General features: G+C 41.5%; 45 protein-coding genes (2 of these 45 cut by a window edge). 18 read left to right on the plus strand and 27 right to left on the minus strand.

The window, feature by feature from the left end:
- The 5 genes in view from LEP1GSC185_RS15170 to LEP1GSC185_RS15190 are tightly spaced (at most 49 nt apart) and all read right to left on the minus strand, a layout consistent with a single transcriptional unit that may run on beyond the window.
- A protein-coding gene (locus tag LEP1GSC185_RS15170) for an ABC-F family ATP-binding cassette domain-containing protein (RefSeq protein ID WP_008591721.1) crosses the window boundary here: on the minus strand, nucleotides 1-867 show its 5' portion. 996 nt of this gene lie to the left of the window's left edge; only the first 867 of its 1,863 coding nucleotides appear in the window; the start codon lies at nucleotides 865-867; its stop codon lies beyond the left edge, outside the window.
- A gap of 48 nt (nucleotides 868-915) precedes the next feature.
- Nucleotides 916-3,147, minus strand: coding sequence for a PAS domain-containing sensor histidine kinase (locus LEP1GSC185_RS15175; protein WP_008590060.1), 2,232 nt, complete (start codon nucleotides 3,145-3,147; stop codon nucleotides 916-918).
- Between the two features lie 44 nt (nucleotides 3,148-3,191).
- The gene (locus tag LEP1GSC185_RS15180; RefSeq protein ID WP_008590795.1) at nucleotides 3,192-4,103 is read right to left on the minus strand and encodes an alpha/beta fold hydrolase; all 912 of its coding nucleotides are present in this window, start codon (nucleotides 4,101-4,103) and stop codon (nucleotides 3,192-3,194) included.
- 7 nt (nucleotides 4,104-4,110) lie between these two features.
- A complete protein-coding gene (locus tag LEP1GSC185_RS15185; RefSeq protein WP_008590443.1) occupies nucleotides 4,111-4,584 on the minus strand; it encodes a cyclic nucleotide-binding domain-containing protein in 474 nt (157 codons plus the stop codon).
- Nucleotides 4,585-4,633: 49 nt separating this feature from the next.
- Nucleotides 4,634-6,298 (minus strand): sensor histidine kinase, encoded by a 1,665-nt coding sequence (locus LEP1GSC185_RS15190; protein WP_008591149.1) that lies wholly within the window; start codon nucleotides 6,296-6,298, stop codon nucleotides 4,634-4,636.
- A gap of 173 nt (nucleotides 6,299-6,471) precedes the next feature.
- On the opposite strand from LEP1GSC185_RS15190, the gene LEP1GSC185_RS15195 reads away from it, so the two are divergent.
- Genes LEP1GSC185_RS15195 through LEP1GSC185_RS15205 form a run of 3 tightly spaced genes read left to right on the plus strand, consistent with a single transcriptional unit; the run spans nucleotide 6,472 to nucleotide 8,990 of the window.
- Entirely contained in the window at nucleotides 6,472-7,701 is a 1,230-nt protein-coding gene (locus LEP1GSC185_RS15195) for a DUF445 domain-containing protein (RefSeq protein ID WP_008590005.1), read from the plus strand.
- Between the two features lies 1 nt (nucleotide 7,702).
- Nucleotides 7,703-8,002 (plus strand): hypothetical protein, encoded by a 300-nt coding sequence (locus LEP1GSC185_RS15200; protein WP_008591468.1) that lies wholly within the window; start codon nucleotides 7,703-7,705, stop codon nucleotides 8,000-8,002.
- Between the two features lie 10 nt (nucleotides 8,003-8,012).
- Nucleotides 8,013-8,990 (plus strand): alpha/beta hydrolase, encoded by a 978-nt coding sequence (locus LEP1GSC185_RS15205; protein ID WP_008591034.1) that lies wholly within the window; start codon nucleotides 8,013-8,015, stop codon nucleotides 8,988-8,990.
- Here the strand turns inward: LEP1GSC185_RS15205 and pgsW are convergent.
- The 7 genes from pgsW to LEP1GSC185_RS15240 all read right to left on the minus strand — a co-directional run bounded on the left by pgsW (nucleotide 8,987) and on the right by LEP1GSC185_RS15240 (nucleotide 15,910).
- Nucleotides 8,987-10,090: a poly-gamma-glutamate system protein gene (gene pgsW / locus LEP1GSC185_RS15210; RefSeq protein ID WP_232298423.1), complete on the minus strand. Its 1,104-nt coding sequence runs from the start codon at nucleotides 10,088-10,090 to the stop codon at nucleotides 8,987-8,989. The genes LEP1GSC185_RS15205 and pgsW overlap by 4 nt on opposite strands.
- Nucleotides 10,091-10,095: 5 nt before the next feature.
- Nucleotides 10,096-10,560, minus strand: a complete 465-nt coding sequence (gene pgsC / locus LEP1GSC185_RS15215; RefSeq protein WP_008590462.1) for a poly-gamma-glutamate biosynthesis protein PgsC — start codon at nucleotides 10,558-10,560, stop codon at nucleotides 10,096-10,098.
- Nucleotide 10,561: 1 nt separating this feature from the next.
- Nucleotides 10,562-11,752 (minus strand): poly-gamma-glutamate synthase PgsB, encoded by a 1,191-nt coding sequence (pgsB, locus tag LEP1GSC185_RS15220; protein WP_008591576.1) that lies wholly within the window; start codon nucleotides 11,750-11,752, stop codon nucleotides 10,562-10,564.
- A 42-nt stretch (nucleotides 11,753-11,794) separates the two neighbouring features.
- Nucleotides 11,795-13,402, minus strand: coding sequence for a SpoIIE family protein phosphatase (locus LEP1GSC185_RS15225; RefSeq protein ID WP_008589827.1), 1,608 nt, complete (start codon nucleotides 13,400-13,402; stop codon nucleotides 11,795-11,797).
- A 35-nt stretch (nucleotides 13,403-13,437) separates the two neighbouring features.
- Complete coding sequence (locus LEP1GSC185_RS15230; RefSeq protein ID WP_008590688.1) at nucleotides 13,438-14,955, minus strand: PAS domain-containing sensor histidine kinase; 1,518 nt, start codon at nucleotides 14,953-14,955, stop codon at nucleotides 13,438-13,440.
- 197 nt (nucleotides 14,956-15,152) lie between these two features.
- Nucleotides 15,153-15,554, minus strand: coding sequence for an FKBP-type peptidyl-prolyl cis-trans isomerase (locus tag LEP1GSC185_RS15235; protein ID WP_008590410.1), 402 nt, complete (start codon nucleotides 15,552-15,554; stop codon nucleotides 15,153-15,155).
- Nucleotides 15,551-15,910, minus strand: coding sequence for an RNA recognition motif domain-containing protein (locus tag LEP1GSC185_RS15240; RefSeq protein ID WP_008591366.1), 360 nt, complete (start codon nucleotides 15,908-15,910; stop codon nucleotides 15,551-15,553). Before LEP1GSC185_RS15240 ends, LEP1GSC185_RS15235 begins: the two co-directional genes overlap by 4 nt.
- A 285-nt stretch (nucleotides 15,911-16,195) precedes the next feature.
- Here LEP1GSC185_RS15240 and LEP1GSC185_RS15245 point away from each other — a divergent pair, with 285 nt between their 5' ends.
- On the plus strand, nucleotides 16,196-18,508 hold the full coding sequence (locus tag LEP1GSC185_RS15245) for an inorganic phosphate transporter (protein WP_008590063.1): 2,313 nt from the start codon (nucleotides 16,196-16,198) through the stop codon (nucleotides 18,506-18,508).
- Between the two features lie 137 nt (nucleotides 18,509-18,645).
- On the opposite strand, the gene LEP1GSC185_RS15250 is transcribed toward LEP1GSC185_RS15245, so the two are convergent.
- From LEP1GSC185_RS15250 to LEP1GSC185_RS15275, 6 genes are all read right to left on the minus strand, one after another.
- Complete coding sequence (locus LEP1GSC185_RS15250; protein ID WP_008591606.1) at nucleotides 18,646-20,634, minus strand: TRAP transporter large permease subunit; 1,989 nt, start codon at nucleotides 20,632-20,634, stop codon at nucleotides 18,646-18,648.
- A gap of 84 nt (nucleotides 20,635-20,718) precedes the next feature.
- The gene (locus LEP1GSC185_RS15255; RefSeq protein WP_008589820.1) at nucleotides 20,719-21,726 is read right to left on the minus strand and encodes a putative solute-binding protein; all 1,008 of its coding nucleotides are present in this window, start codon (nucleotides 21,724-21,726) and stop codon (nucleotides 20,719-20,721) included.
- A 54-nt stretch (nucleotides 21,727-21,780) separates the two neighbouring features.
- Nucleotides 21,781-22,779: a hypothetical protein gene (locus tag LEP1GSC185_RS15260; protein WP_008590802.1), complete on the minus strand. Its 999-nt coding sequence runs from the start codon at nucleotides 22,777-22,779 to the stop codon at nucleotides 21,781-21,783.
- Between the two features lie 130 nt (nucleotides 22,780-22,909).
- On the minus strand, nucleotides 22,910-24,487 hold the full coding sequence (locus tag LEP1GSC185_RS15265) for a BTAD domain-containing putative transcriptional regulator (protein ID WP_010515720.1): 1,578 nt from the start codon (nucleotides 24,485-24,487) through the stop codon (nucleotides 22,910-22,912).
- A 366-nt stretch (nucleotides 24,488-24,853) separates the two neighbouring features.
- Nucleotides 24,854-28,567 (minus strand): Ig-like domain-containing domain, encoded by a 3,714-nt coding sequence (locus LEP1GSC185_RS15270; protein WP_008589700.1) that lies wholly within the window; start codon nucleotides 28,565-28,567, stop codon nucleotides 24,854-24,856.
- A 5-nt stretch (nucleotides 28,568-28,572) separates the two neighbouring features.
- Nucleotides 28,573-32,154 (minus strand): hypothetical protein, encoded by a 3,582-nt coding sequence (locus LEP1GSC185_RS15275; protein ID WP_008591607.1) that lies wholly within the window; start codon nucleotides 32,152-32,154, stop codon nucleotides 28,573-28,575.
- Between the two features lie 438 nt (nucleotides 32,155-32,592).
- Here LEP1GSC185_RS15275 and LEP1GSC185_RS15280 point away from each other — a divergent pair, with 438 nt between their 5' ends.
- The 5 genes from LEP1GSC185_RS15280 to LEP1GSC185_RS15300 all read left to right on the plus strand — a co-directional run bounded on the left by LEP1GSC185_RS15280 (nucleotide 32,593) and on the right by LEP1GSC185_RS15300 (nucleotide 38,309).
- Nucleotides 32,593-33,735: an AraC family transcriptional regulator gene (locus LEP1GSC185_RS15280; RefSeq protein WP_008590217.1), complete on the plus strand. Its 1,143-nt coding sequence runs from the start codon at nucleotides 32,593-32,595 to the stop codon at nucleotides 33,733-33,735.
- A gap of 156 nt (nucleotides 33,736-33,891) precedes the next feature.
- A complete protein-coding gene (locus LEP1GSC185_RS15285) occupies nucleotides 33,892-34,959 on the plus strand; it encodes a fatty acid desaturase (RefSeq protein ID WP_008589406.1) in 1,068 nt (355 codons plus the stop codon).
- Between the two features lie 143 nt (nucleotides 34,960-35,102).
- Nucleotides 35,103-35,969 carry a DMT family transporter gene (locus tag LEP1GSC185_RS15290; protein ID WP_008590568.1) on the plus strand — a complete coding sequence of 289 codons (867 nt, stop codon included), beginning with the start codon at nucleotides 35,103-35,105 and terminating at the stop codon, nucleotides 35,967-35,969.
- Between the two features lie 3 nt (nucleotides 35,970-35,972).
- Nucleotides 35,973-37,664 carry a glycosyl hydrolase family 67 gene (locus LEP1GSC185_RS15295; protein ID WP_008589680.1) on the plus strand — a complete coding sequence of 564 codons (1,692 nt, stop codon included), beginning with the start codon at nucleotides 35,973-35,975 and terminating at the stop codon, nucleotides 37,662-37,664.
- Nucleotides 37,665-37,706: 42 nt separating this feature from the next.
- The gene (locus tag LEP1GSC185_RS15300; protein ID WP_008590173.1) at nucleotides 37,707-38,309 is read left to right on the plus strand and encodes an MORN repeat-containing protein; all 603 of its coding nucleotides are present in this window, start codon (nucleotides 37,707-37,709) and stop codon (nucleotides 38,307-38,309) included.
- Nucleotides 38,310-38,396: 87 nt separating this feature from the next.
- Here the strand turns inward: LEP1GSC185_RS15300 and lsa20 are convergent, their stop codons facing one another.
- The gene (lsa20, locus tag LEP1GSC185_RS15305) at nucleotides 38,397-38,984 is read right to left on the minus strand and encodes an LIC11469 family lipoprotein adhesin Lsa20 (RefSeq protein ID WP_008589924.1); all 588 of its coding nucleotides are present in this window, start codon (nucleotides 38,982-38,984) and stop codon (nucleotides 38,397-38,399) included.
- Nucleotides 38,985-38,988: 4 nt separating this feature from the next.
- On the minus strand, nucleotides 38,989-40,464 hold the full coding sequence (locus tag LEP1GSC185_RS15310; protein ID WP_008590785.1) for a discoidin domain-containing protein: 1,476 nt from the start codon (nucleotides 40,462-40,464) through the stop codon (nucleotides 38,989-38,991).
- 180 nt (nucleotides 40,465-40,644) lie between these two features.
- On the opposite strand from LEP1GSC185_RS15310, the gene LEP1GSC185_RS15315 reads away from it, so the two are divergent.
- Both LEP1GSC185_RS15315 and LEP1GSC185_RS15320 read left to right on the plus strand, forming a co-directional pair.
- Nucleotides 40,645-41,076 carry an Rrf2 family transcriptional regulator gene (locus LEP1GSC185_RS15315; protein ID WP_008591320.1) on the plus strand — a complete coding sequence of 144 codons (432 nt, stop codon included), beginning with the start codon at nucleotides 40,645-40,647 and terminating at the stop codon, nucleotides 41,074-41,076.
- Nucleotides 41,077-41,154: 78 nt separating this feature from the next.
- Entirely contained in the window at nucleotides 41,155-42,156 is a 1,002-nt protein-coding gene (locus tag LEP1GSC185_RS15320; RefSeq protein WP_008591069.1) for an alpha/beta hydrolase, read from the plus strand.
- 19 nt (nucleotides 42,157-42,175) lie between these two features.
- Here the strand turns inward: LEP1GSC185_RS15320 and LEP1GSC185_RS15325 are convergent, their stop codons facing one another.
- Nucleotides 42,176-43,075 (minus strand): LysR family transcriptional regulator, encoded by a 900-nt coding sequence (locus LEP1GSC185_RS15325; protein WP_008590601.1) that lies wholly within the window; start codon nucleotides 43,073-43,075, stop codon nucleotides 42,176-42,178.
- A 92-nt stretch (nucleotides 43,076-43,167) separates the two neighbouring features.
- On the opposite strand from LEP1GSC185_RS15325, the gene leuC reads away from it, so the two are divergent.
- The 3 genes from leuC (at nucleotide 43,168) to LEP1GSC185_RS15340 (ending at nucleotide 46,229) form a co-directional block, all read left to right on the plus strand.
- The gene (gene leuC, locus LEP1GSC185_RS15330; protein WP_008591301.1) at nucleotides 43,168-44,571 is read left to right on the plus strand and encodes a 3-isopropylmalate dehydratase large subunit; all 1,404 of its coding nucleotides are present in this window, start codon (nucleotides 43,168-43,170) and stop codon (nucleotides 44,569-44,571) included.
- On the plus strand, nucleotides 44,568-45,206 hold the full coding sequence (leuD, locus tag LEP1GSC185_RS15335) for a 3-isopropylmalate dehydratase small subunit (protein WP_008589643.1): 639 nt from the start codon (nucleotides 44,568-44,570) through the stop codon (nucleotides 45,204-45,206). The genes leuC and leuD overlap by 4 nt, the downstream gene beginning before the upstream one ends.
- A 78-nt stretch (nucleotides 45,207-45,284) precedes the next feature.
- Nucleotides 45,285-46,229, plus strand: a complete 945-nt coding sequence (locus LEP1GSC185_RS15340) for a lysophospholipid acyltransferase family protein (RefSeq protein ID WP_008591561.1) — start codon at nucleotides 45,285-45,287, stop codon at nucleotides 46,227-46,229.
- A gap of 64 nt (nucleotides 46,230-46,293) precedes the next feature.
- Here the strand turns inward: LEP1GSC185_RS15340 and LEP1GSC185_RS15345 are convergent, their stop codons facing one another.
- Complete coding sequence (locus tag LEP1GSC185_RS15345; RefSeq protein WP_008591269.1) at nucleotides 46,294-46,563, minus strand: hypothetical protein; 270 nt, start codon at nucleotides 46,561-46,563, stop codon at nucleotides 46,294-46,296.
- 143 nt (nucleotides 46,564-46,706) lie between these two features.
- Nucleotides 46,707-47,537 (minus strand): enoyl-CoA hydratase-related protein, encoded by an 831-nt coding sequence (locus tag LEP1GSC185_RS15350; RefSeq protein ID WP_008591426.1) that lies wholly within the window; start codon nucleotides 47,535-47,537, stop codon nucleotides 46,707-46,709.
- Nucleotides 47,538-47,618: 81 nt separating this feature from the next.
- Here LEP1GSC185_RS15350 and LEP1GSC185_RS15355 point away from each other — a divergent pair, with 81 nt between their 5' ends.
- Complete coding sequence (locus tag LEP1GSC185_RS15355) at nucleotides 47,619-49,958, plus strand: PAS domain-containing sensor histidine kinase (protein WP_008590020.1); 2,340 nt, start codon at nucleotides 47,619-47,621, stop codon at nucleotides 49,956-49,958.
- 701 nt (nucleotides 49,959-50,659) lie between these two features.
- On the opposite strand, the gene LEP1GSC185_RS15365 is transcribed toward LEP1GSC185_RS15355, so the two are convergent.
- Entirely contained in the window at nucleotides 50,660-51,082 is a 423-nt protein-coding gene (locus LEP1GSC185_RS15365; RefSeq protein ID WP_008590579.1) for a hypothetical protein, read from the minus strand.
- A 109-nt stretch (nucleotides 51,083-51,191) separates the two neighbouring features.
- Between LEP1GSC185_RS15365 and LEP1GSC185_RS15370 the strand changes: the two genes are divergently transcribed.
- Nucleotides 51,192-52,031 (plus strand): AraC family transcriptional regulator, encoded by an 840-nt coding sequence (locus LEP1GSC185_RS15370; RefSeq protein WP_008590609.1) that lies wholly within the window; start codon nucleotides 51,192-51,194, stop codon nucleotides 52,029-52,031.
- A 78-nt stretch (nucleotides 52,032-52,109) separates the two neighbouring features.
- Complete coding sequence (locus tag LEP1GSC185_RS15375) at nucleotides 52,110-52,667, plus strand: YbhB/YbcL family Raf kinase inhibitor-like protein (RefSeq protein ID WP_008590703.1); 558 nt, start codon at nucleotides 52,110-52,112, stop codon at nucleotides 52,665-52,667.
- A 73-nt stretch (nucleotides 52,668-52,740) separates the two neighbouring features.
- Here LEP1GSC185_RS15375 and LEP1GSC185_RS15380 read toward each other — a convergent pair whose 3' ends face one another.
- On the minus strand, nucleotides 52,741-52,986 hold the full coding sequence (locus LEP1GSC185_RS15380; RefSeq protein ID WP_008589592.1) for a hypothetical protein: 246 nt from the start codon (nucleotides 52,984-52,986) through the stop codon (nucleotides 52,741-52,743).
- Nucleotides 52,987-53,187: 201 nt separating this feature from the next.
- Here LEP1GSC185_RS15380 and thiM point away from each other — a divergent pair, with 201 nt between their 5' ends.
- On the plus strand, nucleotides 53,188-53,979 hold the full coding sequence (thiM, locus tag LEP1GSC185_RS15385) for a hydroxyethylthiazole kinase (protein WP_008590978.1): 792 nt from the start codon (nucleotides 53,188-53,190) through the stop codon (nucleotides 53,977-53,979).
- Between the two features lie 26 nt (nucleotides 53,980-54,005).
- Here thiM and LEP1GSC185_RS15390 read toward each other — a convergent pair whose 3' ends face one another.
- The gene (locus LEP1GSC185_RS15390) at nucleotides 54,006-54,644 is read right to left on the minus strand and encodes a LuxR C-terminal-related transcriptional regulator (RefSeq protein ID WP_008590995.1); all 639 of its coding nucleotides are present in this window, start codon (nucleotides 54,642-54,644) and stop codon (nucleotides 54,006-54,008) included.
- 16 nt (nucleotides 54,645-54,660) lie between these two features.
- Nucleotides 54,661-57,671 carry the 3' portion of an ATP-binding protein gene (locus LEP1GSC185_RS15395; RefSeq protein WP_008589717.1) on the minus strand. The gene runs 139 nt beyond the window's last position, so only the last 3,011 of its 3,150 coding nucleotides appear in the window; the start codon falls outside the window, past its right edge — the gene reads right to left on this strand; it ends in the stop codon at nucleotides 54,661-54,663.

Genomic DNA, 57,671 nt, shown 5'->3' on the forward strand with positions numbered 1-57,671 from the left:
GATTGCACGATCTGTCCTGGCCTTTTGTTTTGTGCCTCTCGCTTTAGGTTGACGTTTGAGCCATTCAAGTTCCGTTCTGAGAAAAGATCTTCTTTTTGCTTCTTCCTTCTCTTCGATTACCTGCATCTCCACTTTTTTTTCGAGATACAGATCGTAATTTCCGGGATAAATCCTAAAATTCCCTCTATCTATTTCTAAGATACGGTTTGCGATCTCTTCTAAAAAATATCTATCATGGGTGACAAGAAGTACCGCCTTTTCCGTATTTTTCAGAAAATCCTGGAGCCAAAGGATCGCATCTATATCCAAGTGGTTGGTAGGCTCGTCTAACACCAAAAAATTAGATTCGTCGGTTAATGCCTGCGCAAGAGAGACTTTTTTAGCCATTCCTCCGGAAAGTTCTCCCATTTTTCGGGAAAGATCAGGTATATTCAGTTCTCTTAATATGTTTTTAAGTTTGGATTCGAGTTCCCAAGCCTGCTTCGAATCCATTTTTTCCATTGCGAGATGATATTCTTTTTCGGCTTCTTCTCCGCCTTTTTCCAATTCGATACAGGCCTTTTCGTATCTTCTAACTGTATCTAAAAGTATTCCCGAACCTGAAAGTATATGTTCTAGTACGGTTTTATTAGGATCGAATTCGGGAAATTGGGATAGGAATGATATTTTGAGTTCTCTATTTCGGACTACTTTGCCAGTGTCCGGTTCTTCCATTCCGAGTAAGATCCTAAGCAAAGTGGATTTTCCGGATCCGTTGATCCCGAGTAATCCTGTTTTTTCTCCCTCGTCTATCCCAAAGCTTAGGTTTTGGAAGAGTTGTTTTTCGCCAATGGATTTGCCGATCTTATCTACGGAGATTAGATTCATCGCTTCCAGCCTTTTTGAAACCGGATGAGAATCAATTCATTTAAAGACCTATTTAGGGATGGGAAGTTCTATTTTGTATCTGGTACCAGTATCTACCGGTTCCAGTCCCCATTTAGCTTTCAATTTATCCAATAACATTCCGACCAATTGTAATCCTAACCCTTCCGAATTTCTGACATCCACATTTTTAGGAAGCCCTACTCCATTGTCTCCGATCGAGATGGAAAGCCCGTTTTCCATTTTGGAAATGGAGATAAAAATGTCTCCCTTTCGATCTCCTGGAAAGGCGTATTTTAAGGAATTTGAAACTAGTTCGTTGAATACCAATGCAAGCGGTATCGCACAATCCAAATTTAAACGTATATCTTGCGATTCGATGGAATAACCGACTTTTTTATTTGCGCCGTACGATTGGACTAACGCTACGAGTAAGTTATTTAGATATTCCGTGAAGTCCGCGTCAGCTATGGTATCGTTTTGGTATAGTTCCTTGTGAACCAACGCCATGGATTGGATCCTTCTCTCACATTCTTTCAGGATAGAAACTAGCTTTGGATCGTCGATAAAATCCGTTTGTAAACTCAAAAGACTGGAGACTACCTGAAGATTGTTTTTAACCCTATGATGGATCTCCTTCAACATCACTTCCTTTTCGTCCAAGGATTTTCTTAGCGTTTCTTCGTATTGGTATCTATCCGTTACGTCTCGGATAATTTGAGTGGCGCCTATCATATTATGGCTTTCGTCCCGAATAGAACTATAAGTTATCTCGAGTACGATGGAATCTTTGACTAAACCAGAAATCTTTCTCTCCATCTTGAAAACTTCGCCGGTCAATGCCCTACTCCAATTTCGGATAATTCTTTCTCTTTCTTCCGGATCATCGATGGCGATATCCCAAATCCTTTGGCCTACTGTGACCCTTTTTCCATATACTTTCCAAACCATGAGTTCGAATGCAGTATTACATGAGATGACCCTTAGATCCATGTCCACAGCGCAGATAGAATCCTTTACACCTTCTATAATTGCTTGGAGTCTATCGTTGGTTTGTAGGATTTTTCTCCTAAGTTCGCTTAGTTCGAGTTCCGCTTTTTTCCTTTCGGTGATATCCCTGACGATCACCTGCATTAACTTTTGCCCTCTTTGCTCGAATGCCACTCCGGAAACTTCTACAGAGATCTCTGTTCCGTCTTTTCGAATGAATTTTTCCTCTATCGGTTCCAATGGTTCGGACCTGAGCATCGCTTTGAGAACTCTTTCCGCTACAACCTGTCTGGATTCCGGATGGATAAATTCTATGATCGGTTTTCCTTCTATCTCCTCCATAGTTTCATAGCCCAACATTTTAAGACCTGTTTGGTTGATATAGATTACTTTTCCATCCGCATGTAATCCAATCGCATCCGGAGATACTTCCACTAATTTTCTATACTTTTCCTCGCTCGCAAGCAGGGCTGTTTCCCAAACTGTCCTGAGGGTCACGTCCTTTAAGAATATTACGACTTCCTTAATTGCGCCTTCTTTCGATAAAGGGGCAAAGGATACTTCTAGTTCGGAGTTTGGTTGTACCGGGAATAGTCTGGAGAAATGCCATTTAACTTTTGCTCCGGAAAATGCTTTGTTTAGCTGAGCTTGGAAAATTTCTCTATGGGTTTCCGAGATCAAAGAAAGTATCCTTGAATCAGGAAGTAATTCTATCCCGAATTGCCTTCTAACCTCCGATCTTCCGGAAGAATTTACATATTGTATCTTCCCCGCTTGGTTAACTCGGATCACCCATTCTTCCGTGCTATCCAAAAGGATATTCGTGTAAGAAAGTTGGTCTTGAAGTACTATTTCACTCTTTCTTAATGGGGTTAAATCTTGGATGGAACCGTAGATCTGAGTGACTCTTTTTCTAACCGGATCCCAGATCGGATGAGCATGGTCTCTCAACCAACGGATCTGCCCGTCGGGTCCGTATACCCTATATTCGTCCGTTCGAGAAGCTCCGGACAATAATGATCGGACCCTTTGCCGAATCAGATCCAGATCGTCTTGGTGAAAGTATTTTGGGTCTGCGGCAGCCCAGGGATGACTTAAGTCTTCCGCAGTGATCCCACAGAATTTCAGGAATCCGTCGTTTGCCCAACTTAATATTAGATTTCCATTATCTAGTACGTCTACTCGATAAAGATAATCGTTGAACACTTCCGGCGCGAAGGCGCGGATCTCTTTTTCTATTTTTTTCCGAAGATTCCGATTTTGAAACCATTTTAGAAGTTTGGCAAGAGCCATCGTATCTCCGAACAACTCCTAAAAAACCGAAGTTTTCTTGGAGCTTACTTCACTAAAAATTCTTTGTAAGTATTCGCTACTTCTTCGGGCCTTTCCAACATAGGAACATGGCCCATATCTTTTAAGATCACCTTTTTAGATCCTTTGATCCCTTTTTCTAAGACCCCAGCGCCGGAGACGCTCAATACTCTGTCAGTATCTCCCCATAGAATCAGTGTTTTTGCTTGGATCTTATTCATATTTTCCTGTAACGGATAACCTGTAGATCTGATCTGTTTAAAAATATATTTATTAAATTCCGAATTTTTAACCGCTTTTTCCGCAAAATAAGAGGCTAAGAAGGAAGGGATCGGAGGGGGCGTAACAAAAACGAATTTCATCAATTCTTGAAATTCTTCCGCGTTAGTCGCTACTAAGTTATTCTTACCCTTCTCCAAATTTTTGGACAATTCACTTTTTTCGGGACTATTCACGCCCGAAGGAGCGAATAATCCTAAAGATAATATCTTTTGAGGATAAGTTGCCGCATACACTCCGGAGATTGCTCCTCCCATGGAGTTTCCTATGATATGGAATTTTTCCCAACCCAATGTACGAACGAACTCATCCAGTCGTTTCACTTGCTGAGTAACATTATAATCCTGATCCGCAATTCGATCATTCTCCCCAAAACCGGGAAGATCCACCGCCACTACGGTGTATGTAGGAGTAAGCCATTTGGAAAATCTAGTCCAATTGTCTTTATCTCCGCCGAATCCATGGACCATCAGTATTTTTTCGCTACCTTCTCCCCCTTCTAAATACACCCAGTTCCAAGGTTCAATCTTGGTTTGTTTTTTTTCCAGACCGGATTTCCATCTTTCATAGCCGATGCCGGTTTTAACGAGTGTCTCGGAACAATAGGTCAGTCCGAATAAAATTAGAAAAAGGTAGATTGGGAAAAATTTACGATTCATAGTTAGATCACGAATAACGTTTCTTTAATTCTCTAGCGTATGCTAAGTCATGAGTTAAAAGTCTCATTCTTTTCACCAAATAAGTGGTGATCCCTTTATAAAATTTCAGAGCAAGTTCCTTATCTGAATCTAAAATCTGTTGCAGGTGTTCGAAAGGAATTTCCAAAAGTTCGCAACGTTCCATTGCTTCTACCGTTCCGGCTCTTTTTCCCTGATCCAAAAACGGGAATTCTCCGAAATGATCACCTGTGGCGATCGTAGTCACGCTCACATCGTCCCCTTTTTCGGTGGAGGTCAAAATTTTTAGGGTTCCGTACATTACCACATAGAACGCTTTTGCATCGTTCCCTTCTTGGTAAACCGCGTCCCCTTGTTCGAGCACCTTGTATTTTGTCTTCTCCGCTATTTTGGCTAATTCATCCATAGAGAAGCTGGAAAATAAATAAATCTGGTGTAGGATTTCTTCTGTAGTGTGTTGCATGTGTTCCTTACCAAAGACCGAGTATTGAGCCTAGAAAAAAACCATCAAGCTACTTTCCTGGCTTCCGGTCCGGAATTCTAAGACGAAAAACAACTCCATTTTCCGAAGTAAATTCGGAGTTTGCCTTGAGCTGACTGGATAAGATCTCAATGAGCTGGATGCCGATGGTTCCGGAGCCGTTAAGATTTTCTTTTCGAAAGCCTACCCCGTCGTCTGAGTATGAGAAGACGATATTCTGTTCTTCTTTATAAATGCAGACTTGGATTTTTCCCGCACGATCTTTCGGAAATGCGTATTTTAAGGAGTTGGTGAGAAGTTCATTCAAGATCAATCCCAGAGGAATAGCTTTTTCAATACTTACTTCCAAAGAACTCAGATCCAATTGGAGTTGGATGCGGGGAAGTCCTCCGTAGGCCCGTATCAGATTGGAAGAAACAGTGGTAAAATAATTTTCCAAGTCCACCGCAGCAAAATTTTCGGATCGATAGAGTTCTGCATGAACGAATCCCATGGACTTGACTCGGTTCTCACATTCTTGCAAGATCCTTTTCAAGTTCGGATCATCCGTATTCTCATATTGTAAGCCAAGAAGACTGGAAACGACTTGTAGGTTATTTTTGACCCTATGATGTATCTCCTGGAGCATTGCCTCTTTTTCTTTTAAAGATCTTTCCAAAGTCCGGGTCATGGAATTTCTTTCGGTCACGTCCCTTACGATTCCCATATAACGGGAATCGTCGATACGGACCGCATTCACTTCCGCTTCTATAATTTTACCCGATTTACTTTTGAATCTTCTGTTTAAGATGACTGGTTGGCCCATTTCTAATGCAGGAATCCTACGCATTGAATCTGCAAAGCTGTCCTCATCCAGAATATCCTTTAAGCTGAATGTTTGGAGTTGCTCTTTGGTATACTCCAAAAGTTCGCAAATCCTTCTATTCACTTCTAAAATTTTAGTTTCAAAATTTGTAATGATGATGGAATCGGAAGCGCTCTCTACTAGAGAACGATATTTTCTTTCACTTTCTTCTAATAAAGAGATCGCCTTAACTCTTTCCGTTACATCGTATAATATGGAAAATAATACTCTTTTGCCCCCGAATTGTAACGGCCCGCTATACACTTCCATCTCACGGATTTCTCCGTTTTTTAATTTATGTTTGAATCGGAAATATTGCCGGGCTTCAAGCGCCGCTTGTTTCATTTCATCGAAAATTTGTTCCTTCGTAAAGATATTGATATCCGTTATCTTCATTTGCAAAAGTTCTTCTTGGCTGTATCCGTAAAATTGGATCGCTGCTTGATTTGCGTATAAAATATCACCTGAATCCGGATCTAAGATCCATTTAATTGCCTGGTTCGTTTCAAAAATTTGGCGAAAGGGTCTGTCGCTGGATAGGAATTCCTTCCAAAAAGAATTTTCGAGAAGAGCATCGGAACCTTCTTCCATTGGTTCCATCCTGATCCAAAATATTCCGTGAGTAAGGGTCCAATTTGCAATAATTCCGATATTCCCGGGAAATGAGAGAGGGCTTTTTCCCGGCTGCCACGAAAGTACAGCGTTTCCCTTCTCACCTTGGATCTTCTCCGTCCCATCCAAAAAGTAAGAGAGTGGGTTTTGTCTCCAGGACTCCAAAGGAAGATTGGTCTCAATGATCAATCCGGAAGGATCCAGAAGTATGCACCAGTATGGAAAGAAGGAGGATTTCATGTTTTAAACTGGAGAGGACTTTTTCCGGTATTTATTCGACTCTGAAAAATCTTTTTTCAAAACCTCGGTTCAGATCCGAAAAACAAACGGAAAAATAACTTGCAGTGCATTCCCTCGAAAAGGACTTTGCAATAGAACCGAATAGTATAGCGCACGCTACAGGAATTGAAAATATGGATTTGTCCTTCCTCAGTCAAAACAAAGAATTGATCGGGATCATCATGATGCCCTTTACCTACGGATTCGTGGGTTGGTTTACCAATGTGGTAGCCTTAAAAATGACCTTCTACCCATTGGAATTTGTAGGAATTCCTCCTTATTTAGGATGGCAAGGGATCGTTCCGAAGAAGGCCCAGAAATTGGCCTTAAAATCGGTAAATATAATGACCGAGAGGCTTATCAAGGTAGAGGACTTTTTCTCCAAAGTAGATCCGGATCAATTAGAGACCGAATTCCAACCGGTTCTAAACGAGCTTATTCCTTCCGCGACTCATGAGATCGTTCATCATATCAATCCAGTTCTTAGAAAACATTTAGAGAACGGACATGGAGAAGAGATCGTAAGAGCAGTCCAAGAGAAATGCGCTCATACTGTGAAGAATATCATGACGCAGGTAAAGGAAAACGTATCCTCCGTTTTCAATTTCAGATCCTTAGTATTACGTAAGCTCACAGGTCCGAATGTAGAAAGGATCGTAAACATATTCGAAGAAGTCGGATCTAAAGAATTCAAATTTATCGAACATTGTGGCTGGGCTCTTGGTGGAGCGCTCGGGATCGCACAGGCAGTACTTTGGAATTATCTTCCTATCTGGTGGACTCTTCCTATCCAAGGAGTGATCGTCGGATATATTACGAACTGGGTCGCGCTTACTATGATCTTCCGACCTCTTTACGAAAAAAAACTGGGACCGATCAAATACAGAGGATTATTCATCGCAAGACAGGAAGAAGTTTCCAAAAAATATTCCAACGTATTCGCAACACAAGTGCTCACTGCAAGAAACGTATTAGAAGAGATCTTGTACAAAAGAGCTGCCAGAACCCTAGTAGAAACCATCCAAGCAGAAACAGAATCCGCTGCTTCCCGCCTGAATCTAGCCGGACAGTTAGACGAAGAGAACAAGGGAGAAGATTCGGATTTCGAGAATACCAAAAAAGAAGTCATCCGTAAGGTAAGCGATTCCCTAGCAGGAAGTTCTACGAAACTAGAAACTTATATGGGAAGAGCGATGAGCATTGAGAACAATATGTTCAAACGTATGAAAGATCTTCCTCCTGAAGAATTCGAACCTATCTTAAGATCCGCCTTCCAAGAAGATGAGTATGTTCTTATACTGATCGGTTCAGTTTTAGGTGCAATCGTAGGTCTTGTACAAGGGATCTACATGATCACGGTGTAATATGGAGCTGATCAAGGTTACCGAATCGGATCCTGAGTCCTTCCTCCGGAAATTGACAAAAGCTATCTCCGGAGGTGAATTAGGCGCTATTACAAAGTTCGATCTGAAAGAAGACGATTTTTGTATTAAATTCTCGGGATTAGGCGAATCCAGGATCTGGTTTAAGTTACAAAGAGAAGGAGAGGGATTCTCCGCAGTCAAAAAAAGGGAAAAGATTGCTTTACTACATTTAGCATTCAGATCAGAAATGGAAAAAAATTTGGAGAATATTCTGATCCGACTCGGAGCAGAAGTTTCCTAAATATTACAGAATGTTACAATTCGGTTCGGATTCCAAAATAGCAACTCTACCATCCGGAATCCGAATCGCCTATCGGATCTTTCCAGGCAAATCCAAAGTCCCCCTCTTCTGCGTTCATGGCCTAACGGGAAATCTAAAAAACTTCGAACCGATCGCTCAAGGACTCTCCAAAAAAGGTATCACCGTGATCGTATACGATCTGCGAGGAAGAGGAAATTCCGACAAACCTAAGGAAGAATATTCCGCAAGAATTCACGCACAGGATCTGAAAGAACTTTCTACTATATTAGGATATTCTAAAATATCGATCCTCTCTCACTCTTTGGGCGCATGGATTACTCTCAGATTTGCGGAAAAATTCTCCAGTTTTTTGGAGAAGGCAGTTCTGATAGATGGAGGCGGTGAACTTTCCATCAAACGTAAAATTTCCAATCTACTCATGATACAAGGTTCTTTGGCACGGCTTGGCAGGAGGATACCTAGCAAGGAAATCTATCTACAAGAAGCTAAAAAATCTCCTCTGCTTTCCGCCTGGAATAGAAATATTCAGAATTTCTTATTGTACGAACTGGAACCGGTCGGTATACTTTCTAATTCTTTAATGCCCGGGGATACTTTTTACGGTCCGGTGCTCTGCTCTATTCCACCTTTTGTAATAGATTCGGAGCTAAAAAATATGGGAGGAGCGATGAAACCCGCGGGGATCATTGCCAGGATATTTAAGGATCCGAAAGAATTTTTCAAAACCGTCCAAGAAAACAAGATAATGCCCTACTCGACATTACGTTGTCCAGTGCTTGTGATCCGAGCTTTAAAACCGAATTTCAAACCGGGAGATGAACTTTTACCTTCTTCCGCTATCGAGAAGATGAAAGAAAAGATCCAAAATCTAAAAGTTTACGAACTCCCGGACAAAAATCATTATGAATCCGTATTATTGGAAGATAAGGAAAGAGACCTGGAGATTTTCAAATTTTTGAAATATTAAAGCGACTCGTCCCTGTCTTCTTCGATAAAATGGTCTCTTTTAAAAAATACATAAAGCAAAATTAAGATCCCTGTTAAAACTGCCGACGCCAAACGAAGATCATATTCGGATCTTTTGAATATTTTACCTTCTCCAATAGCCGGGATCTTTTTAGGCTGGATCGTAAATCCGTTTTGAGTCGCAAGCTCCTCTACTCGGACCAAATGAATGATCGGAATTCCTAAATTTGCGAATCGTCTCATGACGGAATCTTTTCCGTCTCTGATCACGGGATGTTTCAGATTCAAACCGGGTGAAAATTCTCCCGCATTCTTTTTGGTTCCGACGGAAACAGTCCCTCCGCCCACATTGATATAAGCCTTGTATTTCAGAATAGGGATCTCCGAAGAATATAATCCTATTCTTTCCTCCAGACTTTCCGAGTAGTTTTTAGAATGGAGCATTGTGAGAGAATTTTTGGAGACGGAATTTTGTAGCTTCTTAAACCCTTCTTTCGATATTCCGAAAGCTTGGTCCTCTATTCCTCCCCAACTATAGGCTAAGGACCTATAAGGAAATAACCCTTTGGTATAAAATAATATCTCCATATCCGGCCATAAAAGTTCGGGATCGTTCGCACCCCATTGGGAAGAAGTCATACTAGAGATAATTACGAGTTTCAGTTCCAAAGTTTTAGCGGCGGAATACACTGCAATATTCAAAGCAGGAAAAGAACCGGAAAGAGAAACTGCAACTGTATCTTTTTTTTGAACACCTGCTTGTATCAAATACTCTAAAACTAAAGCGCCAAAGTTCGGATTAATAGAGGTTTGTTTTGCTCGAAGCGATCCTAAATTGCTAGTAATAGGAGTAAAAAATTCTCCGATCAGTCCGGAACCGGAAGGATCAAAATCCAAATCGATCTTTTTGTTCTTAGATCCTTTGTATAGCTTAATCTCTTCGAACGCTTTTTCAGTGAGTTTTGCAGCTTCTATTTTTTCGGAATAGTGTTCTTGTATTTTTTCGGAACGAAAATGTTCCACAAGATACATTCCAAAAATCGAAAATAATGCAAGGACCAGGTAATAGACGACGGATTTGTCGGAAGATTTCCAATACATTCCCTTCAAGGCAATAACTCCTTTCCGAGAAATAAAATTAATATCAAACGAACGATTACGGAAGCAGTGAGTAAAGATGCAAAAGTTTCCAACCAACCTTGTCTATCCATCCAAACTGCGATAAGCCCAGGAATGATATGACCGACCGCCTTTACTTCCGATCCCAGATGGATCATTTCCGTAAAAAACAAGGGAAAAAACCATTCGTTGCAGATTGTATCCAACACGAAGCCGAGCAAGAGAAGAATTGCAGTCCTTCTTTTTCCGTACAATATTACAAATTTTGAAATAATCTTTCCTAAACCGAAAACACAAGCACTCACGAATAATGTCAGAAGAATGCTGATTGGTTCCTGAAATCTTAATGCGAAATACCCCGGGACTACGAGCCCGCCGGCTATCCCGAAAAATTCGGAAAAGAATAAACTGATCCCTAAACCTAATCCTATAGAAATGCTTAATAAATCCATATTAACCTTTCTGCATTTCCTTTCGTTTTAAACATTCCAGAAGTTCTAAACCCAAGCCGCCTATATTCCCAAGCCCGACTACCATCGAATCGGAAGGTAGAGACCTTTCTAAAAAATTTAGTATTTCATTAGCATTTAAATATTTCAGATCTTCTAATTTAGAATTTCTTACATTCAACTTCGAACAGGTCTTTTTAAATACCTCCGTTTCTTCTCCCGTAATCAAAATTAAGTCTGGAATATTCTTATTCCAGGAAAGGATTTCTTTTGCCATTTGTTCCGATCTTTCCGGTCTGTCCTTTCTACAATTAACAAGAGCGACTTTATATTTGAATTCAGTAAATCGGAGGATCGCATTCTCCCAAATATCTGCGGCGGATTTAGGATCGTTCGCCGCAAAACCGTTTGCAAATGCGATTCTTTTTGTCCCAATATCGTATTCCGTAAAGAACGTAGCCCCCAAATCCGGAGAATGGGACCACATTCCTTGGATCGCAATCTCGGGTTTTACCCCCAAGGATCCACATACTTCTAGGGCTAAAACAACGTTTTCGGGATGTTCATAATATGCAAAACCTTGCATATAATTTAGATCAGCATATTTTTCGAGACGAGCGGGAACAATTTCCGTATTCTTTCTTTTACTTATCTTTTCAAAAAACGGAAAAAACTCCTTTTCCGAAGTGAATAAGATTTTTGATTCCGGGATGGAGCCGCTTATAGCCAAAGCTACGTCCTTCTTCTCAGGGCCCATAATTTCCAAATGATCTTCTCTTACATTCGTGATGACTGCATGAGTAGCCTTGATTAATTTTTCTTCCGAAACTTTCTGATTAAACGGCAGAAGAGCCATACATTCCAAAACGATTACATTCGCCCCTTGCCTAACTGCTTCTTTGATCGCAAACTTCTGCTCTAAAATGTTGGGAGCGCCATATCTGATGATATTTTTTTCATCACCGTTAGGCAGGATCAGTCTAGGAACTGTTCCTGTGGTTTTAGCAAGAACGGAGAACCCGCCTTCTTTTAAACCGGATGCAATGAGTCTTGTGACTGAACTTTTTCCTCGAGTTCCGTTTACATGTATTCGGACCGGGATCTTGTTCCTTCTGGCGATATGAAAAATATATTCTACCGATCCGAATCCCAATATGATCAGGAGCAATGGAAATAATATAAGAAATTCGGACACGTAAAGAAGGTCCTTCCAAATAAGCTCTTAGGTCAACTTAGATTAGGTCAGGTTTAAAGAAATCAATGTGATATCGTCTTGTGGATCCTTTTCTCCCAAATGGGCTTTCATTTCCTTTATGATCTGAGAATGTAATTCTAGTCCGCTCAGTCCGGACTCTTTGTAAATTTTTTCGATCCGTTCTTCTCCGAAAGGATTTTGTTCGGAATCGAATTCCTCAAAGATCCCGTCGGTTAACATTAATATGGAATCTCCCTCCGAATAATCGTATTCTTCTTCCAGATATTCCATTTTTGCATTCAAACCTAAAAGAGATCCCGTTCTTTCCAAAGGTTTAATCCCTGATTTGGACTTCCATAAAAGTGCCGGGTGACCTCCGGATGCGAATCTGATTTTTCTTTCTACCGTATCCACATCCAAGATAAAACAGGAAAAATACATCTGCAGATTTTTGAAATTTCTGCAATAATCTATATTGATCCCTTTGATCAGTTCTAAAGGAGAATCAGCCAAATATTTTAGAGGTTCGTAAACCCCCTTGATTGTCATCGTCACAAGTGCAGCCTGGACCCCATGACCGGTAGCATCTGCCAGGATTACCCTAAGGACTCCGGGACGAAATTCGAATATATCGAACCAATCCCCTCCAACTTCCATTACCGGAACGTAATTTACAAAAGTCTGAACTCCCGGAATGGAATAATCGATCGGAGGAAGCAAACTGTTCTGCACTCTTTTAGCCAGATTCAATTCCTCTTTCATTAAACGATAAAATTTGGAAAGTTCTTTAGACCGGGATTCCACTTCCGCTTCCAAATTTTGTAGGAGGTCCAACCTTTCTCTGTCGACCGTTTTGAGCTCTTCTACTGTTCCCCTTAATTTCCTTTGGATAAAAATTCTGTCGGTAATATCTCGAAGAATAAGAGTATATCCTTTTCCGGAAGAAGTGTTTACTTTGGAGACGGAAACTTCTAAAATGGGTTCCGTTCCGTTCTTACGTCTCGCACGAAGTGGACCAAAGATCCCCCGGTCCGGATTTTCCCCCACCTGATATAATACTTTGGAAATATATTTTTTATGTCTGGATGGAAGTAGAAAATCCAAAGACTTTCCATTTACTTCCCAGGAAGAATATCCAAATAACTTCTCCGCTGCAGGGTTCATCATTACGATTTCCATAGATTCGTTCACGGAAAGAATGGAATCTAAAGAAGTTCTTACAAGTTCGGAAAGCCTTTCTTCCGATTCCTTGAGTTTGACTTCTCCTTCTTTTCTAGAAGTTACATCACGCAAGTAAACCGCTATGTCTTCGATAGAGGGAAAGATGCGGACCTCGTACCAGATATTCTCCTTTGGATCTAAGATCTCCAGATCTTTGGGGAGTCCGGAATGCATTGACTCTATCATAGCGGGGAATAAGGAAGTGTAATTGAATTGAGGAAGTATTTCGGGCAATCTTTTGCCGACTAAATTCTCCCGGATAATATCCAGCAGTTTTTCGGCTTCGAAGTTGGCGTATAATATCCTGAGCTCTCTGTCTAAGGACAAAAATGCGTCCGTAATTCTTTCTAAGATCCGAATTACATCTTTTCTAGAAGCGGATTGGAAAGGAGTTCGGATTCCGGAAGTTTTTTCCTCTGCTTCTGACATAGGAGATCAAAAGTATCTCCTCGCCTAAAGCAAGGTCAAGAAATCTTTTCCGAAGCCGGGATCATGATATGAAATGTGGCGAACTCATCCTCGGAACTTTCTACCTCTATCTCTCCGCCCATTTCCCGAACGATCTCATAGCTGACTGAAAGTCCTAACCCGGTTCCGACCGAGGTTGGTTTTGTGGTGAAGAATGGATCGAAAATCCGATTTAGATTCTCTTCGCAGATCCCGAGTCCCCAATCTTTGACAGTGACCCTAACAAACCGGGTATCTCCCCTCTCAACAACCGATTGTGATACTTGGAACTTCTTAAGATCGGTCTCAAAAGGGTATTTTTCGTTCAAAGAGTCTCGTGCGTTAGTGATCAAGTTTAGAAAAACCTGTTTTAGTTTTTGAGGTTCACCGATCACAAGCGGGATTTCGGTGTTTGTGTCCACCAAACTGTCTAATCCTTCTACTCGAATCCCATCCCGTACCAAAAATGGCATTAGAAGCTGAATGGAAGAATATAATATTTCTCCCGTGGAAACGTGGGCCTTTAAACCTTCTTCTTTATGAGCAAAACCTAATAGACTTCTTACGATCCCGGAAATTCTTTCACTTTCCCGGATGATCACTTCCATATTTTTGGAAAGAGATTCGTTCTCTTCTACCTGAGTGCGAACAAGTTCGGCGTAATTTAATATACCTGTAAGAGGATTATTAATCTCGTGCGCAACACCTGCGGCCAAAGTCCCCAAAGCTTCCAACTTTTGTCTATGTCTTTGAGACTCCATTCTTCTCAAACGATCTGAATCTGACTCTTTTTGTTGAGTGGTATCGGAGATCGCAAGTAAGATTGCGCTGATCTCTCCCTGTTTAGTAACGGGAGAAATTCTAATATAATAATGGCTTCTTTTGCCGGTGAAACTACTCCATTCCTCGAATGCTTCCGGCTTTCCTGTGCTCAATACTCTGGAAATCACAGACTGTAATTTTAATGAATCAGATGTTTTTAATACTTCGAAAAAGTTTTTCCCTTGGATCTCTTCTGCAGGAACGCCGGTAAACGTTTTATTGATGAATAATACATTCCCGTTCAGATCCATGATAACCACAAAATCCATTCCCTCCATCAGGAAAGAACGCCAGCGATAGTCAGAATCTTCTAAAGAATAATCCTTTAGAAGTCCTTCTTCATCCAACTCTTGTAATTGGACAAGGACTCTACCTTCTTCCGTCGGGATCCTGTTCGCTCTTACATATACTTTCTTATATCCGTTTACGGAAAGAAGTCTTGTTCTTGCGGAAAACACTTTAGGGACTTCATGCTTAAATCTGTCCATGAATGCGTCCATCAGGCTTTCCGTATCGTCCGGATGCGCGAACTGGGACCATTTCATTCTTCCTTCTATCTCCGTTTTTTTTCTTCCGGAGATGTCTTCGAACTTTTGGTTTACTAAGGCAATTGTCCCATCCGCTTCCACTAAAAAAGCAGCTAACGGTTGGTATTCAAATAGAGTACGATATTGGGAAGAAGATGCGTTGGTTAATGTGTGTTCTTGATTCAAAACCTTCTTCCTCCCCATTTTCTCTGTATAATAAATGGGAAGAGAGAGCTTGTTTAAATATTACAATTTTAGAAAAAAAAGATGAACTAGGATAAGTTGAGATGCAGGTTTGTCGTGAATTGGAGTGAAATCGTGATAATTTACTACTGTTGCTTCTTATCCGTTAGAATAGAAGCAACAGATTTAACACAGAATTGTCAGTAAACTTTCAGTAATTCTACTTCGAAGATCAGGGTAGAATTCGGAGGGATGGTGCCGGCTCCTGAGCTTCCGTAGCCCATTTCGGGAGGGATGGTCAATTTACGGACCCCACCTTCTTTCATACCTTGGACCCCTTTATCCCAGCCTCGGATCACTTGTCCAGCACCTAGGTCAAAACGGAACGGGGTTCCTCTGTCTTTGGAGCTATCGAATTTTTTTCCGTTGGTAAGCCAACCTGTATAGTGAACTGTTACGTTAGACCCATTGAAGGCCTCTTTTCCGGTCCCCTTTTTGATGTCTTTAATCACCAGACCGCTGCCTTGAGCGAATACTCCCAGGCTCAGAACGAATGCTGAGATTAAAATTGCGGTTAATATATGGATTCTTTTTAAATTCATTTTCCTCTACCTCCAGTACGTCTGACCGAACTTCCAAAACCTCCTGTGGTCTGGCTACCATGTACCTTATTGTGACTTGGCCCACCTTTCACAGTTTGTTTTTTATCGAATTCCTTTTTCCATTCATCGGCGTCTACCACCGTTAATACTTTTCCGGAAACCTCGTACTTGTTTAAAGCTTCCAGGGCCTTTTTTGCCGCCCCATCTTCCATTTCTAAAGAACCGTAACCCAAAGATCTCCCCGTGAGTTTATCCTTTTTAATGGAAATATGTTCGGCCTTTCCGTATTTGGAGAATAATTTTTCCAAATCTTCTTCCTTCCATTCCTGGGGAAGATTGCCCACTGAAATCTTCATACCGCCTCCTTTCTATAGTCCGTCCCGAAACATAGGTACCCAATATGTATTTGATTTCGGGCTTCAAGAACCTGGCCGTTAGACAGGTTCTTATTTCGCGACGATCGATTCACCGGTCCTTCGCTTTCTAAAAAACCGGTTAGATCACCCATTCTTTCAGGTCGGGGGGAAATCGAAAGCGCATTTCATATTCTGTATTTTGAAAAAGAAACCCGCGGAAATTTGGGTTGAGGCTCCTACTTTGCCTTAAATACTACCCAAAACACCCTTTCGGGATAGGACTACATGGATATCTTCTTAATCATCGTAGCAGTTATGGCTGTACTCGGGGTAATGGACTTACTCGTCGGAGTTTCCAATGACGCAGTGAACTTTACGAATTCAGCAGTCGGTTCTAGAGCGGCTTCCAGAAAAATCATCCTAATCGTTTCTACATTCGGTATCTTACTCGGAGCATTGAGTTCCAGCGGAATGATGGAGGTCGCAAGAAAAGGGATCTTTCATCCTGAATTTTTCAGCCTTGCAGAGTTGATGTTCTTATTCTTAGCTGTGATGGTTTCAGATATCATCCTTCTGGACTTATACAATACTTTAGGACTTCCTACTTCTACTACCGTGTCTTTGGTGTTCGAATTATTAGGCGCGTCTTTGGTTTTGGCGCTTCTCAAAGCGGATACATTAAACGATGCATTTAAGATCATAAACTCGGAGTCCGCATTAAAAATCATCTTTGGGATCGCACTGTCTGTGATACTCGCATTCTTTGCGGGATTGATACTGATGTTCTTCTTCCGATTGATTTTCAGTTTCCGTTTGGATAAAACGATGAGATGGTTCGGGGGAATATTTTCCGGGCTCGCGGTCACAGTTGTGATCTTCTTCATTCTTCTTACGGCAATGAAAGGGTCCACTTTTTTAAACAATGAAACATTAGCTTGGATCCAGGCCAATTTTAAGACCATTCTCGTATTAAGCTTTATAGGTTTTTCAATTCTATTTCAGATACTGATCCTCTCTAAAATAAACGTTCTAAAGATAGTAGTATTATTCGGAACGGCAGCGCTTGCAATGGCGTTTGCAAGTAACGACCTAGTGAACTTCATAGGCGTACCTATCGCAAGTTTACAAACCCACGAATTGATCAAAGCCGCTAATTGGGACGCAAACACGATGGCAACAGGCTTAGGAAAAGAAGTCATGACCGACAATAGGCTTCTGATCGGCGCTGCATTGATCATGATCTTCGCGTTATTCAAATCCAAGAAGGCGGAAACTGTCACCAGAACGGAAGTAAGTTTAGGTTCTCAAGGAGAAACCATAGAGGCATACCAATCCAGCTTAGTTGCAAGAGTATTCGTCCAGATTGCGGTCGGTATCTATTATCCAATTAAGAGAATTTTACCTTCGATCATTCGTAATTGGATCTCTTCCAGATTTAAACAAAGCGGAACCTTAGAATTAGTTCGTTTGCATGAAAGCGATGCATTCGATCTATTAAGAGCTTCCGTAAATATACTTATAGCCTCCGCGCTTATTTTGATCGGAACGATCGAAAAACTTCCACTATCCACTACTTTTGTGACCTTCATGGTTGCAATGGGGACCTCGCTCGCAGACGGGGCTTGGCAAAAAGAAAATGCGGTCAATCGTGTTAGCGGAGTTTTAACGGTCGTAGGCGGATGGTTCATGACTGCGGTCTTTGCCTCCTTCACTGGTGGATTTATCGCGGCGTTATTCTATTACTTCGGTTTTGCGGCAGTAGTCGTCGTTTTAAGTTTCACATTTTTTCTGGTTCTCGCATTCAATCGAATTCACAAGAAAAGAAAGGCAGAATATGACGAGAATCTGGAAAAACTTCTTCTACTCAGCAAACATCCTGAAAAAGCGCTTTCAAAATCTCTTTCTTCCCTATTAGGAAATTTGTTATTAGCGAAGAAGGCGATGAATACACTTTCTTCCGGTTATATCGGAGGAAAGAAGAAGGATTTCAAACAGGCTTCTAAAACACTAAAGAACCTGAAAAAAAATTACGAATCTTCTATCTCCGGTTTTTTAAGTCTGGTAGATAGACATTTCGACGAATCCGATTTCCAATCCATCCATCCTTTTACGAACGCACTCGGTTATATCGATCGTATCACTGAAAATCTTACAAATATCCATAGAAACACTTCCGAAAAGATAGATCGTTTTCAAACAGCGCTCACCAAGGACGAAAGAGAAGATATAAAAGAATTACGTAAACTAGCGGAAGATCTTTTCGAACTTTTAGCACAGTCGGACAAAGTCCCAGGCTTAGTGGAAAAGGCAAGATCCGCTAAAAAAACGAAAGAACTTTCGGATCTCAAGGTCCGAATCTACAAAAATCAGATGAAACGTATCCGCAAAGGAGACAGCAAATTAAAATCTAGCGTAGCCTACTTCTTAGTGATAGAAGAGTTAGTAGATATTAACGAAAACTTATTCGCTTTGGCGGAAGAACTGGTCTGGGTTCTACCTTGGATCGAGGCCAAGAAAAAACAATTTGCAAAAGGAAACTTCGGTCCTTCCAAATTGGAATTTCCAAAAACAAAAGATAAGAAGAAAAAGAAGAAGTAATATCACATGGAGCTTAATTCCCACGCAGAGGCGCAAAGTCGCGGAGAACTGAAAAAAGTTTTGTAGGAATTCCAACATCTACCTTACTTTAAACCCTCTGCGGCTTCGCGGCTCTGCGTGAGAACCCTTTGCGTCTTTTATCCGGCGTACTTAGAATACAGGATCGGCCCGAAAGCGGTCACGAGTAAGGTCAGTGTAAGAACGATGATCGGAATTACGATATGTTCATGCCTTGCAAAAAAACCTTTTCCTTCTAGGCTCTTATCTTCTACCAAAAGGTCTCTCACTACGTGTTTGGTCAACAAGTGGTTGAGTGCAACCGGCGGAGTCAAATAGCCCAGCTCGAAGGAAACAAGCGCAGTCATCCAGAAATTTAAAGGATGGATCCCATTTGCTTTTGCAATCGGATAAAGAGTCACTGAAACCAGGATCACTGCACCGTAAGGGTCCATTAGCATTCCAATGATAACAAGAGCGAATGTTAAGATCAGCATCGCGGAGAATGGAGAACCAAGATGAGTCGGGAATAGATTGATCACTTCCGATCTTTCGAAAACCCCACCCATACAAGCGGACAATCCCATCAGAAGGAGAAGCGCTCCCAAATGTGAGCCCGCATCGTAAGAAGTTCTGGAAAGTTCCACTTCTTCGTTATGAGTTTCTCCTTTTTCCAGTTTTTCCTTTTTGGAAATTCTATAATCTATGAATAGAAGCGCCAACATAGCGATCGGCAGTATGTAAGGTGCAGTTCTTTCATCGAAATGAGTTCCGAGTGCAAGAACGATCGTAAGAACGATAGCGATAGAAATCACCAAATACACCGAGAACGATTTAAATGCTAACAAAGATTTTTTGAATGCATCTTGTTCCGGACGGATCTTCCATGACTCGGTTCTACTAAACCAACTCACTATCAAGAATAGAGTGGAAGAAAGTGCAAACACTCTCCAACCCCAATGGAATAATTCGTCGGTTGTCACTTCCAAGTTTAAAGAAGCTACGATCACAACGAGTAAACATGGAGGTAAAACCACTCCCAAACTTCCAGACATCGCGGTGGCTGCCAGCGCTCTTTCCTGACTTGCACCTGCCCTTCTCAACTCCTTGAAGATTGTAGCTCCCAGTGCTAAGACTACAATCCCGGAAGCTCCGCTATAAGCAGTAGGAAGAGCTGCGACAACAACAATGATCACCGCCATTAGTTCCGAAGGGAATTTCCATGGGTTCAGAAGATCAAAGAACCTTCTTCCCAAAGAGGTATCTCTCAAAAGAATACCGGTCCAAACATAAAGACCGATCTGGATATAAAGCTGAGCATGCGCGGTCAATTTTTGCAGATAGATCGCAAGTCCGGCCGGGTGTTTTTCCAGAATGAAAAAATATAATCCGCAGACAAGTGCCATCCAAGCATATAAAGGAACGCATAATAATGCATGGGAAAATTTGGTATTTTGTTTACCTTCTCCATTCTTAAAAACAGGATTTTTTAAATTATAGAAGTTTAAACCTGCTAAAAGTATAAGTCCCGCGATCCAAAGCACTTGGATCTGTGCTTCCACACCTTTTTGAAGAGGATACATGAACGCTGCAGAAACCATGACGATCGTATTCGCGATAATCTGGCTCCATTCGGTGATCTTTTCCTCTTTGGAATTTTCAGGATTTCGTAATGCGATATGGTATCTTCTGGTAGTAGAAACTGTTCCGGCTACGATCAGTAAGAATACCATAGTCATCGGAATATAATCTATGGCAGAGATAGTGATCCAAGAAAGCCTACGTTCGAATCCGCAATATAATTTCTGACCGGTAGTGAGAGAGCCTGCAAGCTTCGTAAGCTCCAATTGTGTTTCGGTAGGCCCTGTTGGAGCTCCTACATTCTTCTCACCCGAAGTATCCCCAAGACCGATATCATCCAAAGCGTCCATGTCCGCTTGGCTGACTTCCGCTTTTGTATCCGCTTCCGCATTCGGGTCGGCAATACAAACATTTCGGATCATTGCATAGTTAGGCCAAATACTGCCGCCTAAGCCGAGCAGTCTAGCTTGGACTAGCTGGCTTCCACTTTGAACAAGGGGTACAAATAAAAAGAATAATACCGCCCAGGAAACGATTTTTCTCCACATAGAATATCCTCTGGAATCTGCGATTGGTTGATATAAGATAAGCGGGAAAGATTTTTCCCGCCTTTTTTCTGTTAGTTTTGGAAATTATTCCAGGTTATCCGCGCACTCAGCGGCTTCTTTATCCGCGCTGCAACGAACCCTTTTCATAAGTTTCAGAATGGTAGGATGATATACTTTTTTATCTCTCAGCCTGATCCTGACTTCTCTAAATTTCTCGAAATAGTTTTTCTGAAGATCTTTCGGAACTTCTATCCAATATTTTGCCGGAATTTCCTGCTCCGCCTTTTTGGTCAAAGAAAGCATCGCATCAAACTGAGTTGCTGCCCATGCTCTGGAAGTATTCCCGAAACCTTCCGCAAAATCCTTATGACGAGCCACGATCTGGAAAGTCAATTGCCCAATAGGAAAACGAACGATCCCGCCATTTGGAGAAATTCCTTTCATGAGTTCCAAAGGTTTGATCCCGATCGCAGGAGAATAACAAGCATCCGCTCTTCCGTTATTAAAAATACCCGCAAAAGTAGCGATCTCAGCAGGAACCATAGAAGCTCCTACAATGTCCACCATGGTAGTGGCAGCTTGGTCGTAAGTTAAAGTAGCGATCTTTCTTCCGGCCAAGTCCTTAATATCTTTCAGATTCTTATCTCTTAATAAGAGATAAACCGCACCGCCCGGGAACATAGCCATTGTCTCATATTCGCCGTCTGTGTTCAGTTCTCTCACTTTAGGATTTGATAATGCTTCGATAGTTTTGCGTAAAAGGTCGTAACTTGGCAATGCACCGATCGCTTCGATGGATCCTGACTCATGCACATAACTTCTTACTCTAAGAGAAGTTAAGAATGCCATATTACATTTTCCGGCTTTGAAATCGGAGTTGGCCACCACTTCGTCCGTATAAGCTTTTAGATCCAGACGAATTCCCCATGTTAAAGCTTGCGCCTGGTATCTTTGCGCCGCTTTAAACACATCTCCGTGCGCTCCGGAAGGATCGAATACGCACATGGATCGATCCACCGTCTCCGCTGCTCCCACACCTACGGACATCCAAGTCCCGAGAATGATTACCGATAGAATGAGAAACTTCTTCATATATTTTTTTCTCCTTAAGGTCCCTTTTTTTTCGTTTTCCACCCAAGAACCCGCTCAAAGATCTTTTAATAGATCGTCTTCTTCTTTATTATTTTTCTTTTTTCCCGGGAAAGAGGAGAAATTAATCGGTCCCCTATGTCCGGTCTCTTTCATCCAAATTTTATCGGATTCATGACGTGATAAATTTTCCGCAAACGCTTCCAAGAATAGATATTCTTTCTTCGCAGGGATCTGGCTGAGAACTTTAGAATGTTCTAATATAAGTTTTTTGATCTTTTCCACGTCGCCCTTTCCGGCAGCTGCTTGGATCTGGAATGCACGAGCTAAACGGACTCCCACTTTGTCGCCTATCTTTACCGCCTCTTCCATTTGTTTATTCGGATCTTTTCCTTCCGGAGTAGCACCAGGAACGGAAAGCCATACAACGGCCTCCAATGCTAAAGGAGTTCCCCACCATTTTTTTGGATCCAAACATCTGGAGGCGCCTGCAACTACGCTTGGCACTTCTCGAGTAATCCCTGCATATCCTTGGGATGCAAAGTCGTGAAGGATCGCAAGTAAGCCGGAAGAAAGTCCTACTAAATAATATAACTCTTCGTCTTCGCTGATAGAAGGACATTTTCCATTCCATTCTCCGAAGTATTGGAGAAATCTATTATGCGCGTCTCCATATCTTTTTGCAGCTACCCCATGATAACGGATCTGTCTTGCCTGGTGATCCAGAGCTTCCTCTCCCTTACCTTTTCGAACAGCCGCAATATATAAAAGTTCTGCTTCTTGGGCTTGCTTCTCTGCGCACATTCCCGCGCCCATTTGCGCTACCATAGTAGCAAGTTCCACAGAAGCTCCGGTCCTTTCGAAAGAAGCTACCAAAGGTCCGAGTGCCGTTCCACCTGTACAGATCGCATCCAAATCGTCGGAAGCAAGGTAATGAGGGACCAAATGGTCTTGGGCATAAGAATTTAAAGTTTTACCGGTAACTCTATATACGATGGAACAGTTTGCCAGGGTAATTGTAACAATCGTTACAAAAAAAAGGATTCGTTTATTCATTTTATTTCGGGGGTTATTTTTTACTTAGAATATGGGGGATTCTGGAAGAACGTACAGAAGGGATTTACTTCGTCCAATATTTTTTTTCTAATGGGTGTTTTATTTTATAGTGCGGTGTTTCCAAAAATAATCAACCCACAGGAGAAGTGACACGTATCTTTTCTATGAGTGAAACTGTCTCTTGGTCAGGTTCCACACCTAATTCTTTTTTCAGGATCTTCTTCATGTCTTCGAATTTACGCAAAGCTTCGTTCTTACGATCAAGAGATTGTAAAGACTCAAAGTGAAATCTCCAAGCTCTTTCATCCAGATCATCTAAACGGATCCAACTTTCAGAATCGGAAAGTAGAGAATTTGCATCCCCTGCCTTCTGGGAATATTCGCATAAGATCCTATAAATTTCGATCAGGTTCTTGCGCAGATATTCACGTTTCAGTTCCGATTCAGGAAAATACAGATCGAATTCGAAAAAGTCTCCCGTATACAGCTCTTGCGCTTCTCTATAAGATTGTACTGCCTCTTCTTCTTTTTTGTTACGAAGAAGTTTACCTGCAGTTTCATACCTTTTCTCAAATTCCACAAAGTCCGCTTCGACCAGTTCGGGATGGAAGAAGAGCCTATCCTCTGCAAATACAACCGCTTCCGGGTTTCCTAATATTTTACGGAGACGGAAAAGTAGAGCATGCAAACTATTGAGCGCATTTTTCTCGGACATCCCAGGCCAAAGATTCTCTAATAATTCTTCTTTGTGAACTCCCTTGCCGAAACGAACTAACAGAAGTTTGATGAGTTTGAGTAGTTTTTTCTTACTGGAATATTCGGCTGCCGGGATCTTCTTACCATCCAGGTCCAATTCCAACGGACCTAGGGCCCTTACACTTAACTTTTTAGGATTGCGGCCTTTTTCTTTGAGGGACTTGGAATCGGCACCTTCTCCGCTTGTTTCCTTAGCTTGTGATCCAAAAGAAGAAGTTTCCGGTTTGGTGAGCCATTTGGAAACGGATTCCTTAAATTCTATTCGAACTTCCCTTTCGGACTTATTTACCGTAAGGAAGCTATCTACGCAGAACATAAGGATCAAAAAGCTAAAATGAGAAGTATACGGGATGCCGAGTATATCGCTCGCGACCAATATATCTGCGATCAAACTCGCAAAAAATAATACCAATCCGTAGAATAGGAAATGGTTCCTGAATCTGTTCTTTCTGAACTGATTCATTACCTTAATTACCGTCCATACGATCATCAAAATCCCGGAGAGGAAGATAAATTGCATGATAGTAGGCTGATCGGTTTCGTAGATCACAATGCCCAAAGAAGGAAAATGTTTTGGGTGGGCAACGCTCATAGTATAAGCGTTCGGATCCTGCAATAATATTCCTGCAAGGATCAGGTTCATAAAAACGTACAGAAGAATGAAGTCTCTGCTAAAAAGTTTTTTATAATTATTCACGAAGAGCGCGATAAACGTTGCGAATATAGCCGCAGTCGCATTCTCCATTCTTTCCCATATTAAAGCTTTTTCTGGATTATCTACGTTGATGGTTTGGATAAAACAAAACAGATATCCTCCATATGCAACTTGCAATAGTGCAAAGTATAGAAGATACGCTTGTTTTCGATTTCTAAAATATAAAACTAAATTATGAATCGTACGGTAGACTAATACAGTCACCACCAAGTAACATGAAAGCTGGTAATACGTCATATCCACTTTTCGTTTCCTATCTTATCCGGATTCCTGCAACCCATTTATGAAAACGGGACAAAAATTGTGACTAAATGCTCACTATTTTTAAATGCAAGTATTTGAATGGATTTCCTTTTCTTTTTTATAGCACGTTCTAACGATCGTTATGAAATAATGAATACTGTTCGATACAAATCGAACGAAAACTTTTGCGAAACTGTAGCAAAAGAAAATCAAAATTACGCAATACTAATTGAGTGAAGACTCACTCATAAGTTTTTTGTAATTTAGTAATCCAAGAAGCTCTTCCTTAAAAAAAAACCGAAAGGGTCTTTCCCTTTCGGTCATTTCGACATCTAGTTTTTCGAAATAGATAGGAGTGTTTTAAGGGCAGACAATCAGAGATGCAGGATCTGTTACAGCTTGTCCTACAAATCTCATTCCTCCTAACAGATACGGATCTGCAACTTGAGGAGAATTCAAGGTGAAGAATTGTACCTTATCACTCTTCGCACTGATCGCGCAGGACTGAGTTCCTGCAGGGTTGATCAATTTAGGGAAAGTGATATCAGGAGGCATTGGGATCTCTTTCATAATACTGTTTACCATCGGGATCACAAGAGTGGTGACTAACGGAGAGATCACGGACTTGATACCGTCAGGATCCAAACCGAATGGATTGTAAGTTTGTCCTTCCAATACTTCCACTGAATAATCCAAGTTGTTGATTGGATCCAAGATCACTTGAAGCGCATTCAAGTTAGTAAGCGCGGGGTTATTTGTAGGGTTAGAGAACATTTTGAAACGGAAGTCCGCATCCGCCGCAAAACTGATCCTAACTGTTCCCAAAGTTTGTTGGTAACCGTTCGCTCTAGTATCCGCTTGGCAATCCGTAAGCTCTTCGTCCACAAGACCAGTGCAAGAGGTTGGCTTCTTAGCGATGATCTGTAATTGCATTTCGGTGAAATACAATCTCATCTTAGGCACTCCAGCAGAAGTCATTGGTTTGAACTTCACATTGGGTGCGTGGATCGGAGACATCACCATATCTATATCATCATACGATTTTACAGGAGGTGCGATCGCATTAGAACCGTTCAGACCTTGTAACTTGTTTCTTCCTGGCACAAGGATCGTAACCAAAGGAGAAGCTTTTAAGAAGGAAGTGGTCAATGCGAATAACGGATCTGCACCTGCAAAAGCGTTCATTCCGTCGATGAATGCCTTATTCAGAACGATATCCAATCCCCTTCTCTGCCATAAATGGAATGCGGCCTGAGAGATCGTATCCGTATGCATGGAGATCAAGAACCCAGGATTCGCTGCAGATTGGCTGAATTGATAGGTAGAAGGAGGTGGATTAGCTGCAGTCCAAGTCCTAGTGGTGACCATTCCGGTCTTTCCGGATTGTGTTCTGAGCCCGCCCGCAGGGTTATAACCGCTCGTGAACGCAAAGTCCAAAGAAGTCACAAGTCCTTTATTCGTTCCATCATGTTTGATGGCAGCATCCGTATTCAGCTTGAACTTCACAGTTAACGGGAAGTTTCCAAGAGGAGCAGGAAGATAACTTGGTAATGTGATGGTCACTCCTGTGTCTCTCAAGTCGGCAATCACCGAGTTCAGAACGTTCGGAGCGATCCTTTGTACGATATCTCTAAGCATGTATTGAGTGATGATCTGTTTCACCTGGTCCACAGTCAGGTTTGCCATATTACTCAACTCCGATCTGCCTACGAGAGCTTCAATGATAGTGTTGAAACCTTCACTACCATGAATATAGGTCATCGGTTCGGTATACATGAAGTCAGAGGTATCTTCCCCAGGATATAAACCTGCTAAGGACATATGCAGCGGGTTTGCCCAAGGACGAATGAAGAAGTTATTCGTATTCGCGAGTATCTGCGAAACGCTAGGATTATCCGGGAAGTAATCGTCATTTACTGTGAATGGAGTCCTAACGGTCATATTGATCAACCCGTCGGAAGTCACAGTCATATTATTACGGGTCCGAGCTAAGGCCAAACGAGGTTTGGATAATTGAACGTTATTCCAATCGTAGCCTGAAGGATTTAATACACCTTCCACTGCAGGATCCCAGTTCAACTTAGCAGTCGTTCTGAACACGAGCAGAGCTCCAGGTCCGTTAAATGCTCCATACCAGTCTTCGAAGCGGGACACTACAAGTAGATCCACCTCGGTGTATCTGGATTTCAGGTCGAGACCTAATCCCGGAGCCACCGCTCCGGAACCAGGATTGACTTTTAAGTCCGCAACAACATTCCCTAATTGAGTTCCGACCCCCGCAGCACAACCGTGAGTTGCGTTATTGGATCCGCATTTAACGAACTTAGGAAGTCTCATGTCCGTAACGTATACGTCCAAAGTGATCGCTGCACTTCCGTCCGCAATTCCACCGGAAGCAACGTTTAAGATAGCGCTGTATTTTGAGAACGGTCCCGGAGCTATTTTTTCGATATGATATGAATCGAAGAAACATGCTGGGAATGCGCAATCTAACAAGTCTTCTCCCGCTGATCCGATATCACCTTCCGGTCTACCGAAAGCGGAGAACACAGTAGAAGTGTATCCGCCGTTTTTATAGGATTTCACATCTGTAGGATAATGGCAAAGACTCCAAGCTGCCTCGCCCCAATGGAATAGGTTCTTACAAGCTTGAGGATAATTCGCGTTATTCTGGTTTTGACCGCAGTTATTACTATTGTAAATATTCCACCATTGGTCTCTATCTATCCCGTTCCTTTTTTTAGGATGATAAGGAGGTCCGTTATCCGTAACGCAGTCAGGGTGCCTTACCCAACAATATCCCCTTCCAGCGCCGCCTGATTTTGCTCCGAACACAGGAATATAATCGAAATCTTTAAATGCGGCTTCATTCGCGTTACCGGACATCTTACCGTCTTGTCTCATACAAGCTTCGCCGATGGTCCAAGCTCCGTTCTCATAGAACTTTTTCTTAGGAAAATCAGGCATTCCTAATAAGAATTCTTGGAATGTACGAGGTATTCCGGTTGAATCTTTTACTTTGAAAGCGCCTGTAGTGTATTTCTGGATGGCTTTTCCTAAGAACGGAAGCATCTGAGCCTCATCCATTACACCGTTTGCTACGTAAGGAAGAACACCGTTTGCATTCTCCAATTTACCGTAGTTAAAGCTGAAATACTTGCGGAAAGTTTTTCCGTTCGTAGTTGCGATCTCATAATAGTAGGTATTCCCACCGATAGTAGGAGGAACTTGGGAAGTGTTAAGGTTCAAGGATATTGTACCGCTCATAGAACAAGGAGGAGTAGTACAAATATCTTGAGAAGTGTTAGAGCCGATCTTTTTCAACAGGACCGATTGGATATAATTCTCTCCTACTACAGGGTTCGAGTAGGTGGAAGCCAAAGTTAAAGCGGCGGACTGATCGAATGTCATATCATTCGTTCCGTTCAAAGTGTATTGGCTACCTTGGGTGATCTTATTCGTAAGGCTATAATCCAATCCGGTTCGGAAAGTGATCGTATAATTTTCCAGAGCCACTCCACCGATAGTTGCCGCATCCGGAGTGATCGTAATCGTATAAGACTCTGCCGGTTTTAATTCTCTGTAAGGATTGAAACGAAGTTTCTGACCGCTCATCCAATAGAATTCTCCGCCGGGAGTTGGCCCGGAAAGATTCCCGGAGGTTCCGGTGATGGTAAAGTTTTGCTCGACAGTAGTCTTATTCATCGGGTGGGAAAAACGAATTTCCAGCTCTTTATATCTGTCCACGTTTTCTGTGGAGTTAATGAATAAGGTAGCTTGAGGATTAGTAGAACCGAAATCTACGGGAAGGACCGCAGTATCGTTATCCACGCTATTATAAGGCGGTTGAAGATTCGGATTGGCGCCGAATATTCTTCCTCCAGAAAAGAAACCCAAGTCGAAAATATCCGACATTGCAAATCCTTTCATTTTTTCAGGGCTACATCCTAAAATGCCCGCCCATAAAATGGAAAGGATCGCGAGTTTGATTCCCTTATAGACGTTAGAAATTTTTATATTTTTCAGATTCATTTCCAGCCCTCGACTCATTTTTCCCAAAAAAATTCTCTTCATTATTCTCACCGGGTGAATACCGTAACGAACCTATCCCAATAGGTGTCCGAGTTTTCATCTTCGTTAAATCTGTCATAGAATACGAATCCGTCCGGGAATTGTTTTTTACCCGTAGAAGCAAGATCCGCAAAAATACCCATCAACATTCCCGCCGTATAGATCAGCGAGCTTTCGTCTTCTCTTTGTGTTTGTATCATATCCGACACCAAAAGTTTTTTAGCGTCTTTGAATATTGATTTGAGCGAATACGGACTTCTCATATCCGCTTCTAAGTAAGAGTAAAATTCTCCGGTCTTAACTATACCCATCAACACTCCCACGGTGCTTCTTCCGTAAGGAGCGGAGACTTGTGCAAGATCCGCAGTATCCACACTTAATAAATTCGTAATTAAGTAATCCTGGGTGCTGGACTGATCGCGAGTGAGTCCTCCCAATAGATCCACGATCGCAGTCAATTGAGCGTTCGTAGGAACATTGTCTATGATCATATCCATGGAGAAATCCAAAGTGGGGATCAAACTATAAACTGAATCAGGATCGAAGTAGTCTCTAAGACGAACTGCCCAATTCCCTAACCTGTCCCATTCAGGGTCATAGATATTTGCAACTCGAGAGTCAGGGAATGCAGCCAGCATATCTCTCACTTCTCCCAAGTATGCTTCCAAATTGAATTGAACTGCTGTCGGACTTTCATTCGCAAGTTTCACTTCTCCGATCAGATCCGCAATGGATTGGAAGGTAAGAAGCGCGCCGCTTGCTCTTTCCGGTTTTCCCATCTCCGCAAGCATTTGTACGAATGTGGATAGAAGGTCCGTTCTGGACATGAGGTTCAGAAGTCCGTCTTGGTATCTTCTTTCGTTTTCTGCCAGGATAGAAAGTGGAGAACGTACAGGTTTACTTGAGACCGGATCCAAATATCTGAAGAAGTATTCTCCTTCAGTTGCAGAGTTACTTCTTACGCTGGAGTCAGAGTTGACTATCTTAACTACATCGATCGTTCTTCCGCCGCTATTTGGTTCCGGATCTGTAATCCTTGCAAGAAGCGGTCTAGTCAGAGCAGCACTCAGTCCTGTTAAGATCTGGAACGGATTTTTATTCAAACTTGGACTTGCTTGGTCATCCAAGGTCCACGCGAGAGATAGTATTAAAGGAAGAAGTCTGTTTCTCTGACCCCAAGCATCCTCTACGGATTTTCCATAAGCCACATTTGGACCGGAAGGAAGGACCTTGTCCGGAGTTAAGAAAGAAAGTCTTTCCATGACGGCAAAGTTAGCCGCAATCACCTGAGGAATGACCCCGTAAGAATTTTCAGGATCTGGATAGAAGATGCTGTAAACGGAAGCGTCTCCCAAACTGTTGAATGTCAATGAACTAGCGCCGCTAGTGCCATAGTCCCAAGCTTCCAGATAGAACATACTGTCGCCCGGAATATCGGAGTAATTCTCTTGTAAGATAGGCACTCCCGGTTGTCTAAAGTTCGGCTGAGTGGAACTCGCGCATCCAGGTTTTAAGAAAGTATTTTTGATCTTCCAAATTGCGTTAATACGATCCGCACATGCAGATCCGTCTTGCAGGACAGGCCTTGCATTCATAAGACCGGTCAGACCGTTAGCGATCAGAGTTACGTAAGCCGCCATCTTGTATGGGACTCCGGCTCCTAAAGAAGCTCTAAGAGGGATTACAGCTACCATACGTTTTTCATGCAGAAGCCATTGGAAATTCTTATAGATCGCTTCTTCGTCAGTATTTACGGCTCTTTCAGTAGTATTGTCTTTTGCGATTTCCCAAACAGGAATACTCCACCCTTTTGCACCGGAAGCGTTCACTCCCGCAGCTACAGGAGTAAATGAATTATTAGCAGTCACTGCATTTGTTTCTCGTCCGCCTGGACCTACCCATTTACAGATCGTTCCACCTGTACAGGAACCGCTTGCAGTATTCGAAACTTTGATCCTATATTCGGAAGTATTCCAAGATTCTTTGTAGATCAGGTCCACGCCATTCGAATCTCTATAAAGTTTTCCATCTAAAGTAAGAACGTTCCCGCTGGAATCCACACGATTCTTGTTATAATAAGGTCCGCCGCCTGAGATGAGAACGGTGCGGATCAATTTCATAATGAACGGGATTGTTTTAGTATAAACCGGGTCGTTTGCAGCTGGGATAATACTTGGATCTGGAGCTTCCAATAAAGTTAAAGTCGGAGTATTGATCCCGATAGAAAGCGCAGTAGGAGTGCTTGCATCCCCATTTTTAAATACCGCTGCATCTGCAGAACTCTGATTCATGAATGCCTTGATACCGATATTACCGGTCATCGCAGACTTCATCGAATAGATACTGTCCCCTACAGTGAGAACCCCGCCGGTCATGGGGCCGCCATTCCCGGAACCGTTAGGCTCGAGTCTCATCATAGAAGTATCTGCAGGATTTTCCCAACGGAATCCGTAAGTATCGGATAAGGTCAGGATGAACATCAAAGATTCCAGTGCTGTAATCGGGCTACTAGTAATATTTGCAGTATCCGCTCTGTCTAGACCGGAAGCATCCATACGGATCAACTCTCTAAGAGAATTGTCCACACCGGTTACGTTAGAGGAGAAGTCGAACTTGGCGAAATTTTTAGCCATCTCCAAAGAAAGAATGACGTTCGGATCGGAAGTGTAATTTCCTCCTCTTCCAAGCATCGGTCTCAAGTAACGGAAGGACTCGGAGAGTACGGTAGCGAATTCGGTAGGATATGTTGCGTCCCTGTAATCCGCAAAAGCAGGATCAGAATAAACAGAACCGCCTGCAGTATAAAATTTTTCTAAATTAACTACGAGGTTTTTCAGAACAGTCTCGGAAGACTTAGCATCGCTAAAACCTGCTCTCTGGCGGAAAGATTTCCCAAGAGCGGAAATGATCTGGATCATTTTCTCCTTCATCACTCTGTCTGAAATAAGAGAAGGATCCACCATTCCTTGTAAAAGACCGGTAATCGCCTGCTTTGCATTTGTGTTTCGATTGATCGCTTTATCCAGCACATCTTCCAATTCCACAAAAAGGATACGAATTTCAGGATCTTTTAATACTGCAGAAACCTCTTTGAACTTGGTTTCCATAGTTTCTTTGGAATAATTTGTGTACATGTACTTCAAAGCGGTCTGGCTTAAAGGCGCCATATTACGAAGTACAGGCTTACGATAAGTGCGTAAAGATTCCAGCCAAGGCTGGAGAACATCGAACGCGTTATTCGGAGCCTTTTCGATTCGGTCTAAAAGGGAATGAACTCTAATGAGCGACTGACGCACATGAGCTTCCGGTTTAAGAAGAAGATCTCCGGAAACTCTTAAGAATCCCACGATATCCTCTCTATAAGGAATGGTCATGGAAGACTCTAACTTCAGATTGAAATGAATAGGTTCTAAACTTTGAAAGCCCGATTTAATGGAAGGATAATCGTCGAACAAATTGAAAAGTCGAATTCCTTTATAATCGATATTATCGTAAAAAGTATCCGCGCTTGATTTATCTCCACCCGCCTGACAGCCCATCCCCAGAGCCAAACAAAGCGAGAAAAGAATGTGTGCTTTCTTTATATTCATATCTATTAGCTTATCCTAACAGTTTCTTTCCAAGTGTGGACAGCATAGCGATCGCTACATAAAGTAGGCTTATATCAGGCTTATATTTCCGGCGCATTTGAAAAAAAATAAGCGGGACTCTATAAAAAGTTTCCGGCTGATTTTGGGCTCTCTTTAAAATAACAATTGTTATCCAATATAGTTCTTTTCGATTTGAGGTCTCAATCTATCTTTTGAGACTTCGATTTTGTCCATTCGAATTAGAACTATATTACAAAAACTGAAACTACCCATCTATCCCTTATGAGATGGATTAAAAATAACAAGTGTTTTGTATAATTTATTCTAGATTTTGTTCTAACTTGTAGAAGTGCCTACAAAATTGGTCTCGCTATCGGTGACTCCAAATTGCAAAGGGAATCCTTGACAGCTTAGTCAGAGTTTTGGATTCTCCCTGCCATGCCTCCAGACGCGATGGGAAGTCATAGTTACTACAATCCAGGACTTTGGTTCCAAATCTTATGGGCAATCACCCAATTCGGGACCGCACTTGGGATCCTGATGTCTCTAGGGCAGCTTGTTATGGAGAAAAAATCAGCTCTCAACAGGCTTTTGGCCCTGATTTTCCTAATTTTAGGCCTGATCCAGGGGAGCTTCCTACTCTTAGTTTCCGGCTTATACTCAGAATTTCCCAGGCTATCTCTCATACAATTCCCGCTTATAGCATCTGTAGGCCCTATCCTATTCGGGATCCACAATGTAAGCCAAGACCGAGACTCGGATGAAATCTCTTATTTAGGGTTGGAGAAAAAGCACCTAGTTTTACCTGGCCTAGTCTGGTTTGCCTATTTCTTGGGAGTCCTAGTTCTTCCCCAAAACTGGATCTTAGAAAAGATCTCACTTTTCTTGAGGGAAACCGGTTGGAACGAGGGAGAAATCCTACTTTCTTCTCCCATTCTAATCCTGATCTTTTATATTTTTCTGATCTTAAAAGGAAGTTCCGACCTACTTCGGTGGGAAGTTCTACAGGAAGAATGGACCGCGAGGATACTCGCATTCATGGTAATTTCCACATTCGTGAACCTTGGGTTCGGTGCGATTTATCTTTCCAGCAAGTCTCCAGTCTTCCTTCTCGCCTGCTCCGCTATGATGGGAGTCAGCCTTTGTCTTGCCTACTTGATCGGACACAAACGGCCTGCATTCTTCCAAGTACTCCAAGAAGTAAGTCAGGCTACCCGGCAAAAATACGCACGCTCCCTACTTTCCGGTGTGAACAGACATGCGCTCAAAGACAGCCTCACACAGCTTATGGAAAAGGAAAAATTATATAGGGATGAAAAATTAGGCCTGGCAGATCTCGCAGACGAACTTGCACTTTCCACTCACCAAGTCTCGGAACTGATCAACCAAGAACTGGGAAAAAACTTCTCTGCGTTTGTGAATGACTATAGGATCAAAGAAGCATGCGAACTTCTACAAAAAGAACCGGATAGATCCATTCTGGACATAGCATTCGAAGTCGGATTCGCCACCAAGTCATCATTCCATAGAGCTTTCCAAAAACATACGGGTAAAACCCCTTCTGAATTCAGAGGAAGTTAATTCATTTGGGACCAAACTAAACAGCTTTTACGATTCGAATCGGTAAAAATTTATAGATTGAGACCGGATCCGCAGTTGCATTCGATCAATTGAGACGACTCTTTTCAAAAATTTTCGTAAGATATGGACAACCGAAAACAAATACGGAGGAAACCGATGATCGCCATTGCTGAAAGAGCGACCGCTCAGGTTCCAACCAAACTTTATACTAGATTGTCCCAAAAAGAAAAAAGTAAGAAGATCATGAAATGGATCCGATTCAGGGACAGAAAACTACGTGGTAAATTTGAATTTTTAAAACACCAAGACGAGTTAGGTCTTACGATCACTTTAGGTTCCGCCGCGGGTATGATACTATTCGCAGGACTTTATATCGTAGGGGTCATTCCTGCTTGGGTATGTATTGTTGCAAACGGAGTGCTTGCCTCCATTCTTCATGAGGTAGAACACGACTTAATCCATAATTTATATTATAAGGATAATCTAAAGATCCAGAACTTCATGTTTTGGATGGTTTGGATCTTTAGGGGGAATACCGTAAGTCCTTGGTACAGAAGAATGATCCATACTCTTCATCATAAAGTATCCGGTCATAAAGAAGATATTGAAGAACGTCTCATCGGGAACGGAATGAAATTCGGAATAAAACGTTTTATCACTATGATGGACGGGAATATGTCCTTCTTATTCCAATCACATATTTTGCGCAGAGAGGCTCCCAAATTCAAGAGAAGTGAGATCACTCGCTCCAGTTGGCCGTACCTCGTAATCTATTTTCACCTTTGGTACAATTTCCTATTCATTAATCTTTTCTATATCGGAAATGAATTATTGGGAAAACCTGTAGAAATTCCTGCTTGGTTGGACACTGTCCGCCATTTCTTGAATATTTCGGCGGTAGTTTATACGATCCCGAATTGGATCAGACAGACAAGCATCCAAATTGTTTCTTCTAATATGCATTATTATGGGGATGTAAAAGGACTGCATGATCAAACTCAAGTTTTGAATCGTTGGTTCTTATTTCCTCTTCATTTATTTTGCTTTAATTTTGGAAGTACTCACGGAATACACCACTTTGTAGTGAACCAACCTTTTTATCTCAGACAAGCGGTGGCACCTTTCGTTCACCCTGCGATGAAACGTTACGGTATCAGATTTAACGATTTCGGAAGTATTTTCAGGGCGAATCGTTTGGGTAAAGAACAAGTCTTAGCGGCTTAAATATAGACTCTACTTTGGTATTGGATTCGGGTGAAGATCCGAATCCTTCTTTTTTTTAGATTATTACAAATTATAGAAATCATTTATGGAGCAAAAGTAATTCCTTTCCGTTCCGAATAGGCATCCGAAATTAGTCCTGCCAGATGCAGGAAAACAGACTTAGGACCTATCTTGAATTCCAAGTTTCCCAAATTTTAATCAGCGGAAACGTACTATTTGCTCAGGTTCTTTCCTATTCCCCTTCCTTAATCACTTGGGGAAGGACATTATTCGCAGCAAGTCTATTGGGTTTCGTTCTTTGGTTTAGAAAAAGACCGTTCTTCTTCCCCACCAAAAAAGAAAATTGGATCTCCTTTTCATTAGGGGTCTTACTCGCATTTCATTGGGTAACTTTTTTTGCATCTGCCCAAGAAGCGACTATCGCGGTCGCGGTGCTTACATTATTCACTCATCCTGTTTGGACAGTTTTACTAGAACCTTTATTTTTTCCTTCTAAGATCAGAAGTTTGGATCTTGCTCTCGCAGTCCTCGTTCTATTCGGAATGTGGATACTCGTACCAAGTTTTGATCTAGAAAACAAATATCTTTTAGGCGTTGGACTTGGACTTGCTTCTTCCTGGGCGATGGCGTTTCGGAATATTCTCACTAAAAAGTATCTTTCCGGACATGGATCCACACAAGTCATGTTCCACCAAACCGCTGTTACTTGTTTTGTCTTAAGTCCTGTCTTACTTTTCGAAGATCTATTCGTCGGTCCTAAGGATTGGGGATTAGTGGTATTATTAGGAGTATTTTTCACGGCCGTTGGACATACATTCTATATCAAGTCCGTGTTTAGGATGAAGGTCAAAACCGCAGGATTATTATCCACGGTGCAACCCGTATATTCCGCTATCCTTGCTTGGGCAATCTTGCAAGAAGTTCCTAGAAAGGAAGAATTCATCGGAGGAGCAATGATCCTATTCGCTGCGGCCTTCGAATCATTTAGATTCAGAAAAAAGACGGAATAAAAAATGCTTTCTCTCGTAGACGGATCGGCCCCCTTCTTTTTAGAATCCAAAGAAAAACACCAAAATTGGTCCAAGGCACCTTTGGCGCATTTGGAGAAGTTTTCTCTACCTTCCAAGAAAAAACATAAACGTGTAAGAGAATCCTTTTCTAGATATACTAAAAGAATTTCCAAATTAGGATTTAATGCGATCAGCCTGGATGAACTCTGTTACCTTTCCGAAAGAGATTTTTATCCGGAAGATCTAAAACGTAAGATATCTTCTTATCGCAAAAAGTATAAAAAACTATTTAAGATCGCTTCCTCCCAAGACCTGAAGGTATTCATTACCAGCGATTTTTTCTCCGTTAATGATCCCATTTTGGAATATACGGATGGAAACCTGGATAAGATCACTCAACTTTTCAAAAAATCCTTAGAAGATCTGTTTTCCAGCTTTTCGGAAATTTCCGGAATAGTTTTGCGTATAGGAGAATCGGACGGAGTGGATGTAACCGGGGATTTTAGGAGCAAACTTCTTCTTAAAACCCCAAAGCAGGCAAACTCATTCTTAAAAGAGATCCTACCAATTTTTGAAAAACATAATAAAACGTTAATATTCAGGACTTGGACACTAGGAGCCTATGATATCGGAGATTTGATCTGGAATCCTAATACATATCGTAAGGTGTTTCAAAACATACAAAGTAAATCTCTGGTCATTTCTTTAAAATACGGAGAAGGTGATTTTTTCAGATATCTTCCGATCAATCCGTTATTCTTCGAAGATGATAAGCCAAAACTTCTAGAATTGCAAGCCAGAAGGGAATACGAGGGTTTCGGGGAATATCCTAGCTTTGTAGGCTGGATGTATGAAAGATACAGATCTGAACTTTTAGGAAAGGCGAATATTGCCGGGATCAGCGTCTGGACCCAAACAGGAGGCTGGTCATCTTTTAAAAATATCACATTTTTAAAACGTTCTTCTTATTGGAACGAACTGAATACATTCGTTTCCGTTCAATTATTCACAAGACCGGAAAGAAGTTTGGAAGAGATCCTTCTGAAATTCTACGGAAAAAAGAATGCGGATCTATTTTTGGAATTTTTAGAATTAAGCGAAGAATTGATCCTAAATCTTTTGTACGATCCCGGATTTGCTACACAAAATTTCTATCTGCATCGTGTTCGTATCCCACCTATTCTTCATATTACCTGGGACAAGATCACAGTTTCGGATCCTTTCCGATTCTTATATTCGATCTTAAATCCGGATCCGAAAAGATCCTTACAATTAGGAGAAGAAGCTTTCTCCAAACTCTCTCGTATGAAAAAGATTTCTGAAAAACTGGATCTTCCTTACGATTCTCAATTCCAGAAAAAAACGTTTAAGCTCATCCTAAATGCAAGAAAATTATTGTACTCCGAAAATCCCGCTTTGTTAGCCGAATCCAAAAGACTCGCAAAAGAATATCATAAGAAATACCCCAAAACTTTCCGCTTCCAATTCCAGGCATCCAAGTCTGAACCGTCTCGGTTCCTAGGATTTATCCTGAAATTATTTTTAAGGAACAGAAGTCGCTACAGGCTTAGAGACAAAATCTTATTTCATCCTATTTTGCGTAAGATCTACTATTTGGTATTTTTAGGGATCAAAAACAAACTCCCGGACTTTATCAACCGCCAGGGGATGCCTGTCCGAGAATTATTACAATGAAATCGGATTGACGAATCTAAGTTTAGGGTCGAAAATTTTACCATGGCTCGAATTTTCACAGTTACCTGTTCCATTTTCGCATTTTTCATAATATTCAACTGTTCTTCTACGGAAACAAAGGATTCTTCCGGATCTTCCAATAATGCCAGCGCAAGCTCATCCGGATCGGAAGGCGCAAACTCCTCTTCCAACAGATCTTTTAATCCCGACCAGGAAACGGAAGACGGTCGTTGTGAATCCGGAAACTGTGAAAATGGCACCGGCACCTATGTATATTCCACAGGAGACATCTATACGGGTGGATTCAGCAGCGGAATGAGAGAAGGTAAAGGCAAATTCGTCTACAAGAACGGAGACAAATTCGAAGGAATTTACGTGAACGACCTGAAAGAAGGAGACGGAATGTATTTCTGGTCGAACGGAACCGTGATCCGGGGAAATTTTGCAAAAGGGATCATTAAAGGTTCAGGAAAAGTTACGTTTACGGACGGAAGTGTTTTAGTGACCGAATTCACAGACTCCAGCAATTCGAATCCGGGACCGTATAGAAAGAAAGACGGAACGGAAACGGAATGTTATCTGCAAAATAAGGTTTTAGTATGTGTAAAACAAGAACCAGGGGCCGAACCTAAAACCGAACAATAGACTCAATCACCGGACCGGGACTTACGCGGTCGCGGCATTTTACATTTTAGATTATCCTAATATTCTCTTCTCAAAAAACTGTCACTCTCATTCGTCCGAATGAGAGTGATTTCCCATATTATTCCATTCTTTTGCCTGGCTCGGATCCACTCTCACCAAAGTATGAGTGATCTGGAACGGATCACTTGCCCAATTGGGCATAGTACGGATCTCAACAATTCTATACCAAATAGCGCCCGGTGCCACTTGGAATAAATGATTCACACAAAGGCATTTGAATTTAAAACCGAAACCGAATTCAGGCGGATTGACTGAATGAGGAGCCGCAAAGAAGTATAACTTGTCCTTTGTTTCGTTCTTATATACCAGAGCAAACTTGCGGGTTTCACCCGGACCCAAAACTAATTTTGAATCTTCTATCAAACTGGAAACAGGAGCCAGATCCAGATCCGAAACTGTATTCGTATCCCAAAGCTGAACCGGCCTCTGAGAAGCCAGTTCATAAATTTTCATTTCTCCCGGAAAACCTTTATAGATCCAATCTATACGAACAGGAACTCCTCCCTTTTTTCCGGATAGATTCAGAGAAAAAGAAGGATCCGAATTTTTTTCCTTTTCACAAGAAAGCGAAAGAGAGCTCAAAATGAAAAGGATCAGGTAAACTTTTCTGAACAAAGAGTTATTCCTGGACCAATTCCAAAGTAGCAAACTGGAAAACTTTTCCAGGGTTTTCGTTCTTTATAAAAAGTTTGTTTCCGGATTTACGAAGAAGTATCTGTTCTTGGAAAATTTTCTCTCCGTTCTCCCCGTCCTGGCTATTATTGCAGTCCCTTCCGCAACCGTTACAGTCGCCGCCGTAATAATCCTCGTTATACTCTCTTTGACTCATTTTTCGAACAAGACCGAATATACGGAGTTTTAAACCGTCAGGTTTGGCTTCTTTCACTTCATAATTTCCTAATGCATAGAAACTTTTAATGATCTGCTCCGATCCGTCTACCTCGGTGGTATTCCCTTCGAAGAAAAGACTTCCGTCGGATCTCAATCTCAAAGTCCAGTTAGAAGAGATAAGTCCGGATTCCGGAGCTTGTTCTTCCCCTGTGGTTCCTTCTGGATTGGTTTCGGTAGTTTGTGCCGACTGTTCCACATTCGTATTGGAAGAAGTAGGAATATCTCCGGTATATTCTCCTCCCACATAACTCCAGTTCAGGACATTGTCTACATTAGCCGCAGTGAATTGGAAAAAATTATTCTTTGCGATCTTCTTAACTTGCTCCATCGGATTCGGCAAGATCCAATCGTCTCCGTCTGAAAAACGAATCTCACTAATGACGAGTCCTTTATAATCTTTTCCGGTGTAGATGGAATCCACTTTGAGTTTTAATTTTTTGCCTTCGAAAGTTTTGGAGAATTGGATGGTTTGAGGACCCATGATATCCCCCACTTCTATCTTTTCCTCGAAGCCGTTATCACCTGTCAGAGTTGCTGTTTTTAATCTTCCGTTCGTTTGGCAATGCCTGTCGGATCTCTGGTAGCCGTTCCAAATCTTGATGGATTTTATTTTTTGAGTTTCCTTAAAGTCGAAATCTAAAGTCACACCCGGACCTTTTTTGTCGGAAGCCCAAGCATATTCATATCTAGAATCGAATAAGTTCATCACATCGTAAGAAAGATTCGGCTTAGCGGTTTCGGACGCGGTCACGGAAGCTTCTACGACCTTTGGTCCCTTCCATTTCATTTTGGAGCCTTTGTCGTCGTAAAAGTTCACCTTTTGAACGCATAAATTCGCGTTCCTATGAAAGTTAAAAGTGACCGAACGAGTGCTCTTGGGTGCGTCAAAAGAAACCACAGCAGTGGAACCGGTGGAAAGGTCCTGACTATATTCATCAAAATTAATATAGGCAGTGATGGGATCCGAAAAGTCGCCGTTACAGGATTCTACCTCTATCTTGGATAATAAGAACGTTTCGTCCGGATAAAAATGAAGTTTAACGAATTTGGCTCCCTCTTCCGGCCTCCATTTTTTGCCATCAAGGATCTCGAATGGAAGCCCGCTATCCATAGAAGTGGCCGTGATCATGGAAACAGGCAATTTTTTACCGCAGTGAAAAAAGAACAATGCTCCTAATAATAGAGTCGAATATTTGGCGAACATAAGAATGCCTCCGAGAAATTGCAGAAATCAGAAATATATTTCTGAAACCTGGGGAAAACGAAAAAATAGGCTCCAATTTGTTTTTTATTCCCCAACTGGAGATTTCCGGGATATTTGGGTCGTCTGAAAATATGATTGGCGAAACCGATCATGTCGCTCAATATCAACTAAGGGGAAAAGATGTCGATTCCGAGCAGATATTCTATAGCTATCCATATTCTTTCCCTGGTGGACCGGGATGGAGAAGAAGCAAGCTCTTCTCAAATTATGGCGGATAGTATTGGGACTAACCCGGTAGTAGTCCGAAACATTCTGGGAAAATTAAAAAAGGCGGGCCTTGTGGTTTCTAAACAAGGTGTAGCTGGGGCTAAACTTGCCAAATCCCCCGAGGAAATCCAACTTTTACAGATCTATAAGGCAGTGGAAACGGAGGCTCCTCTATTCTCTATCCATGACAAGCCGAACCCGAAATGCCCTGTGGGTAAAAAGATACAAACCACTTTGACCGGAATTTTCCAAGAGGCTCAATCGGCTCTCGAAGCGAAACTAGCCGAATTCCATCTTTCCGACGTGCTCTTCCAATTGGATTCCGAGAAGAAAAAGCGGGCGTAAAGTCCTTGCCTCAAAATAAAGGGTTCCTAATATCCTTTTCGTCGCTCATATCAATTCGCAAAACAATTGGAGAGAAGGATGAAAAAAATATTCAAACGGGTTTCGATCGGCCTAGGTGCAGTGCTTATCGCCTATTTGGGGGTCTATTACGCCACATTTCCCAAATACGAATTCCATCCAAAAGCGGACTTAACTCAAAGTTTCGATTCGTTTTATAAAACTAAATTAGAAGAAACTAAATCTCTTCATGGTAGACCAGGCTCGGAAGAAAGACTGATCCGATATTCTCCGGGTAAAACGGAATATGCAATTCTTTACATACATGGTTTCGGTGCTTCCCGCGCAGAAGGAGAAGAGACCGTCGATAAAATTTCGGCCTCTCTCAAAGCGAATACCTATTATCTAAGACTTCCAGGCCACGGAACAAACAACGAGGATCACAGAGACACACCGTTTACGGAATATCTCAGGGTGGCGGAGGAAAGTCTATTGATGATGGATAAATTAGGAAATCAAACTATACTAATGGGAACTAGTATGGGCGGCCTGATCTCCGTTTATCTTGCGGGAAAGTATCCGGATAAGATCAAAGACCTCGTATTATTCTCCCCATTTTTCGATTTTGCAGTTCCTTTGGCAAAAATATTCTTTTATCCGGGCGGAATGACTTTCGGCGAAACGATCCAAGGAAAGATCAGAAAGTCCCCTCCAAAAACTGCCGACGACGGTATGGGTGAACATTATTACGAGTATTGGTACAAGGATCAGTATTTATCCGCTATCCAACACGTAAGCAATGCGACTAAGTTCGTTCTTAGCCAACACAGTCTGGAAAAGATCAAAGTCCCTACTCTATTAGTATATTATTATAAAGATAAGGAACACCAGGACAAAACGGCCAGCGTGACTACAATGCTGAAATGTTTCGATAAGATCGGAGGAGATAATCCTAACCCTCTTAATACAAAAGTCCAGATAGAAGAAGGAAGCCATGTTCTAACTTCTAAACATGTATTCTCGGATAAAGTTAAGGTCCAAAAGGAAGTTTTGGACTTCTTACATAAAACCGGAGTAAAATAAAATGATCGCCTTCTTCCTTTCAAAGGGAAGAAGGCCTCCTCTCCGATCCCCATTCCATAGCGGATCTTAAAATTTCTTCCGCAAGTAAAGCGAGTCCCGGTCCCGATTTTTTTCGATAACAAAGATAAAACTTTCGTTCCGTATTCCATTCGTCGAATTTTATTTTTTTGAGCTTCGGGCCTATGGAATATTCGGATAAAAAACCGATCCCTAATCCAGCTTCTAAAGACTTGATAACCGACTCCACACTCCTAAGCTCCATTGCTATCTTAGGGCCGAACTCTTTTGAGAAAGATTTAATCCTCTTCTCCACTGCTTTTCTTAGAGCGGACCCCGGATGGAATAGTACGAAGGATTGTTTTTTCAGATCCTCTATTCGTATTTTCTTTTTTAGAAAAATAGGATGGTCTTTTGCTGCCACTGGAAAGATCCGATCCGAAAGAAATTCCAGAACGTTCAAACTTGACTCGTAGATTGGACCGGTCAAGATCCCTAGGTCCACTTCTCCCTTTAAAACCGCGTCCCTTGTTTCCCCTGCGTCTCCTTCTCTTACCGAAAGAGAGAGTCCCGGTCTTTTTTTCAGGATCTCTTTTAAGATCTGAGGCAGAATCCAAGCGGAAACAGTTCCGCCGGCGGAGATGGAATAATTTCCTTTTAGTTCATTCTCCTTGGAAAAACCGTCCTGTATCTCTTCCCATAATTCTTTCATCCTTATGGAATACTGGTAAAATCTTTCTCCTTCGTGAGTGAGCCTAACAGATCTTCCCCCTCTCTCCAGAACGCTCACCCCTAATTCCTTTTCTAAAAGATAGATCTGTCTAGAAAGCGCAGGCTGGGTTAAACCTAATCTAGAAGCTGCTTTTTGGAAGGTCCCGGATTCCGAAATTTCCAGAAAATAAACGATCTGTCTGAATTCCATATATACATATAACTTTTAGTTATATATTTTATAAAATCAATTTATTTGCATTATATTAGTAAATTTGATACCTTCTTTATCGAGAGGGAAATATGGGACAAACTCTATACGACAAAATTTGGGAAAGTCATCGGATCTCCGAAAATTCCGATTCGGAATCCATTTTATATGTGGATCGTCATATTCTTCACGAAGTGACTTCGGCCCAAGCGTTCGAAGGCTTAAGGAATAAGAATAGAAGCGTAAGAAGGACAGATCTAACGTTCGGAGTGGTGGACCATAATGTTTCCACGAGAGATCGTAAGAACAGAGATGCTGCAGGTCCCGTCTCCAGATTGCAGATAGACACTATGGAAAAAAACTGCAAAGACTTCGGCATCCGCTTATTTGGTCCGGAAGATCCCGATCAAGGAATAGTGCATGTATTGGGTCCTGAGTTGGGATTTACAGTCCCCGGTTCGATTATCGTATGCGGCGATTCTCATACTGCAACTCATGGGGCGTTCGGTGCATTGGCTTTCGGGATCGGGACTAGCGAAGTAGAGCATGTGCTTGCGACCCAAACTTTAAAGCAGGCCAAAACAAAATCCATGCTAGTACGTTTTATCGGCAAACCGGGTTTCGGGATCACTGCCAAAGACGTCATCTTAGAACTGATCTCTAAAATAGGGACCTCTGGTGGAAGAGGATTCACCATGGAATATAAAGGAGAATGGATCGAATCCCTTTCCATGGAAGGAAGAATGACTATTTGTAATATGAGTATAGAGGCGGGAGCAAGAGCAAGTTTGATCGCGCCTGATCGGATCACATTCGACTATTTGAAAGATAGAAGGCTGATCCCCAAAGGAAAAAGTTTCGATCAAGCGGTGGAATATTGGAAAACATTCTTCACTGATAAGGACGCCGTATATGATAAGCTTATCGAATTAGATATTTCTAAAATAGAACCTCAGGTTACTTGGGGAACAAATCCTTCACAATCGTTGTCTGTTGAAGATGTTATTCCAAACCCGGAAGAATTCGAAGATATGCGAGCTAAAGAAACCGCTTGGAATGCATTAGAATACATGGGTCTAAAACCTGGAACACGGATCTCCGAGATCAAAATTGATAAGGTATTCATAGGTTCCTGTACAAATTCCAGAATAGAAGACTTGAGATCCGCAGCAGAAGTCGCCAAAGGTAAAAAGGTCCACCCAGGAGTGCAAGCGTTAGTAGTACCAGGTTCCGGTTCCGTAAAACGTCAGGCGGAGTCCGAGGGTCTGGATAAAATTTTTAAAGAAGCTGGATTCGAATGGAGAGAACCGGGTTGCTCTCTTTGTCTCGCGATGAACGACGATGTGTTAAAACCGGGAGAAAGATGTGCCTCCACTTCTAATCGCAACTTTGAAGGAAGACAAGGAAGAGGAGGAAGAACTCATTTAGTCAGTCCCTCCATGGCAGCGGCGGCAGCAGTGACCGGAAAATTTTCAGACGTGAGGAAATTGGCATGAACTCTAAAATTTGGACGATACATACGGGAATTCCAGTCTCTATCCCAAGAGAGGATATTGATACGGACCAAATCCTTCCCAAACAATTCATGAAACTGATCGATAAGAAAGGTTTTGGAAAACATCTATTTCATGATTGGAGATATTCCGACTTGGAAGGAAACATTCCAAATCCTGAATTCATTTTAAATCGGGACGGATTTAAAGATTCAAGTGTTCTTATAGCTGGAAAAAATTTCGGCTGCGGATCCAGTAGAGAACATGCACCTTGGGCGCTTTCCGATTTTGGTTTCCGAGCGATTTTAGCCCCGTCTTTTGCGGATATATTCTCCATCAACTCGGCAAAGAACGGAATCGCGTTAGTTCGTTTGAGAGAAGAAGAGATCTCTTATCTAAACGAATGGGTTTCTAAAAATCCTGGGTATTCCATTCGGATCGATCTGGAAAATTTAGAAGTACAGGCGGGAGAGAAAAAGTTCTACTTTCATTTAGATCCCGCATCCATAAATCGGATACGAAACGGTTGGGACGATATTGATATTACCTTGAAAAATGCAAAAGAGATCCTGGATTTCGAACAAAAACGTAAAGCAGAAATGCCGTTTTTGGTAGTCTCTTGGGAAACTTCTCCTTAAAATTTTTGCGACGGTGCTCTGCACAATTGATCTGAAAAAACCTTTTATTAGCTGGAAAAGAATTCGGGGAAAATTAATATGTTCGTCATTCTTTCGCTTCTAAAGGAACCTAGAGTGAGTTTAACAGAGTCCATTCATGATAAGATCACATCGCCTATAGTTAAAATCCCGGATTCAGCCTTGAAAACCGGGATCTACGACTTAACAAAGGAAGAATTAGGTCGTAGGATTGAGCTAAGAGAGGGAGTGAGTTTAAGATATGTCACTCCTCCCAATAGGAGAAGATGGCTTTTAGATCGGATCTTACTCGGCTCCGATCTTACTTTTCTGTACGGATACTTCCGACAGATCATAATCGCAAGACAGAATGCTTTGAAAGGAAAGTTTTTCGATCCTCGTTGGATCGAATTATCGGGCGGTATCTTGGATTTGATCGAAGGTTGTGAGGGAAAATTCCAAATTGAAAATTTGGAAAATGTTGTCTCTCCTAAAGGACCAGTGGTTTTTGCAGGAAACCATATGAGTGTCCTCGAAACTTTCGTTTTTTCTTATTTTTTGGTGCCTCATAGAAGGGTAACTTATGTAGTTAAAGAAAGTTTAATAAAAGGTTACTTCGGTCCTATCATGAGAAGCAGGGACCCGATCGCAGTAGGGAGAGATAACCCGAGAGAAGACCTGGTAAAGGTATTGGAAGAAGGTGTAAATCTTTTGAAAAAAGGGATTTCAGTCGTAGTATTTCCTCAAAGTACTAGAACTAGAACATTTAATCCTGCAGAATTCAACTCGATTGCTGTAAAACTTGCTTCCAGGGCAGGAGTTCCGGTCGTTCCATTTGCGATCAAAACCGATTTTTGGGAGAACGGTAAGATCTGGAAAGATCTGGGTAGTCTTTATAGGGACAGAAAGATCCATATGAAGTTTGGCCCTCAAATAGACACCAAGGACGCAAGAAAGGCTCAGGAAACACTTTTGAATTTCGTATTAACTAATTTAAAAGAATGGAATGTAGAAATTCTTTCCTAACATAATAGAACGAATACGCGGATCGAAAGAGAATCGATCCGCTCTTTTCTCTAGGTGAAAAGGTTCAGTAACCTCCCCCGCCTCCTCCTCCACTTCCCCCACCGTATCCGCAAGCGGCGGCAGCCAATAGATATTGGGAAGAACATGCGGTATTCGCATATCCCGGGTTTTCATTAGAACAAGTTAAGTACAACGCGGCTGCCGCACTACAGTTCTTTTTGTCGTTCTTATCATTTCCTCCGGTTCCGTATAAATCGTTATATGCATCACAATTTACAAAACCAAGCGAAGATAGAACCAATAGTAAGATCAAAATCCTTCTTTTAGTTCGCATAAACATTCTCCATATTATGGCAGATAATTTTTTCAAACAATATCCGACTGATAAAGTTCCGCAATGGTTTTAGGATTAGATCTCTATTCTTCGGAACCAACAATACAATTCCGGAAACAGAGAATGTTATATATTCGTTTATTTTAACGGAACCAAAAACGATCTCCTTCTAAGAAACGTTTTACACCTTCTTTGGTGCTTTTGCTTTCCATTACGGGAAAAGTATTTCTGGCTTCTACAGTTAATGCTTCTTGTAAAGGAAGATCCCAACCAACTAAAGCTGAATTTAGATCCGCAAACATTGCGTCTCTAGGTTGCTTACAAAGTTGAGTTGCATAAGAAAATGCCCTTTCTAGACCTTTTCCTTTTTTCACAAGTTCCCATACTAAGCCTAGTTGATAGGCTCTCTCTGCACGAATTCTTTGTCCCGTTAAGATCAAAGGAAGTGCCGCTCCCCAACCCAGCAATCTAGGAAGATAAACGGTTCCTCCATCGACCAAAGGAACTCCCCATCTTCTGCAAGCAACGGAGAATATCGCCTGAGGTTCCGCAATACGAATATGACCGTGGCAAAATAATTCCAAACCGCCAGCATATGTATAACCGTGAGATACTGTAATTACTGGTTTTTTCTGTACGATCCTAGATCCTCCCAACGGGCCGGGATCATTCTTTGCATATTCTTCTCTTTCTTCTTTATTCAGATACAGATTTGCCATTTTGTCCAAACCGGAAAGATCCGCTCCGGAACAGAATGCTTTATCTCCCGCCCCATGTAATATGGCTACGGTAAGTTCCGGATCTTCTTGGAAAGTTTTCCAAGCGGTCAGAAACAGATCCGCCATCTCCTTGTTTACAGCATTATGAACCTCCGGACGATTCATAGTGATCTGAAAAATTTTACCGCCCGCAACTTCGTGAATATTTGTAACTAATGGAAGATCTGACATGCCTAAATAAAAAACTAGATCCATAATACAGAAAGAACTTTTTTGTTTGGTGTTGACATCTTATATCTTACGTCTAAGATTCCATCTGCCTTAGTTAAATCCGGTATGCCTCAAAAAGAACAACTCGGAATAAACCAAACTGCCAAGACCCTGGATTTCCTAACCGAACTTCTGGATACTTATGTTTGGGAAACGGAAGATATAAGTCATTGCAAGATCCCTTCCCAACTCTCTAAACGTTTGGGTTTATACGAATCTGAAATCTCTCTTTCCTTTCTAACCACAAAGATCCATCCGGAAGACAGGAGAAAGATAGAGTTACAAATAGACTCTGCAAAAAACGGGCAAACCCCGGATGCCTTCGAGTTGAAAATAGCGGGAGTCGACGGTAATTTTTTATACTTCAAGGTCGGAATACGTTACTTGAAAGCCTCCGAGGAGGTTTCCGGAAAATTCATATTCCTATTCCAAGAGATCACGAAACTTAAGGCGGATAGAGAATCTCTCAGGCAAAGTAATAGGAGATTAAAGTTAGCAACAAAAGCGGCTAACGTAGGAATTTGGGACCTGGATCTGATCAAAAATATCCTAGTCTGGGATGAGGGAATGTACAATCTTTATGGAATTCCTAAAATGGAATTTTCAGGAGCATACGAGGCTTGGGAAAAGTCCCTTCACCCGGAAGATAAAACTAGAGCAATAGAAGACTTTTATGATGCGGTTGCCGGAAAAAAAGAATTCGATACAGAATTTAGGATCATATGGCCGGACAAATCCATTCATTATATCAAAGCGAATGCAACGGTGTTTCGAGACTCGGAAGGAAATCCGGTCCAGATGATCGGAACAAATTGGGATATCACTCGCGTCAAACTTGCCGATCAAGAATCCAGAAAGAATCAGGATAGCCTTGTATTAAGCGAACTCATGTTCAGAGGCGCCTTCGAAAGCAACGGGATCGGAATGGCGCTCGTTTCTTCCGAAGGAAAGTGGTTAAAGGTAAACAGAAAACTCTGCGAGATGCTCGGCTATGAAGAATCCGAATTTTATTCGCTTACCTTCCAAGATATCACGCACCCGGAAGATCTAGAAAAAGATCTAAATTACGTAAAACAGATTTTAGATAAAGAAATCAGCTCCTATAAGATGGAAAAACGATATTTCAAAAAGGACAGATCCATTATCTGGATCAACTTAAGTGTGTCCTCCGTCCGAGATAAATTCGAAAACTTTTTGTATTTTGTTTCTCAAATAGAAGATATTACGGAAAAGAAAATCGCAGAACAATCATTGATTGCGATAAACTATGAGATGAAACAGATCCTGGATTCTGCCACTCAAGTCGCTATTATTAAAACGGATCTACATGGAGTGATCACTGTTTTTAGCAAAGGGGCAGAGAATTTATTCGGATATTCTGAAGAGGAACTGGTCGGAAAATATACTCCGGAAATACTCCACGAAAAAGAGGATATGAATAAAAGAAGTAAGGAACTTACGGAACTATACAATAAAGAAATTAAAGGTTTCGATATATTCAGCGAGGTTGCCAAAAGGGAATCCTACGATTCTAGGATCTGGAAATATAGAAGAAAGGACGGAAGTGTATTTCCGGCACAAATGATCATTACGGCAGTCAAAGGACTTGATTCCAAACTTTCAGGATTTTTAGGAATTGGCACCGACGTATCCGGTGCTCAAGAGTATTTGGAAAGATTGGAAGATACTAAATTACAATTGGAAATTTTAGCCGACCAATTGGGAAGAAAGAATGCACAACTTCTAAACTACGCGCATATCACGTCTCATAACCTAAGAGCGCCTACTAGTAATTTAATATCCTTAGTCGAATTGGTAGAAGAAGCAAAATCCGAAGAAGAGGTCCATTCCTTAATCGGAAAGTTCAAGATCTCCGTGGATTATCTGCAAGAAACCTTGGATAGTCTAGTGGAAGTATTAAAAATACAAGAAGGAACTAAAAGAAAGATCGAAACAGTAAGATTCGAAGCTATTCTTAAAAAGATCCTGAGAATTTTGGAAGGTCAGATCTTGGAAACTTCCACGGAGGTCCGCTACGACTTTTCCTCACTGGAAGAATTCGAATACGATAGGACCTATCTCGAAAGTATCTTATTAAATCTAATTTCAAATTCCATTAAATATAGATCTCCAAATCGTAATCCTAGGATAGATATCCGTACGGAAATTACGGGCGGAAGATATGTACTCGTTGTGGAGGACAATGGATTAGGTATAGATCTGAAAAAATACCAAAACAAATTGTTCGGTTTACATAAAACATTCCATAGACATCCGGATGCAAGAGGTGTAGGACTGTTTCTTACTAAGTCTCAGGTAGAAGCCCTAAATGGCAGGATTTATGCAGAAAGTGAATTGGATCATGGTACTAAGATGATCATAGAATTGCAGTCTGTATCCCTTTAAATCGGTAAAGCACGAAAATCCACGTTTTAGTAGGAATTCCAACCTTATAATAGGTTCTTAATTCTATTTAACGAATAAATATCCGTTTTCATTCGATTTCATTAAATTCGATCATATTTTGATTTTTGTAATATTCTATTAATTTTCAAAATAAGTCGAATCAGGTTGCTCCTTTACTTAAAAAGATCTACACTTAAGGAATGGATAATAGAAGCCAGAAATCGGACCAAAAGTACCGAATGAGAACCCAACCGGGCGGCGTCGTGATTCATTCACGAGCTCAGCCCCAAAAACCAATTAAGTACAGAACAGGAAAACCGGAAGAAACGGAAATAGCTTCCTTTTGGGTATTTTACCTCTTCCTATTTTTAGGATCGTTAATACCAATCATAGGAGTATTCCCTGCGTTTGTCCTGTTCTCGTTTGCGAAAAATAAGTTTTTTAAATTTCTTCCGCTTGTTTTGAGTATAATAACCACCAGTTACGCTCTTTATATAAGAGCTCACTCAGGTTCCGTATTCCAACAGCTGAGAAATTTAGTCTATTAAGCCGAAAAACTTAGAAGGGCTTAAATTCTTCTTTAGAAAGAATAAATAAGTCCTGAGCATCTTTAGCTTTCTTTTAAAAGCCGGCAAAACCGGCTACTATTGCTCTATCGTTTAAGACCAACCAAAAGTTTCCGGATTCTAAAATTTTGCCGTTTAAAAGGAAGTCGAAAAAACCACCTCCTTTGAAAAAATTCCAGTAACGTTATCCAGCTTGTTATTGGAAGATGTTATCCCCGCCTTATTTAAACTGATTTCGTCTAAAGAGGCTTTTCTTTCAGAAATGTCTACGAATGGGATCTTATATGACGTTAAATTTTTAACGATCTCATTGGCTAAAATTTTAGTATCTATATGTTCCGAAGTATTGTTCTTGAATTTTTGAAGTTCTAAGTATCCTTTAACGGAATCCTTTTTGTAAAAATCCGAGAGTGAACCGCTCATATTTTGAACAGTCTCTCGAACTTCCTTTACCCCCCATTGTTTTGTGCCTTCAGCCTCATTTGGGTCCCGATATTCCACGCTTGCGCAATAATAAAAACTTAATATGCTAAAAGAGAGAAATAGATAAAATTTCATTTTCGAACTAAACTATATAACGACCTAAAAATAGGAAACGCAAAGAACAAAAATCTTGCCTATCTTTCTGGGATAGTTAGTCTAACAGCAAACTCGGAATCTATTACCTATGAAACGCTCCATTGTATCTAGAGAAGGGGTCGGGCTTTCAGCCACTGTGATCCAAAAAAGAGAATTATACCTTTCCAGAGTAGTGACAGATCTGCCTACTTTGGTATTCGTAAAAAAAGGGGTCAAAAGCCTAAAGCATAACGATTTGGAGCTGGACATCAAATCAGGAGAAGCGGTGGCAATTGCCGGAGGCCAAGCATTCGATGTGATCAATCGGCCTCATCAAGGAGAATTCGAGGCGGCGTGGATCGCATTCCATCCGAACGTGATCCGAAATTACAAGAATAATCCTGAAGGGACCAAGGACATAGATCCAGCATTCATTTTTTCTAATATATCTTCTGGATTTTCGGAGGCATTTAGACTCGCACGAGAATCCATTACCACAGACAAATTGATCTCCGACCAAGTTGCGATCCATAGGGCAACGGAGATATTAATCTGGTTAGGGGAATATGGCAGAAAATTTAAGATACCTTCTACCGATAATATCTCACAAAAGGTTCGGTCTTTTTTGAGCGCAAATCCCGCAAAGGACTGGTCTGCTGTGGAAATTGCGGATCGCCTGGAAATGAGCGAGGCAACTTTGAGAAGAAGACTTTCCTCTGAACTTTCTTCTTTTTCCGAAATACTGATCGATGTCAGAATGTCGTTCGCCCTTTCCCTCTTACAAGCAACGGATCGTACTATAGGAGAGATCGCGAGAGAAGCAGGTTACGATTCTGCTTCTAGATTTGCAGTCCGATTCCGGGATAGATTCGGATATTCCCCCACTATGCTAAGGAGAGAAGCCGGTCGTGATCGGAACGGCACAATCCTTGATCGGGTCCGGACATAAGGCCTATTTTTTCATAAATTTCGAATGCTTATTTATACTTCCGATGTTATTCTGCATCGTCAAGAACTCGGAGGTTTTATGAAGAGATTCCTATCGTTTCAAAACGGTATTTTACTTTGTGTTTTATTCTTTGCTGGATCAGCATTTGCCGGAGACCTAAAGGTCACTAGCTCCGCCCTCAAAGAAGGAGGAACAATCACAAACGCTCATGTTTTTTCGGGATTCGGATGTTCGGGAGAAAATAATTCTCCCGACTTACAATGGTCAGGCGCGCCTAAGGAAACTAAATTTTTTGCCGTAACTGCATACGATCCGGACGCTCCCACCGGAAGCGGATGGTGGCATTGGACTGTGATCAATATTCCAGCGACTGTAACAAGTCTTCCGGCAAAAGCGGGAAATGATAAAGGACCTCTTCCTGCAGGAGCGGTCCAAGGTAGAACCGATTTTGGGAAACCTGGATACGGCGGCCCTTGTCCTCCTAAAGGAGACAAGCCTCACCGTTATATCTTCAAGGTGTTTGCTTTAAAGGATAAGATCGATCTAGATGGAGAAGCGTCCGGTGCGTTAGTAGGGTTTTACATTAATTCCCTAAAACTTGCAGAAGGAAAATTGACCGCAAAATACGGAAGATAAACTTTTCTCCGAAGTCGGGATTTTACCCGGCTTCGGATTTTTACGTTATTCGAAACGATTAGAAAAACAAAATTTATTCCGCGTTCAATAATGTAAGCGCAATCTCTCTGGAACAATCATACGCTTCTATATCCAACACAAAATCATCTCCGGAAGTAATATTGGTAAGGATCTCAGTCCCACTGCTTCTTAATTCGCCGGTTATTACATGATCTAATTGCATATATTCAACATTACCGATCCCAAAAGTATAACCGTGTTCGGTGAGTATGATCATTTTATTCGACTTCTCATTGATGCCGGCAATCCTTCCCTTCATTATTCCTCCCTAATGAAACTAGATAAGAGTGATTACTAATGTAGACGGATCTTAGTAAAAATCCCTACACTATGTCTTACAATTTCAAAAAATTTCGCAAAAAATAGGAAGATAGGTGTTAAGTAGCCGACCTAAGACCATGAGTCTCTTGAGTAATAGGTCGACATTTTAAACGGATTCATACTAGTATACATTGTAAATATGTCATTCGCAGATATCCCACAAAAGACCTGGCCTTCTCCGGAGATCGTTTCAGATCTTGCAGAAGTTCGCAAACAAGCACCACTAACGCATATACTCACAAATATCGTAGTCACTAACTGGACCGCGAATGTACTTCTGGCAGCCGGGGCCTCTCCTGCAATGGTTATTGCAGAAGAAGAAGTTTCCGATTTTGCGGCAATCGCGAGCGGAATGCTGATTAACGTAGGGACCATCAATAACTTTGATGCAAAATCAATGAAGTCGGCTGCGATCTCTGCACAAAAAGCGAGAACTCCTTGGGTTTTAGATCCGGTCGCAGTAGGTGCTCTTAAATATAGGACTGAGATAGCGAAAGACCTTTTACAACATAAACCGACTGTAATCAGAGGAAATGCTTCCGAGATTTTGGCGATTGCAGGTGCAATAGGCGGAGGAAAGGGTGTGGATTCAACCGCTTCTTCGTCCGACGCGTTACCTCTTGCTCGGGAGCTGGCCGCAAAAAGTACAGCCGTAGTTGCTGTTAGCGGAGAAATTGATTATATAACCAACGGAAAAGAAACGATCTCTGTGCCAGGCGGTCATATTTTGATGACTAAGGTTACAGGAGTGGGGTGTTCTTTAGGGGCATTGATTGCCTCATTTTTAGGAATTCAAAAAGATCCGTTACGTGCTGCTGCATCTGCATCCGCTGTATTTGCGATTGCAGGTTCTAAGGCTGCCGAAAGATCCTCAGGCACAGGGAGTTTCGCAGTGGCATTCCTGGACGAGCTGTCGAATCTCGGGACCTAAAACGCCTAAGTGAATTTATTTTCTTCCTACGGTAATAGACCTATATCGCTGGCCTTCCTGACTAGTTCAGCTCTATTATGTACATTCAGTTTTTTGTATATATTCTTAACATGATGCTGGACCGTATATTTGCTGACTTTTAGGAATTCAGCGACCCTTCCGATCGTTTTTCCTTTTACCATCTCGTCCAGGATCTGTTTTTCCTTCGGAGTGAGCTTAAATTCTCCTGAATAATCCTTTTGTTTAAAACTATTCAGCACGCGAAATGCGATGGTAGGAGTAATGATCGCTCCCCCTTTTAAGATCGTGTCGACCACGTCGGCAATATCCTTTAATTCGGATTTCAGGATATAACCGATCGCACCGTTCTTTAATGATTCATAAATTAGTTCGTCGGAATTCATATTAGAGAGCATAATTTTGGCGATTTCAGGATCTCTTGCGGAAATTTTTCCGGCAAGCTCTACCCCGTTCATCTCAGCCAACATGATATCCAAGAAAATAATATCTAAGGACCTTCCCTTCTCATCTTCCCAAAATGATTCCGCAGATCCCCAATGAAATACTCCGCCTATCTCCGGAATAGACTCCAAGGTCTTCAGGATCTGTTCCTTAAAACTTTCGTCGTTTTCTACGATTCCTACTTTGATTTCCGAATTTTTCATGATAGTATTCACACCTTTATTTTTTTACGGAAAAATTTCCGATCGGGATATTGATTTTTATTTTATATACGTTTTCGACTAAGGACATTTCCACTTTTCCGCCTAGGCCGGAGATCCTATAGATCAGGTTCTCTGTGCCTCTTCCAGTTCTATGTTTTTTTAGATGATAAGAGGACTCTGCATTCATTTCGGTGATCAGGTTCCCATCTTCCAAATAGAAATTCCATTTGGCTACGCCCTGCCCGTATTTTAGGTCGTTGTTCGTGATCTCGTTTACGATACTATATAATTCAATAATGGAAGTTTCATTTTTTTCTTCTTCGAAAAATTGAAGGAGTTCGTCCTGGCATTCGAATTCCAAATCTCTTTCCACATCCGAATATCTTCTAAGTAAGACCAAATTGATCCCGGTGATAAAATTCTCGGACAATAATCCGAGATCTTCTATCTTCAACATCTGTTCTCTTAGAATATGTATGGATTGATTTACCGCTTCGTTGATCTTCTTAAAGATCGGTCTATCTTCCTGGTTTTGGGCCATCAATTCTTCGGATAAAAATTTTAGGTCGGTGAGTTTTCCGCCTAAGTGATCGTGTAAATCTATATTGATCCTTTGCCTTACATTATTTACGGCCTCTCTTTTTTCGTTCTCCTGATTTAAACGACTCTTGTGACCGTCTGCCAAAGCGAGTAAGTTATTGATCCTTAAGATCAACTCCTCAAAATCGAAAGGTTTGAGTAGATAATCGTTCGCTCCGTTGTTCAAGGCGGCCATCAGATCCTTGTCCTGATTTTTTGCAGTCAACATCAGGATGGGAAGCTCTAATGTGCTCATTGTCTTACGGATCTCTCTAGCGGTATCTAACCCCGACATCTTAGGCATCATTACGTCCAGGATCACTGCATCGAACGCCTTATCCTTTTGTAATATTTCCAAGGCTTCCATTCCGCTTTTTGCCGTGACCGAAGAAATATTTCGCAGGGAAAGATAGTTTTGTATTACCTGCAAATTTACCGGCTCGTCGTCTACCACCAAGATCCTCGCATTCTTCTCGAAATCGGAGGATTCATCTTGAATAGCGGCGGTTGATCCGGGATGATTTCCTTGTTTATAATTTTTTAATTCTTTTCCATCGGATTTCGGGATCCTGCCGGATACTAATGGAATTGTAAAATAAAAACGAGAACCTGAGCCAGGACTGGATTCCACTCCAATCTCTCCTCCATGCAACGCGACTAATGCTCTGCTGATCGCAAGTCCTAACCCCGCACCGGAACTATTTTTAGAATCCCCTCTTTCCACTTGTTCAAAAAATTCGAATACTTTTTGATGTTCTATCGGATCGATTCCAATCCCCGTATCTGAAACGCTGATCTCAGCAATTCCAAGCGCCTTAATACGAGCGCTAACGACGATCTCTCCCTTCTCCGTAAATTTGATCGCATTGCTGACTAAGTTCTGAAGGATCTGCTGTAATCGATTCTCATCCGCCAGTAAATCTGGAAACTCGGGCAAAATAGCGTTCACCAATTTGATCTTAGTCTCGTCTGTAGAGATCCTATTTAGTTCCAGAGTAAAATTCACCGCTTGGTATAGATCCACGGATCTTAAGTTCAGATTCAAATCCTTATGCTTTAATTTAGAAAAATCAATAATATCATTTACTAAACTAGAAAGCCTTTGCCCGCTAGTGACGATCATTCCCAATTGTCTTTCCACGGATTGGGTTAAGGGTCCTCCTACTCCTCTTTTTAAAGAATCCGCAATACCGATGATCCCTTGCAACGGAGTTCTTAATTCATGAGATGTATTTGCTAAGAACTCGTCTTTTAGTTTATCCAAAGAGATCAATCTCTGATTGGATTCCCGTAAATCATGAGCTAACTTTTCGGAAAGTTTATAAGCGCTTGTGAATCTTTGAGATACCATAAACGCCTGGGCCACGAAAAAAGAAGCCACTCCGTAAGAGGAGAAGTATGCTGTGTTTATGATCATATTCGCATACAATATGTCGTTAGTCACGACCGCAAAAAAAAGTAGAAAGAAGAATAGACCGACCTCTGCCCCTAATTTTTTGTTCCGGATCGCTTTCCAAAAAACGTATACTAGATAGATGCAAGCGATAGTTACTAAAATCCCGAAAATAGAAATGGTCTTGGAATATATGATCAAAGGAAAGAATAATACGATAAAGGAAAGCCCGACGATGATGCTGATAAAAAACCGAACGACTTTTTTGTTCAACTCGTCGGGATATAAGGTCCTGATAAATAATGGAAAAAATATGCTAATGAAAAAACTGGATATCAATTCCAATCTATATCCCCATTCAAAATCGAAATTCGGAAAAATAGAATATAATATTCTTTCTCCAGTGATCAAAATACGAATAGTGGAACAAATCGTTAGAATTCCGTAATAAAGTGTGGAAGTTTCTCTTCTTAAAAACGCGAATAAGCTCAGGTGATATAAGCCTAAGACAAAAAGCCCTCCTCCTATAAATAGATCCAATCTAATATTACTTTGGCGGATAGAGACTAGCTCTTTTCTTTTTCCTAAAAAGATCTTTGCCCAAGGACCACCTTTAAAATGCGAAAAATTGGAAACCTCTATCGCAATCTCATTCTCCCTTCCTAAATCAAATACTTCGCTCACTCCCGGCCTATACAATGGCTGACTTGTTTCGGGAGTTTTTCCCACCACCCCGCTGGAGATTACCTTTTTTCCGTTTACATAAAGTGAATAAGAAGTGGAAGCTTCCAACATCTTGATCGCCATATCGGTTTCCGGTTTATCTAAACGAACTAGTATTTTATAGGTAGCAAATCCGAAGCCTGGATATTTGCGATTTTGATCTTTATATTCATTCCAGACATTAGGCACGTCTCCGAATTTGATTTGTCCGTTTGATTTTTGGGTCGGACCTAGATCCGACGTCAAAGGACTTTTGATCTCCGAAAACAATTGGGACCAATAGAATACCCAATCTCCTTCGATACTAAGAGGCTCTTCTTTTTCGAAATCCC

Origin of the sequence: Leptospira licerasiae serovar Varillal str. VAR 010 (genome assembly GCF_000244755.1) — a bacterium.
Taxonomy (GTDB): Bacteria; Spirochaetota; Leptospiria; order Leptospirales; family Leptospiraceae; genus Leptospira_B; species Leptospira_B licerasiae.

Coding starts and splice junctions, on each gene's coding strand:
- LEP1GSC185_RS15175 (WP_008590060.1), bottom strand. CDS start 3,147: ATGGCTCTTGCCAAACTTCTAAAATGGTTTCAAAATCGGAATCTTCGG.
- LEP1GSC185_RS15180 (WP_008590795.1), bottom strand. CDS start 4,103: ATGAATCGTAAATTTTTCCCAATCTACCTTTTTCTAATTTTATTCGGA.
- LEP1GSC185_RS15185 (WP_008590443.1), bottom strand. CDS start 4,584: ATGCAACACACTACAGAAGAAATCCTACACCAGATTTATTTATTTTCC.
- LEP1GSC185_RS15190 (WP_008591149.1), bottom strand. CDS start 6,298: ATGAAATCCTCCTTCTTTCCATACTGGTGCATACTTCTGGATCCTTCC.
- LEP1GSC185_RS15195 (WP_008590005.1), top strand. CDS start 6,472: ATGGATTTGTCCTTCCTCAGTCAAAACAAAGAATTGATCGGGATCATC.
- LEP1GSC185_RS15200 (WP_008591468.1), top strand. CDS start 7,703: ATGGAGCTGATCAAGGTTACCGAATCGGATCCTGAGTCCTTCCTCCGG.
- LEP1GSC185_RS15205 (WP_008591034.1), top strand. CDS start 8,013: ATGTTACAATTCGGTTCGGATTCCAAAATAGCAACTCTACCATCCGGA.
- pgsW (WP_232298423.1), bottom strand. CDS start 10,090: ATGTATTGGAAATCTTCCGACAAATCCGTCGTCTATTACCTGGTCCTT.
- pgsC (WP_008590462.1), bottom strand. CDS start 10,560: ATGGATTTATTAAGCATTTCTATAGGATTAGGTTTAGGGATCAGTTTA.
- LEP1GSC185_RS15225 (WP_008589827.1), bottom strand. CDS start 13,402: ATGTCAGAAGCAGAGGAAAAAACTTCCGGAATCCGAACTCCTTTCCAA.
- LEP1GSC185_RS15235 (WP_008590410.1), bottom strand. CDS start 15,554: ATGAATTTAAAAAGAATCCATATATTAACCGCAATTTTAATCTCAGCA.
- LEP1GSC185_RS15240 (WP_008591366.1), bottom strand. CDS start 15,910: ATGAAGATTTCAGTGGGCAATCTTCCCCAGGAATGGAAGGAAGAAGAT.
- LEP1GSC185_RS15245 (WP_008590063.1), top strand. CDS start 16,196: ATGGATATCTTCTTAATCATCGTAGCAGTTATGGCTGTACTCGGGGTA.
- LEP1GSC185_RS15250 (WP_008591606.1), bottom strand. CDS start 20,634: ATGTGGAGAAAAATCGTTTCCTGGGCGGTATTATTCTTTTTATTTGTA.
- LEP1GSC185_RS15255 (WP_008589820.1), bottom strand. CDS start 21,726: ATGAAGAAGTTTCTCATTCTATCGGTAATCATTCTCGGGACTTGGATG.
- LEP1GSC185_RS15260 (WP_008590802.1), bottom strand. CDS start 22,779: ATGAATAAACGAATCCTTTTTTTTGTAACGATTGTTACAATTACCCTG.
- LEP1GSC185_RS15265 (WP_010515720.1), bottom strand. CDS start 24,487: ATGACGTATTACCAGCTTTCATGTTACTTGGTGGTGACTGTATTAGTC.
- LEP1GSC185_RS15270 (WP_008589700.1), bottom strand. CDS start 28,567: ATGAAGAGAATTTTTTTGGGAAAAATGAGTCGAGGGCTGGAAATGAAT.
- LEP1GSC185_RS15275 (WP_008591607.1), bottom strand. CDS start 32,154: ATGAATATAAAGAAAGCACACATTCTTTTCTCGCTTTGTTTGGCTCTG.
- LEP1GSC185_RS15280 (WP_008590217.1), top strand. CDS start 32,593: ATGCCTCCAGACGCGATGGGAAGTCATAGTTACTACAATCCAGGACTT.
- LEP1GSC185_RS15285 (WP_008589406.1), top strand. CDS start 33,892: ATGATCGCCATTGCTGAAAGAGCGACCGCTCAGGTTCCAACCAAACTT.
- LEP1GSC185_RS15290 (WP_008590568.1), top strand. CDS start 35,103: ATGCAGGAAAACAGACTTAGGACCTATCTTGAATTCCAAGTTTCCCAA.
- LEP1GSC185_RS15295 (WP_008589680.1), top strand. CDS start 35,973: ATGCTTTCTCTCGTAGACGGATCGGCCCCCTTCTTTTTAGAATCCAAA.
- LEP1GSC185_RS15300 (WP_008590173.1), top strand. CDS start 37,707: ATGGCTCGAATTTTCACAGTTACCTGTTCCATTTTCGCATTTTTCATA.
- LEP1GSC185_RS15310 (WP_008590785.1), bottom strand. CDS start 40,464: ATGTTCGCCAAATATTCGACTCTATTATTAGGAGCATTGTTCTTTTTT.
- LEP1GSC185_RS15315 (WP_008591320.1), top strand. CDS start 40,645: ATGTCGATTCCGAGCAGATATTCTATAGCTATCCATATTCTTTCCCTG.
- LEP1GSC185_RS15320 (WP_008591069.1), top strand. CDS start 41,155: ATGAAAAAAATATTCAAACGGGTTTCGATCGGCCTAGGTGCAGTGCTT.
- LEP1GSC185_RS15325 (WP_008590601.1), bottom strand. CDS start 43,075: ATGGAATTCAGACAGATCGTTTATTTTCTGGAAATTTCGGAATCCGGG.
- leuC (WP_008591301.1), top strand. CDS start 43,168: ATGGGACAAACTCTATACGACAAAATTTGGGAAAGTCATCGGATCTCC.
- leuD (WP_008589643.1), top strand. CDS start 44,568: ATGAACTCTAAAATTTGGACGATACATACGGGAATTCCAGTCTCTATC.
- LEP1GSC185_RS15340 (WP_008591561.1), top strand. CDS start 45,285: ATGTTCGTCATTCTTTCGCTTCTAAAGGAACCTAGAGTGAGTTTAACA.
- LEP1GSC185_RS15345 (WP_008591269.1), bottom strand. CDS start 46,563: ATGCGAACTAAAAGAAGGATTTTGATCTTACTATTGGTTCTATCTTCG.
- LEP1GSC185_RS15350 (WP_008591426.1), bottom strand. CDS start 47,537: ATGGATCTAGTTTTTTATTTAGGCATGTCAGATCTTCCATTAGTTACA.
- LEP1GSC185_RS15355 (WP_008590020.1), top strand. CDS start 47,619: ATGCCTCAAAAAGAACAACTCGGAATAAACCAAACTGCCAAGACCCTG.
- LEP1GSC185_RS15365 (WP_008590579.1), bottom strand. CDS start 51,082: ATGAAATTTTATCTATTTCTCTCTTTTAGCATATTAAGTTTTTATTAT.
- LEP1GSC185_RS15370 (WP_008590609.1), top strand. CDS start 51,192: ATGAAACGCTCCATTGTATCTAGAGAAGGGGTCGGGCTTTCAGCCACT.
- LEP1GSC185_RS15375 (WP_008590703.1), top strand. CDS start 52,110: ATGAAGAGATTCCTATCGTTTCAAAACGGTATTTTACTTTGTGTTTTA.
- LEP1GSC185_RS15380 (WP_008589592.1), bottom strand. CDS start 52,986: ATGAAGGGAAGGATTGCCGGCATCAATGAGAAGTCGAATAAAATGATC.
- thiM (WP_008590978.1), top strand. CDS start 53,188: ATGTCATTCGCAGATATCCCACAAAAGACCTGGCCTTCTCCGGAGATC.
- LEP1GSC185_RS15390 (WP_008590995.1), bottom strand. CDS start 54,644: ATGAAAAATTCGGAAATCAAAGTAGGAATCGTAGAAAACGACGAAAGT.